This is a genomic window from Corynebacterium marquesiae (assembly GCF_030229635.1).
GTDB lineage: Bacteria > Actinomycetota > Actinomycetes > Mycobacteriales > Mycobacteriaceae > Corynebacterium > Corynebacterium marquesiae.
This window is the reverse complement of record NZ_JASPII010000016.1, coordinates 1-49,019: the sequence shown is the minus strand read 5'-3', so window position 1 is coordinate 49,019 and position 49,019 is coordinate 1. Positions and strand designations below refer to the sequence as shown.

42 protein-coding genes and 1 pseudogene are annotated in these 49,019 nt (G+C 59.5%); 25 read left to right on the top strand and 18 right to left on the bottom strand.

What is annotated here, in order from left to right; all coding sequences use genetic code 11:
* Window positions 1–230: 230 nt before the first annotated feature.
* Window positions 231–1,442: pseudogene (locus QP971_RS09960) on the bottom strand (IS256 family transposase); the annotation flags it as partial.
* Window positions 1,443–1,694: 252 nt separating this feature from the next.
* Between QP971_RS09960 and uriT the strand changes: the two are divergent.
* The 3 genes from uriT (at window position 1,695) to QP971_RS09945 (ending at window position 4,772) form a co-directional block, all read left to right on the top strand.
* Window positions 1,695–3,119 (top strand): uridine transporter UriT, encoded by a 1,425-nt coding sequence (gene uriT / locus QP971_RS09955; RefSeq protein ID WP_284811631.1) that lies wholly within the window; start codon window positions 1,695–1,697, stop codon window positions 3,117–3,119.
* A gap of 9 nt (window positions 3,120–3,128) precedes the next feature.
* Window positions 3,129–4,070: a uridine-preferring nucleoside hydrolase UriH gene (uriH, locus tag QP971_RS09950; protein ID WP_284811629.1), complete on the top strand. Its 942-nt coding sequence runs from the start codon at window positions 3,129–3,131 to the stop codon at window positions 4,068–4,070.
* Window positions 4,071–4,262: 192 nt separating this feature from the next.
* Entirely contained in the window at window positions 4,263–4,772 is a 510-nt protein-coding gene (locus QP971_RS09945; protein ID WP_284811627.1) for a gluconokinase, read from the top strand.
* On the opposite strand, the gene QP971_RS09940 is transcribed toward QP971_RS09945, so the two are convergent.
* The 6 genes from QP971_RS09940 to QP971_RS09915 all read right to left on the bottom strand — a co-directional run bounded on the left by QP971_RS09940 (window position 4,769) and on the right by QP971_RS09915 (window position 11,554).
* Window positions 4,769–6,163 carry a GntP family permease gene (locus QP971_RS09940; protein WP_284811625.1) on the bottom strand — a complete coding sequence of 465 codons (1,395 nt, stop codon included), beginning with the start codon at window positions 6,161–6,163 and terminating at the stop codon, window positions 4,769–4,771. The genes QP971_RS09945 and QP971_RS09940 overlap by 4 nt on opposite strands.
* Before the next feature lie 172 nt (window positions 6,164–6,335).
* Entirely contained in the window at window positions 6,336–6,953 is a 618-nt protein-coding gene (locus QP971_RS09935) for a zinc metalloprotease (RefSeq protein ID WP_269954380.1), read from the bottom strand.
* Window positions 6,954–7,128: 175 nt separating this feature from the next.
* Entirely contained in the window at window positions 7,129–8,250 is a 1,122-nt protein-coding gene (locus QP971_RS09930; RefSeq protein WP_284811624.1) for an ABC transporter ATP-binding protein, read from the bottom strand.
* 44 nt (window positions 8,251–8,294) lie between these two features.
* Complete coding sequence (locus QP971_RS09925) at window positions 8,295–9,617, bottom strand: ABC transporter substrate-binding protein (RefSeq protein ID WP_269954382.1); 1,323 nt, start codon at window positions 9,615–9,617, stop codon at window positions 8,295–8,297.
* Window positions 9,618–9,699: 82 nt separating this feature from the next.
* Window positions 9,700–10,545: a carbohydrate ABC transporter permease gene (locus QP971_RS09920; protein ID WP_239235176.1), complete on the bottom strand. Its 846-nt coding sequence runs from the start codon at window positions 10,543–10,545 to the stop codon at window positions 9,700–9,702.
* A gap of 28 nt (window positions 10,546–10,573) precedes the next feature.
* Window positions 10,574–11,554 carry a carbohydrate ABC transporter permease gene (locus QP971_RS09915; protein WP_284788591.1) on the bottom strand — a complete coding sequence of 327 codons (981 nt, stop codon included), beginning with the start codon at window positions 11,552–11,554 and terminating at the stop codon, window positions 10,574–10,576.
* Window positions 11,555–11,814: 260 nt separating this feature from the next.
* On the opposite strand from QP971_RS09915, the gene QP971_RS09910 reads away from it, so the two are divergent.
* The 3 genes from QP971_RS09910 (at window position 11,815) to QP971_RS09900 (ending at window position 16,513) form a co-directional block, all read left to right on the top strand.
* Window positions 11,815–13,032, top strand: a complete 1,218-nt coding sequence (locus QP971_RS09910) for an amidohydrolase (RefSeq protein WP_284811622.1) — start codon at window positions 11,815–11,817, stop codon at window positions 13,030–13,032.
* Window positions 13,033–13,549: 517 nt separating this feature from the next.
* Window positions 13,550–14,860, top strand: a complete 1,311-nt coding sequence (locus QP971_RS09905) for a threonine/serine exporter family protein (protein ID WP_049378736.1) — start codon at window positions 13,550–13,552, stop codon at window positions 14,858–14,860.
* A 333-nt stretch (window positions 14,861–15,193) separates the two neighbouring features.
* The gene (locus tag QP971_RS09900; protein ID WP_284811619.1) at window positions 15,194–16,513 is read left to right on the top strand and encodes an MFS transporter; all 1,320 of its coding nucleotides are present in this window, start codon (window positions 15,194–15,196) and stop codon (window positions 16,511–16,513) included.
* A 257-nt stretch (window positions 16,514–16,770) separates the two neighbouring features.
* On the opposite strand, the gene QP971_RS09895 is transcribed toward QP971_RS09900, so the two are convergent.
* The 7 genes from QP971_RS09895 to QP971_RS09865 form a co-directional block, all read right to left on the bottom strand.
* On the bottom strand, window positions 16,771–17,061 hold the full coding sequence (locus QP971_RS09895; RefSeq protein WP_239661104.1) for a YrhK family protein: 291 nt from the start codon (window positions 17,059–17,061) through the stop codon (window positions 16,771–16,773).
* Window positions 17,062–17,118: 57 nt separating this feature from the next.
* A complete protein-coding gene (locus QP971_RS09890; protein WP_284811617.1) occupies window positions 17,119–18,438 on the bottom strand; it encodes an amino acid permease in 1,320 nt (439 codons plus the stop codon).
* Between the two features lie 161 nt (window positions 18,439–18,599).
* Window positions 18,600–18,776, bottom strand: a complete 177-nt coding sequence (locus QP971_RS09885; protein WP_284811637.1) for a glycine betaine ABC transporter substrate-binding protein — start codon at window positions 18,774–18,776, stop codon at window positions 18,600–18,602.
* 240 nt (window positions 18,777–19,016) lie between these two features.
* The gene (locus QP971_RS09880; protein WP_284811615.1) at window positions 19,017–20,408 is read right to left on the bottom strand and encodes a hypothetical protein; all 1,392 of its coding nucleotides are present in this window, start codon (window positions 20,406–20,408) and stop codon (window positions 19,017–19,019) included.
* A 503-nt stretch (window positions 20,409–20,911) separates the two neighbouring features.
* Window positions 20,912–21,649 carry a sulfite exporter TauE/SafE family protein gene (locus QP971_RS09875; protein ID WP_269954188.1) on the bottom strand — a complete coding sequence of 246 codons (738 nt, stop codon included), beginning with the start codon at window positions 21,647–21,649 and terminating at the stop codon, window positions 20,912–20,914.
* Window positions 21,650–21,694: 45 nt separating this feature from the next.
* A complete protein-coding gene (locus QP971_RS09870; RefSeq protein WP_284811612.1) occupies window positions 21,695–22,357 on the bottom strand; it encodes a TIGR03089 family protein in 663 nt (220 codons plus the stop codon).
* 25 nt (window positions 22,358–22,382) lie between these two features.
* Complete coding sequence (locus tag QP971_RS09865; RefSeq protein ID WP_198492651.1) at window positions 22,383–24,014, bottom strand: LCP family protein; 1,632 nt, start codon at window positions 24,012–24,014, stop codon at window positions 22,383–22,385.
* A gap of 124 nt (window positions 24,015–24,138) precedes the next feature.
* Here QP971_RS09865 and QP971_RS09860 point away from each other — a divergent pair, with 124 nt between their 5' ends.
* From QP971_RS09860 to QP971_RS09850, 3 genes are all read left to right on the top strand, one after another.
* The gene (locus QP971_RS09860) at window positions 24,139–25,038 is read left to right on the top strand and encodes a glycosyltransferase family 2 protein (protein WP_269954191.1); all 900 of its coding nucleotides are present in this window, start codon (window positions 24,139–24,141) and stop codon (window positions 25,036–25,038) included.
* A gap of 101 nt (window positions 25,039–25,139) precedes the next feature.
* Window positions 25,140–26,234, top strand: a complete 1,095-nt coding sequence (gene manB / locus QP971_RS09855) for a mannose-1-phosphate guanylyltransferase (RefSeq protein ID WP_179387501.1) — start codon at window positions 25,140–25,142, stop codon at window positions 26,232–26,234.
* A gap of 565 nt (window positions 26,235–26,799) precedes the next feature.
* On the top strand, window positions 26,800–27,048 hold the full coding sequence (locus tag QP971_RS09850; RefSeq protein WP_005528147.1) for a WhiB family transcriptional regulator: 249 nt from the start codon (window positions 26,800–26,802) through the stop codon (window positions 27,046–27,048).
* A gap of 82 nt (window positions 27,049–27,130) precedes the next feature.
* Here QP971_RS09850 and QP971_RS09845 read toward each other — a convergent pair whose 3' ends face one another.
* Window positions 27,131–27,601, bottom strand: coding sequence for a metallopeptidase family protein (locus tag QP971_RS09845; protein ID WP_269954192.1), 471 nt, complete (start codon window positions 27,599–27,601; stop codon window positions 27,131–27,133).
* Window positions 27,602–27,697: 96 nt separating this feature from the next.
* Between QP971_RS09845 and QP971_RS09840 the strand changes: the two genes are divergently transcribed.
* Together QP971_RS09840 and QP971_RS09835 are read left to right on the top strand one after the other, a co-directional pair.
* The gene (locus QP971_RS09840; RefSeq protein WP_080970445.1) at window positions 27,698–28,165 is read left to right on the top strand and encodes a DUF3499 domain-containing protein; all 468 of its coding nucleotides are present in this window, start codon (window positions 27,698–27,700) and stop codon (window positions 28,163–28,165) included.
* A 54-nt stretch (window positions 28,166–28,219) separates the two neighbouring features.
* The gene (locus QP971_RS09835) at window positions 28,220–29,587 is read left to right on the top strand and encodes a phosphomannomutase/phosphoglucomutase (RefSeq protein ID WP_049378748.1); all 1,368 of its coding nucleotides are present in this window, start codon (window positions 28,220–28,222) and stop codon (window positions 29,585–29,587) included.
* Here QP971_RS09835 and QP971_RS09830 read toward each other — a convergent pair.
* Entirely contained in the window at window positions 29,584–30,939 is a 1,356-nt protein-coding gene (locus QP971_RS09830; protein ID WP_284811609.1) for an FAD-dependent oxidoreductase, read from the bottom strand. The genes QP971_RS09835 and QP971_RS09830 overlap by 4 nt on opposite strands.
* Before the next feature lie 254 nt (window positions 30,940–31,193).
* Here QP971_RS09830 and QP971_RS09825 point away from each other — a divergent pair, with 254 nt between their 5' ends.
* Genes QP971_RS09825 through QP971_RS09810 form a run of 4 tightly spaced genes read left to right on the top strand, consistent with a single transcriptional unit; the run spans window position 31,194 to window position 34,858 of the window.
* A complete protein-coding gene (locus QP971_RS09825) occupies window positions 31,194–32,870 on the top strand; it encodes a nitrite/sulfite reductase (protein ID WP_284788625.1) in 1,677 nt (558 codons plus the stop codon).
* On the top strand, window positions 32,867–33,118 hold the full coding sequence (locus tag QP971_RS09820; RefSeq protein WP_284811607.1) for a hypothetical protein: 252 nt from the start codon (window positions 32,867–32,869) through the stop codon (window positions 33,116–33,118). The genes QP971_RS09825 and QP971_RS09820 overlap by 4 nt, the downstream gene beginning before the upstream one ends.
* Window positions 33,119–33,128: 10 nt before the next feature.
* The gene (locus QP971_RS09815; protein ID WP_284811605.1) at window positions 33,129–33,815 is read left to right on the top strand and encodes a sirohydrochlorin chelatase; all 687 of its coding nucleotides are present in this window, start codon (window positions 33,129–33,131) and stop codon (window positions 33,813–33,815) included.
* Window positions 33,809–34,858, top strand: a complete 1,050-nt coding sequence (locus QP971_RS09810; protein ID WP_284811604.1) for a sulfite exporter TauE/SafE family protein — start codon at window positions 33,809–33,811, stop codon at window positions 34,856–34,858. The genes QP971_RS09815 and QP971_RS09810 overlap by 7 nt, the downstream gene beginning before the upstream one ends.
* Before the next feature lie 111 nt (window positions 34,859–34,969).
* Here QP971_RS09810 and cobA read toward each other — a convergent pair whose 3' ends face one another.
* Complete coding sequence (gene cobA, locus QP971_RS09805; RefSeq protein ID WP_284811601.1) at window positions 34,970–35,707, bottom strand: uroporphyrinogen-III C-methyltransferase; 738 nt, start codon at window positions 35,705–35,707, stop codon at window positions 34,970–34,972.
* Between the two features lie 41 nt (window positions 35,708–35,748).
* On the opposite strand from cobA, the gene QP971_RS09800 reads away from it, so the two are divergent.
* Window positions 35,749–36,771: an exopolyphosphatase gene (locus tag QP971_RS09800; protein ID WP_284811599.1), complete on the top strand. Its 1,023-nt coding sequence runs from the start codon at window positions 35,749–35,751 to the stop codon at window positions 36,769–36,771.
* A gap of 6 nt (window positions 36,772–36,777) precedes the next feature.
* Complete coding sequence (gene manA / locus QP971_RS09795) at window positions 36,778–38,007, top strand: mannose-6-phosphate isomerase, class I (RefSeq protein ID WP_284811597.1); 1,230 nt, start codon at window positions 36,778–36,780, stop codon at window positions 38,005–38,007.
* A gap of 242 nt (window positions 38,008–38,249) precedes the next feature.
* On the opposite strand, the gene QP971_RS09790 is transcribed toward manA, so the two are convergent.
* Window positions 38,250–39,038 (bottom strand): hypothetical protein, encoded by a 789-nt coding sequence (locus tag QP971_RS09790; protein WP_284792193.1) that lies wholly within the window; start codon window positions 39,036–39,038, stop codon window positions 38,250–38,252.
* Between the two features lie 247 nt (window positions 39,039–39,285).
* On the opposite strand from QP971_RS09790, the gene QP971_RS09785 reads away from it, so the two are divergent.
* From QP971_RS09785 to secA, 8 genes are all read left to right on the top strand, one after another.
* Window positions 39,286–39,639, top strand: a complete 354-nt coding sequence (locus tag QP971_RS09785) for a DUF4259 domain-containing protein (RefSeq protein ID WP_179387511.1) — start codon at window positions 39,286–39,288, stop codon at window positions 39,637–39,639.
* 81 nt (window positions 39,640–39,720) lie between these two features.
* On the top strand, window positions 39,721–40,335 hold the full coding sequence (locus QP971_RS09780) for a dTMP kinase (RefSeq protein ID WP_198492663.1): 615 nt from the start codon (window positions 39,721–39,723) through the stop codon (window positions 40,333–40,335).
* A 3-nt stretch (window positions 40,336–40,338) separates the two neighbouring features.
* Window positions 40,339–41,031 carry an MtrAB system response regulator MtrA gene (gene mtrA, locus QP971_RS09775; RefSeq protein ID WP_005322406.1) on the top strand — a complete coding sequence of 231 codons (693 nt, stop codon included), beginning with the start codon at window positions 40,339–40,341 and terminating at the stop codon, window positions 41,029–41,031.
* Between the two features lie 68 nt (window positions 41,032–41,099).
* Entirely contained in the window at window positions 41,100–42,890 is a 1,791-nt protein-coding gene (mtrB, locus tag QP971_RS09770) for an MtrAB system histidine kinase MtrB (protein ID WP_080970446.1), read from the top strand.
* A gap of 2 nt (window positions 42,891–42,892) precedes the next feature.
* Window positions 42,893–44,626, top strand: coding sequence for an MtrAB system accessory lipoprotein LpqB (gene lpqB, locus QP971_RS09765; protein WP_284788641.1), 1,734 nt, complete (start codon window positions 42,893–42,895; stop codon window positions 44,624–44,626).
* A 36-nt stretch (window positions 44,627–44,662) separates the two neighbouring features.
* Complete coding sequence (locus QP971_RS09760) at window positions 44,663–45,289, top strand: ComF family protein (protein WP_284788643.1); 627 nt, start codon at window positions 44,663–44,665, stop codon at window positions 45,287–45,289.
* Between the two features lie 145 nt (window positions 45,290–45,434).
* Window positions 45,435–46,079 carry a ribosome hibernation-promoting factor, HPF/YfiA family gene (hpf, locus tag QP971_RS09755; RefSeq protein WP_049378762.1) on the top strand — a complete coding sequence of 215 codons (645 nt, stop codon included), beginning with the start codon at window positions 45,435–45,437 and terminating at the stop codon, window positions 46,077–46,079.
* Window positions 46,080–46,303: 224 nt separating this feature from the next.
* The gene (secA, locus tag QP971_RS09750; RefSeq protein ID WP_284811594.1) at window positions 46,304–48,889 is read left to right on the top strand and encodes a preprotein translocase subunit SecA; all 2,586 of its coding nucleotides are present in this window, start codon (window positions 46,304–46,306) and stop codon (window positions 48,887–48,889) included.
* Window positions 48,890–49,019: the final 130 nt, after the last annotated feature.

Below are 49,019 nucleotides of genomic sequence, written 5' to 3'. Positions count from 1 at the left end.
GATGAAGTCAGTGAGCATTTGGCGCATCAAATCTGGGGACGCTTGAGTCAGTAGCTCTTCGAGATACGCGGTCGGATCGATATGATGAGGGTCAGCGGCCATCGCAGGGTACTTCCTTTCGAGGATAGGTAAGAGTTGATTCGAAAGGTACCCGCGATGGTCGCCTTCATGCACACCGGCACAAGACTTACCGCGGGCTACAGATACACCACGTTAGGGGACGCAACCCCGCGCTTGTCTTCGATGTTGCAGATCATCAGCCACAGCGTCTTTAGTGCGGCTGTATCGTTCGGGAATTGGCCCCGGTTACGGGTAGCTTTACGCAGTTCGGCGTTGAGCGATTCGATCGAGTTGGTGGTGTAGAGCACCCGGCGTGCCGCCGGTGGGAACTGCAGAAACGGTACGAACCGCTCCCAGGCGTCGCGCCAGACTTTGACCGACTGGGGGTATTTCCGGCCAAGTTCACTGGCCTCGAAAGCATCCAGGCTGGCACGTGCGGTGTCCTCGTTAGCGGCTGTGTAGACCTCACGCAGCGCGCGGGAGACGCCTTTGCGGTCCTGGTAGGACACCCACCGGTTCGCAGCCCGAATCAGGTGCACAATACAGGTCTGCACCATGGAATTCGGCCAGGTTGCCTCAACTGCTTCAGGCAGGCCTTTGAGCCCGTCGCAACACACGATGAACACGTCTTGGACACCGCGGTTGGCCAGATCCGCACACACCGATGCCCAGAATGCGGCGCCTTCATTGTCCGCGATCCACAATCCCAGGATGTGTTTGATGCCGTCCATATCGACACCAACCGCCATATAGCAAGCCTTGTTGACCACGCGGTGGCCGTCACGGATCTTGACGCGTAGCGCGTCGAGGAAGATCACCGGGTAAAACTCGTCGAGCTGGCGGTTTTGCCAGATCATGACCTCGTCCAAGACCGCATCGGTAATGGTGCTGATCGTATCCGGACTCATATCCACCCCAAGGGTGGTTGCGAGATGGTGCTGAATATCGCGCACGGTCATCCCACCGGCATACAGCGAGATAATCATGTCGTCGAGCTCTGTGAGCCTGCGTGCACCCTTGGGCACCATGCGGGGAGTAAACGTGCCGGCACGATCCCTGGGCACGGTCACCTCAACTGCGCCGTAGCCAGAATTGACGGTCTTGGTGTACGACCCGTTACGGTGATTATTCTCCTGTGTGGTTTCGACCTGGGATTTCGCTTTGCGGTCGCAATGGCCGTAGCCCAAGTGTGCATCCATCTCCGCCTTAAGGCCAGCGTTGATCGATGCTTGCAGCAGGCCTTTGACCAGCTCGCTTGCATCATCAGCGGAGCTCGACAGCTCGCTGATCAAGCTGGCGATTTCAGGGTTTTCCATCAGCTTCTCGCTGATCTCATTGACCCTCGCCGGGTCATGGCTTTTCTTCGGTGACACCGTAGTCATTATCGGTGAAACTCCTTCTAGATCAGAGCCTCACACACAAACTTCCTGACACCCTCGAGAGGTACAGGAGGCTAAAGAAAGCATCACCGTTGCGGCAGTGACGATATAGGAGAGAGTCTTCATAAACTATGGATAGTAGACAATTAGAAAATATCTGGAGCGTTAAGCAATACTTTTCATGTGTTGGGCGAGAACTAGCTGAGCCAAGCTTTCCACTATCGAGCGCAGGATTCATCAACTACGTTTAAAGCCATGACTTCCACCGCCTCTGAGCCGCCAAAGCTCCAGCCCAGCTCCTATATCCCGTTGATGTTCGCACTGCTTACGGCGGTGTTCGCTTTCCAGCTCAATGCGTCGATGCTCTCGCCTGCCTTGGCGACGATGGAAGACGAGCTAGGCGCTACCACCGCACAGATCGGCCTGACGCAAACGGCATTCTTTACGGCCGCGGCACTATTCTCACTATTCCTGCCGCGCTGGGGTGACCTCATGGGTCGCAGGAAGGTCCTCGTTGGCATGATGGCGGTAGCTGCGCTGGGCTGCGTGGCTTCTGCCGTCGCACCGAACGTCGCCGTGCTGCTTATCGGCCGCATCATCCAGGGCGTGGCAGGACCTACGGTTCCGCTGTGCCTGATTATGCTGCGCCAGCAAGTGCTCAATGAACAGCAGTATGCCTTGCTGCTGGGAATTGTCACTTCCGTCAATGGTGGCATCGCTGGCGTGGACGCCCTAGCTGGCGGCTGGCTGGCGGGCAACTTTGGCTACCGCTCGGTCTTTTGGACCATGGCAGTACTATGCACCATCGCAGTAGTAGCGGTGCAGGTATTTACCAAGGAATCCACGGCCACCGAAACCCCACGCATGGATTGGGCGGGCGTTGTGCCCCTTGCCGTGGCGCTGGGCTGCGTTCTCACCGCATTCAACGAGGCCGGCAAGCTTGCCGAGGCCAATTGGTTCCTCGTCATCATCCTCATCCTCATCGGCGCCGCCGGTTTCTGGGCTTTCTGGAATGTGGAGAAGAAGGTCGCAGATCCGCTCGTTCCGGTGGCTTACCTGAAGCAGCGCCGCACGTGGGCACTGCTTTCTACCACGCTGCTCACCATGACCGGCGTCTTTGCAGTAATGAACGGTCTCATTCCAAACCTCGGCCAGGACCCAGACGCCGGTGCCGGCATTTCCGCCAGCACCATTTCCTGGGTCACCCTTACTCCGTACGCCCTCGCCGGCCTAGTCTTCGGCCCCATTGCCGGCTGGATGGCCTCCAAGCTGGGATATAAGTACGTCCTGCAAACCGGCCTCATTGGCACCGTCGTCGGCCTGATTATCTCCATTTTCGTCGTGGGCTTTCCGAACGCGTGGAGCCTGCTCTTCGTCTCAATTTTCTTGGGCGTGACCTACGCGGGCATTGCCAATATCATGCTTAACGGACTGGGTATTGTGCTTTCGCCGGCCGATAACCAGGGCTATCTTCCCGGCATGAACGCCGGCGCCTTCAACCTAGGCGCGGGCCTGTCCTTCGCGGTGCTCTTTGCGGTTTCCGGTTCCTTCGAACACGGCTACCGCGCGGGAATGATTGCCGGCGTCATCATCTTGTTTGCGGCCCTGGGCTTGTCCTTCCTCATTCCGCGACCGGAGTCTATTGATGACACCGTGGCGGCTGTCAACGCCCGAAAGTAGGCTCGTGACATGACGCGAAAAATCATTCTGGACTGCGATCCCGGCCACGATGATGCGGTGGCCCTGCTCCTAGCCATGGGGAACCCCACCATCGAGCTGCTGGGCATTACCACCGTGGGCGGCAACCAGACCTTGGATAAGGTCTCCCGCAATGCCCTGGTGGTCAAGGAAATCGCTGGTCATCCTGAGGTTCCGGTTTATGCCGGCTGCGATCGTCCGCTCGTGCGCCCTGTTGAGGTTGCCGAAGCTATCCACGGTTCCACCGGCATGGACGTGGAAGGCGTCCAACTTCCGGAGCCAAGCACCGCGCTTGCCGACGCCCACGCCATCGACTTCATCATCGACACCATCATGTCCCACGAGCCCGGCACCATCACTCTGGTGCCCACCGGCCCGCTTACCAATATTGCGATGGCAGCGCGCAAGGAGCCGCGCATCGTCGAGCGCGTCAAGGAAGTCGTCCTCATGGGCGGCGGCTACCACGAGGGCAATTGGTCCCCAGTCGCCGAATTCAATATCAAGATCGATCCCGAGGCCGCGCACATCGTCTTCGAAGAGCCTTGGCCCGTCACCATGGTGGGCCTGGATCTCACCCACCAGGCGCTTGCCACCCCGGAGGTCGAAGCCGAGATCAAGGCGCTAAATACTCCTGTCTCGGAGTTCGTCGTGGGCCTCTTCGGTTTCTTCCGCAAGGCCTACCAGGCCAACCAAGGCTTTGATAACCCACCGGTCCACGACCCGTGCACCATCGCTTACCTCATCGATCCGGACATCGTCCAGGCCCGCAAGGCACCGGTCCACGTCGAGCTTGCTGGTGCCCTTACCACCGGCATGACCGTCACCGATCTGCGCGAGCCTGCCGACGCCTCCTGCCACACCCAAGTCGCCACCACCCTCGACCACGCCGGTTTCTGGCGCCTAGTTATCGACGCCCTCAAAAACCTCGGCTAGGTCACCTTCGGCCCCGCGAGCCATCCAACTTTCAGCCACGTTATAGCCCTTGAACCATCAGTTTGAGGCAATAACGTGGCTGTTTTACATCTTGAGAAAAATATTGGCCTCGGCACTAGATGCGGTTGTTTAACCTGAGTTCGAGGGCTCTGCCTAAACTTGAAAGGAACACAATCAACGCAAGGAGCCACCATGGACCAGAACACTTTCCGCCACATCGTAGTGATGGGAGTATCCGGCTCGGGCAAGACAACGGTGGGGGAGGCGCTGTCGCCGTTGGTAGGTCTGGAGTATCGCGATGGCGATGATATGCATCCGCAGGCAAATATCGACAAGATGGCTGCAGGTACACCGCTCAATGATGCGGACCGGGAACCGTGGTTGAAGCAGATTGGTCAGTGGCTGGCGGATAGGCCAGAAGGTGCGATGGTGGGCTGCAGTGCGCTGAAGCGCAAGTACCGGGATTTGATTCGCGAGTACTGCCCAGCCGTGGTGTTCGTTCACGTACACGACGACTTTGATGTGCTGCATGAGCGGATGCAGCACCGGCCGGGGCACTTTATGCCGGCGTCGCTCTTGCAGTCGCAGTTCGATACCTTGGAACCGCTGGAAGAAGACGAAACTGGCCGCGTCTTTGATGTGACGCGGCCAGTCGAGGAGATTGCCCAAAAGGCTGCTGCTTGGATTAAGACTGGGGCCTAAAAGAGCGCTGCTACTGCGTAGAGCACCAAGACTAGGGCAAAGCCGATGACGGAAATCAGAATTTGGTTGACCGTCCAGGTCTTCAGTGTGGTGACCGTATCCATGCCCATCAGGCGGCCGACGAGCCAGAAGCCGGAGTCGTTGACGTGAGAGCCGAAGACGGAACCGGCGGCGGTAGCCACGACGATTAGGGCGAGTTGGAGCTCGTTGAAGCCGCCGGCTTCCACGGCCGGAACCATGAGGGCAGCGGCCGTTGTTAGTGCTACGGTGGCGGATCCTTGGGCTAAGCGCAGCGCCACGGCGATGAGGTAGCAGGCCAGGATAACGGGGATGCCGAGACCGGAGAGGGAATCGGCCAGGGCGTCGCCAATGCCAGAAGTGCGCAGTACTCCGCCGAACATGCCGCCGGCACCGGTGATGAGCACAACGGAACAGATGGGTCCGAGCGAGGAATCGACGAGCTTTTCCAGCGCAGTCTTTTCTACGCCGCGGCGCAGGCCTAGGACCACGAGTGCAATGAGCACGGTGATGAGCAGCGCGATCGGGGTCTGGCCCAGCATGACAAAGAACCGCACCCACGCGGAGTCGGCATCTATGGTGCCATAGGACGCCAGGGCATTGAGGCCGGTGTTGAAGAAGATGAGCACCATGGGGATCAGTAGGAGAGAAATCACCGTTGGGGCAGAGGCCGGCTTGAGGGGTTGCTCTTCTTCCGAAAGCACCGGGCCGGCGATGGCATCAGTAACCTTCAGCGGGAATTTCTTGCCGGAAAGCAGGCCGAAGCGGTAGCCGGAGATATACCAGGTAGGCAGTGCAAGCAGCAGGCCGACGAGGAGGACGAGGCCGAGGTCGGCGCCGTAGAACTCGCTTGCCGCCACAGGGCCTGGGTGCGGCGGCAGGTAGACGTGCATAACAGAAAATGCACCAGCGGCCGGCAGTCCAAAGGCAAGGACGGGGCCGTCTAGGCGGCGCGCTACGGCGAAGATAACCGGAAGCATCACAATCAGGCCGGCGTCGAAGAAGATAGGAAAGCCCATGATCAGCGAAGCCAGGCCGAGGGCAAGGGGAGCCTTGGCCTCGCCGAAGCGGTGAACCATGGCGTCGGCAAGCGATTTGGCGCCACCGGAGGCCTCCACCAGCCGGCCAATCATGGCGCCTAAGCCTACGAGCAGTGCCACCGACCCTAGTGTGGAGCTAAAGCTTTCGGTCATGGTGGGCACAATGCCCTCCAGCGGAATGCCTGCAGCCAGCGCCGTGAGCGCCGAGACCACCAGCAGGGTGAGAAAAGCGTGGAGCTTGAAATAGATGACCAGCACCAAAATCACGGCGATGGCGGCCACCGCAATGCCCAGCAGCGGGCCGGTAGATAGTGTAGGTTCCCACGTTTCCATAGAGAGTTCCTTTTCCTTTGCAAACCTTTGAATAATGGAAACGTTAGCAGTGGTCCTGTGTGCTGCCTAAAGCAATCGGCTAAATGCGACCTACCCAACACGGAGCCGGGTGAAGACAGAAAAATCCCCTAGGCGCCGTACTGGGCCTAGGGGAAAGCAGGCGTCAGGCGATTTAGTCGAACTGACCCTGGATGACAGCCGCCGCATCCAGCGGGGTCACGTGGTAGGAGATAGGATTCTGGTTGGCGCCGGCCATGAGCGCGCCGGCGCAGGAGTGGCCCGCGCCCATCATGTGGCCCAGCTCGTGGGCGATGGTGCCCTGGACTGCCTCTGGGTACTGGGCATTAGGAATCTTGATAAAGACCATCTTGTGATCTGGGTAGGCAGCGCCCTGGACGTAGCCATTTGGGTCGGGCTTGAAGATGATGGCGATGGTGTCATCATCAGCCTCAGAAGGCTTAACTTCCTTCAGGGAAGCCTTGCCCTTGAGGGCCTTGTTCCACTCGGCAACCGCGGCATCCAGCTGCTTGCGGTACGGGAAGTTTTCGACCACCTTGTACTCCAAAACGCCATCTTTGAAGTACGGCTTTACGGAGTCTTCATCGTGGAGGATGGAAGGATCCGGAACCGGCTTGCCATCGTTGGCCAGCTTGGTGATGGTCTTGCAGGTGCCTGGATCAATGAGGGAGCGAACTGGGTCGCTCTTGGCGCTGGCGGCCGGTGCGGCGACGGTACCGAGGATTGCGGTTGCAGCCAGAGTGACGGCAGAAAGCTTCTTGAAAGAATACATAGGCAGTGAGTTACCTTTCGGTTGATTTTAAGGTTCGCTGAGTGCGATATGCCCAGCAATAACCGTGGTAAATGGCATTGTGCGGGTTACTTATGCGTGCGAGCATATATCAGTTTCTTATTGTCTGCAAAGGGAAAAATAAGAATCTAAGGTGTCAACTGCCTATTTTCTACTTCTAGTTCAGGCGTTCGCCAGTAGTGGTGCTAAATAGATGCACTCGGTCCGGGTCGGGGGAAACGTAGAAAGTATCGCCCACCGCATAGCGGCCGCGGGCATCGACCAAAATGCCGGTCTGGCCACCCATCCGGGTCGAGGACTTGAGCACGCCGTCGGCGGAGCTGTTGCCGGCGGCGTCGTCAAGCTCGCCATAGACATAGGTCTGGTTGCCCAGCTCCTCGACGTGCGCGACGGTGAACTTTGCCCCGCCATCGCCGGTATCGCTTAGCTGCCAGTCTTCCGGGCGGATGCCCACCGTGACGGTCTCCACGCCCTCAAAGTTGTAGTTGGCCAGATTAATGCGGGTAGAGCCGATGGTGAGCTCAGAGGAGTTATGGGTGAGGTCGTAGATATTCATCGCCGGGGAGCCAATGAAACCGGCGACAAAAACGTTCTGCGGGCGGTCATAAATGGTGCGGGTGGTATCCACCTGCTGTAGGACGCCGGCGTTGAGAACGGCGACGCGGTCACCCATGGTCATTGCCTCAGTCTGGTCGTGGGTGACATAGACGGTGGTGGTACCAAGGCGGCGCTGCAGGTTGGAGATCTGCGCGCGGGTGGAAACGCGCAACTTGGCATCCAGGTTGGATAGCGGCTCGTCCATACAGAATACGGCTGGTTCGCGGACGATGGCGCGGCCCATGGCCACGCGCTGGCGCTGGCCACCGGAAAGGTTAGCCGGCTTGCGGTCAAGAAGGTCTTCCATCTGCAGGATCTTCGCGGCCTCGTGCACGCGGGATTTAATCTCGTTCTTCGGGACCTTGCGGTTTTCCAGCGCGAAGGACATATTCTGCGCCACGGACATATTGGGGTAGAGGGCATAGTTCTGAAAGACCATGGCCACGTCGCGGTCCGATGGGCTGACCCCGGTGACGTCCTTACCACCGATGCGGATGGAGCCGCGGTCGGTGGGCTCGAGACCTGCCAGCATGCGCAGGCTGGTGGACTTGCCGCAGCCGGATGGGCCAACGAGGACCAAGAATTCGCCATCGGCAATATCCAGGTTGAGGCGGTCAACGGCGGGGCGTTCCGCGTCCTTAGAGTAGATGCGGCTTGCGCCATCGAAGGTGACAGTAGCCATGGTTACCTTTCAGAATCTAGTGGGGAAGGGGCGGCTGCGAGAGCCTACTTATTGATGACGGTCTTGACTTGGTTGTCATAGATAGACTGCAGGGTCTTTTGTAGATCGGTCAGCACCTTGGTGACGTCATCGCGGTTGGTGACGATCTTTTCAAAGGCGCCGCCGATTTCCTGGTCCGCGCCGGGCAGGAAGACGCGGGCATTGTCCTGCGGTCGGGTCTCTGGCAGCTGCTTGATAGCGGTTTCGAAGTTCGGGTTGTCCTTCATGAACTTCTTTTGGTCCTCGTTGTCCACCGCGGTGGAGCGCACCGGCATGTAGCCCACGTTCTGGGACCAGTAGCAGGTGTTTTCCTCATTGGTGATGAAGTCAATGAGCTTGATAGCAGCCAGCTGGCGGTTCTTGCTGATGCCAGCCGGGATAGCCAGGCCGGCACCACCGGTGGGGCAGGCGCCTTCGCCAGTCGGGTTAGGCAAGAAGGCGGTGCCGAGCTCGAACTTGGCGGTATCGGTCAGACCCGCCAGGTCACCGGTGGACAGGACGGTGGCGGCGGCGCGGCCGGTGCCGAACTCCATAGCCATGTCATTGCCCACGTAGGAGTAACCGTTTTTCTCATCGGTGATGTCCTTGAGCCATTCGACGGCCTTGATGGTCTTGTCATCGGTGAACTTCAGATCCCACTCATCGGAGTAAGCGCCGCCCTTGGACCACAGCGGGCCCTGGAAGATCCAGCCCAGGTAGTCCACGGCATCGCCCCAGCCAAAAGGCTTCATCTTGGAATCAGCCTCAGCCAGCTTCTTGGACCACTCATCCATCTCATCCCAGGACTTCGGGCCGCGGTCTGGCAGACCGGCCTTCTTCCACGCGTCCTTGTTGTAGTAGAACAACGGCGTGGAACGAGCGAAAGGAAGCGCAAAGTGGCCGCCGTCGTAGTTGTAGTCCTCATAAAGGGGCTGTACGTAGGTAGACAGGTCGATGCCCGCTTCCTTAGCAAGGTCATCCACGTTGGCGATTTGGTCATTGATGGCAAAGTTGTACCACCAGACGTCAGACAGCACCACGATGTCCGGCAGGTCCTGGCCGGTCAGCGCGGCGTTGAACTTCTGTGCTGCTTCTTCGTAGTTCTTGCCGGCATCAACGAGGTTGACCTTGATGTCCGGGTTCTCCTTTTCAAAGCGGGAGATGATCTCCTTCTCAATGTCCTTGGAAGTGCCCGGGTGGTTGGACCACCAGGTCAGCTCGGTGACTTCACCGTCGCCGCCCTTGTCGTTGCCACCCTGCGGATTGGTGGACGAGGTGCCGGCACAAGCTGCGAGTGCGGTAGCAGAAGCGGCTGTGGAGGCTAGGGCGAGGAATTTGCGACGTAGCATGTAGTTCTCCTTAAAAAAGGGTGGTTAAGGGGTGGAAAGTAAAGCAAGTGGAAACGGCGAGCGTGGGTGGGGAAGAAGCCTTCTAACCCTTCACGGCGCCAGTGGTGAGGCCTTGAATCATGTACTTTTGCAAGGCCAGGAAGATGATGACCATTGGGATGATGGTGAGAATGGTGGCGGCCATTACCGGGCCCCAGTTGGTCACGCCATCGTTGTTTTGCAGCATGGTCAAACCCACCTGCAGCGGGGCAACGTCCTCTGTATCCGCCATGAGGAAGGGCCACAGGTAGGTATTCCATTCATTGACCATGGTGATGACGGAAAATGCGGTCAGCGTGGGCCATGAGACCGGTAGTAACACCTTGGTGAGCAGGCGGATAGGGCCGGCGCCGTCCATGCGGGCGGCTTCCACCAGCTCATAGGGCAGGGACAAAAAGTGGTTGCGCATCAAGAAGGTACCGAAAGCCACGCCGGCCAGCGGCACGATGATGCCCACGAAGGTATTGCGCCAGCCCAAGGAATTGACCAGGGCGTAGTTGGAAATGACGGTGATTTCGCTGGGCACCATGAGCGAGGAAATGACCAGCAGGAATACCAGGTGGCGGCCCGGGAAGCGCAGGATGGCCAGCGCATAGGCGGAGATAACTCCCAACACGATCTTGATGATGGATAGCACTGCGGTAATAAGCACCGAGTTGCGCAGGTAGGTCCAGAAAGGCACGCGGGTGGTGGCGTCGGAGTAATTCTCAGTCTCCCATACCGGCGGAAGCCAATTGACCGGGTCGGTATAAATATCGCCCTTGGCCTTAAACGAGGTCATGAGGATCCAAAACAGCGGCAGGCCAATGAGCAGCAAGACCGCCAGGATGCCCAGGTAGCCGCCGATGAGTTTGGCGCGGCGGGCGGTGGGGGATTCATCCGTGACCATGTGAAGGGTAGAAGTAGCCATGTTGGGGTTAACCTCGCTTATCCATGATGCGGACCTGGATCAGGGTGATGATGAGCAGGATGAGGAACAAGATGGTGGCGGCAGTCGCACCGTAGCCGGCGCGGAAGTTGACGAAGGTCTCGTTGTAGATCTGGAAGACCAGCGTCTGCGTGCCATTGCCCTGCGGGCCGCCACGGGTCATGACGTTGATGATGTCGAAGACCTGCACGGAGTTGAGCAGCACCGTAATGGATAGGAAGAAGGTGGTATTGCGCAGCTGCGGCATGGTCACGCGCCAGAACTTGCGCCAGCGTCCGGTGCCGTCGATAGCGGCAGCTTCATCTAATTCCTTATCCAGGCCCTGTAGTGCTGCCAAATAGATGACAAAGGTATAGCCTAGGTTCTTCCACACAAAGGTAAAGGTCACCATGAACATGGCCCAGCCCGGTACTGCGTAGAAGTTGGGGGAGTCCACACTGAACCAGCCCAGTATTTCCTGGATGAGGCCAAAGTTGGGGTCGAAGACGAATTGGAAGGCAATGCCAATGGCCGCGCCGGAGATGGCATAGGGGGCAAAGACCACCGAGCGCGCAAAGTTGCGGCCCTTGATGTTTTGGTTCAGCAGCAAGGCCAGCGCTAGGCCGATGACCATGGAGCCAATCACTGCGAAGAAGGTAAAGACCAGGGTGTTGAGCACGATGGTCTTCGTGTCATCGCGGCTAAACCACTCCACATAGTTATCCAAGCCCACGAAGGTGGAGGTGGGGCTGGAGATATTCCAATTGAAAAAGGAGAGGCGGATATTGTCCAGCAGCGGCCGGTAGGTAAAGACAGCCAGCAAGATAAGGTTCGGCGCTAAGAGCGCCGCGGCCAGTAACCATTCCTTGTGGCGGTTGCGCTTGGCCTTGCGGACAAGCGCCGCGGAATCACCGGAGTTTTCCGCGCGTGCGGGAGATGCGGTTGTAGTGCCGGCGACACCGGCACCGAGAGAGTCTTCCTGAAAAGTCACTCGGTCAATCTAGAGCGGGCAGGTGACACCCAGCTACACAGAAAACAAACATCTGATGAATAATAAGAAGCCGATGAGTTAAAGGTGGACACGTCATCAAAGGTTCTATAAAGTCGCAGCGCAACCCCCCTATGGCGCTGGTCGCTCCGCTGCCCAACTATGTCTGCCGTTACAAAGATGCCCCGCTTGCCGGCGCCACCTTCCTCCCACCCCACTACACTGGCCCCTACAATCGACCGCGACCCCACCAGGAGGAAGCAATGTCTGTTCGTACCGTTTGCAGCAACTATGACTCCGTCAAGGCCTGGCAGGAGCCGCTCTATAAGGATCTCCACCGGCACCCGGAGTTATCCATGCAGGAAGAGCGCACGCTGGGCATCATCAAAGACGAGCTTTCTGAGCTTGGCTTTCACCAAATTGAAGTAGGCGGCGGCGTGGTCGGTGTCTTAGAAAACGGTGCTGGGTCTACCGTCATGCTGCGCGCGGACTTCGACGGCCTGCCGGTTAAGGAGGATACCGGCCTAGATTACGCCTCCACCGATACCGCCGTTGACCAGGAAGGAAACGCGGTCCCCGTCATGCACGCCTGCGGCCATGACTCCCACGTGGCCAGCCTGCTGGGCATGGGCGCGCTCATGGCGCAGGCCACCGACCAGTGGTCTGGCACCCTACAGCTCATTTTCCAACCGGGCGAGGAGATTGCCGCCGGTGCCCAGTCCATGGTGGATGACGGACTTGTGGACAAGGTCGCCACGCCGGACGTGGTACTGGGGCAACACGTCTTTGCCAGCAACTTTCCCGCCGGTACGGTGGCGCTGGCCTCCGGCCCATTCATGTCCACCGCGGTCAGCATGGACGTCAAGGTTTATGGCCAAGGTTCGCACGGCTCCATGCCGCACCTCAGCGTCGATCCCGTTGTACTGGCCAGCTCCATTGTCATGCGTTTACAGACGGTCATCTCCCGCGAACTCAACCCCTCCGAATTCGGCGTGCTGACCGTGGGTGCCATCAATGCTGGCTCGAAAGCAAATATCATCCCCTTCGAGGCCAACCTAAAGATCAATGTGCGCGCCTATAGCGAGCAGGTGCGCGATAAAATCACCGGCGCCATCGAGCGCATCGTCAATGCCGAGTGCGAGGCCGCCGGCAGCCCGCAGCCCGCCGAGTTCAGCTACCACGATTCCTACCCGCTTACCAGCAACGATAAGGACACCACGGAGCGCCTTCAGGAAGCCTTTACTGCCTACTTTGGCCCCGACCGCGTCCTTGATGCCGAGCCCCTCACCGCCTCGGAGGATTTTTCCACCATTGCCCGCGCCTTCGGCGTTCCCTACTGTTTCTGGGTATTTTCAGGCCGAGAAGAAGAAAAGGATGTCCCTAACCACAGCCCGCACTTCGCCCCGCTGCTCCAGCCCACTCTGCGCACCGGCACCGAAGCCCTTATCGCCGCTGCGATGAGCTACCTAGGAAACAACTAACCGACACGCAACATTCGGCCGCACAGCTCCAATGGGGTGTGTGGCCATTCCTCCTGGCATGCGCGCTGTATGCGGCGGCGGGGTGGGGGGAGTAGTCCGCAGGATCCATAACCGCGAATCTGGGCCCTGCATCGCTTTCCGACGCCCACTTCTTCCTTCACACCCCAACCTGCAGACCCCTAAAACAGCTCCAGCGCCCGGGCCTCGCTTGGGGCCACAGGGCGCTGGAACTGGTTCTCTCTATCTCTCTTGCGTTCTCTCGAACACTAAAAACAAGATAACGCGCTAGGCTGCCATAGGTCTGAAATTTGTCTGTGAATATAGTGGCAATCATTTGGTGGAAGGTAAAAATGACTCAATCAGCTTACGGGTATAAAGGTGGAGGCCTTTGGATTGCTGAACATGATTCACAAGAGGCTTCTTTTGCGTAAGGTTCTAGGAATGCTACAAGTGCACTATCGGGTTGGGGTCGACAAGTCTTTAATTGTGCGCCGAGAGCAATGTCAGAGGAGGAGATATGGCACAACAATTTGATCCAGAGATGCATCGGCAAATGGGTGTCGAGGCGGACGTTGTATTGCGGGTGGGAATGCTCCTAATGGGTGCCGGCACCTCTGGTTATCGCGTACTTAGAGGGATGAAACGGAGTGCGCGAGCTTTGGGGTTTGACCATCTAGATGCCACAGTGGGTCTGACGCAGATTACCTGTACGTTTCACCGCGGCGAATACTTCCGGACGGTCATTGCTCGGCAGCATTCGCCTGCAGTTGATGCCTCTCGGATTGAAGCCTTGGAAGATTTAACCCACAACCGCCTCTACGCAGGGATCACTGCACAGGAGTTAGCGGCGATGCTGGATACTATTGAGCATAATGTCAAAAAGCGCTGGGGCGGTCTAATCCTTTCTTTCGCTGCCGCGATCGCATGTGCGGCGTTTGCGTATCTTAATTTTTTCCCGCTGGAAGCAGTGGGGTTGGTTGCTTTGGCGGCGTTTGCAGGCCAGTTTGTTCGTTATACAGTTCTCCACCGTCACGTTCATCAAATTGGAGGAGTGATTGCTGGTGGAGCGACGGCAAGCATTGTTTTCTTTTTGTTGACGGAGATTTTCGGAGCTTTAGGTTCGGTGGAGCCTAGTGAATTGTCCTCGGGCTTTGTAGCAGCTGTTTTATTCTTGATTCCTGGGTTTCCACTTTTCTCTGCTTTGATCGACATAGCCCGCTTTGATCTTGATGCGGGTATTGTCAGGTTGGGGTATGCTTTCACCGTTATATTTACGGCCGCTTTCACGGTCTCAATGGTTAGCTGGCTGACTAAACTTAGCCCTGACCCACCTGCACCTGCACAGGATATGCAATGGTTTCTGTTGGCGCCGCTGGCAAGTTTTCTAGGCATTGCTGGGTTTGCTTTTCTTTTTAACTCTTCCCGCCGCATGGTCTTAGTAGCGGCGTGTGTTGGAACCGTGGCAAATGAGCTTCGTTTGATTCTAATTCACGCGGGAACAACCATTTTCTTTGCAGCCTTCGTGGGTGGATTGCTTATCGGGTTGCTGGGGGCAGTAGCTTCTAAAAGGGCGCGTCTTCCTCGTATTACAACCACCGTTCCGGCCGCGGTGATTATGATCCCAGGGGTGACAATGTTCCGGGCAGTGTTTTATTTGAACGATGGTCAGATGGATCAAGCGTTGGCCAATGTAGCAACTGGAATGATGGTAGTTGGATCTATTGGTGCCGGTTTGGTCTTTTCTCGCCTGCTTACTGATAAGGATTGGGCGCTGGGCCGTCTCATTGATTTTGATAAAAAGCTTCCGCAAAGGCCTTCTTCCGCGTGATGCTTAGACTCTTGTTAGAAAGGCCTGTTGTCCTGTGGAAACTGAAACTACCAAGGGTCCTCTCTGCCTCTCTCATATGCGCTCTCTCAAACGCCCGAAATCAGTATGGGGCACTGGGCCGTAGCGCCCATGGGGTCTAGCTGTTGAGTTGCTGTTAGTAGTTGGGAATGGGGTGGGGAGGGCGTCGGAAAGCGCGGCAGAGGTAGAGCTGTGCAACATTGGAACATGAAAGTGACGTAGGGCATAGTTTGTTTCTGTAGGGTGGAAGATATGCGCGCACTCAGGCTGCGCCGTTTCACATGCTTGTAGAGCTACAGAATTGAGGTGAGGAGCATGTCTCCTCTCACAGCACAACCCCCAGCCAAGAACGCCGTGCCGGCACAGGTGGAAGATACAGAAGTTACGAAACGCCAACATCGCTCGGCCATTAAGGCGGCGTTCATCGGCACCTTCATCGAGTGGTTCGACTACGCGGCCTATATCTATATGTCCGCGATTATCTCCCGCGTGTTCTTTCCGGAGATGGAAGGCCGCCGCGCGCTGATTATGACGTTTGCGCTCTTCGCGCTGTCATTCCTGGTGCGGCCGTTGGGAGGCATTGTATGGGGTCACTTTGGCGATAAATACGGGCGCATCCACACGCTGACGGTGTCTATTGTGATGATGTCGGTGGCTACCGCGTGCATCGGATTCCTGCCGGGGTATGCCACCATTGGCTTTGCCGCCTCCATCTTGCTATTGCTGTGTCGCATGGTGCAGGGATTTTCCGCAGCCGGAGAGTATGCAGGCGCGGCCACGCACCTAGCTGAGATTGCCCCGGCCGGTAAGCGTGGCATCTATTCGGCGGTAGTGCCGTCCGCGACGGCCTCGGGTTTGCTCTTGGGCTCGCTCATTGCGGCACTGCTGACTGGAGTCCTCGATGATGCCGCCCTGGATTCCTGGGGGTGGCGCGTACCATTCCTCATTGCGCTGCCTTTGGGTCTGTATGGCCTGTGGATTCGCCGCAACACGGAAGAGTCCTCCCACTTTGAGGATCAAGATGAGCCGGAGGAATCCCCGCTGCGTGAGGTCCTCAAGTATCCCAAGGCCCTGGCCATTGCCTTTGCGGGCGCGGTTCTCAACGCCATTGGCTTCTACGTCATTTTGACCTACCTGCCCACATACCTGTCGGAGGAGTTGGGCATGGCCGCGACGCCGGCGTTTATCGCGTCCTCGGTGGCGTCCGCATTCTATGTCGGCTTTGCCCTGCTGACTGGCATGCTTTCGGACCGCTTGGGCCGCCGCACAACGATGCTGTGCGCGGCCGCGTTCATGGGTGCGTCCATCATTCCGGCCTTTATGCTTCTCGATGGCGCCGGGCTCCTGCTTGTCATTATCATCCAGGTCTGCTTGGGCGGCGTGCTGGCGCTTAACGACGGCGTCCTGCCCTCCTTCCTTTCCGAACAATTCCCCACGCACGTGCGCTTGTCCGGCTTCGCGCTGACGTTTAATACGGCCAATGCTGTCTTTGGCGGTACCGCTCCCATGATTGCCACCTGGCTTATTGATGTCACAGGCCTGCAGCTTGCTCCCGCCTTCTATTTGGTGGCTGCGGCGCTGGTGACCGGAACTGCGGTGCTATTCGCTTCGAAACACAATAAGCTGCACCAGTAGCGCTTCGGCACAAAGTAAAACGCCTGCGGCCCTCGGAACCAAAAGGAACCGAGGGCCGCAGGCGTCTCTCTCTACAAGGTGTTTCCATGTATCGGCTTAAGCCGCCCTCTGGAAACTGAGGGGTTCTCTCTATCTCTCTCGTATGCGCTCTCTCAAACGCATGATTTAAGTATGGGGCATAGGGCTGCTACCACAATGGATTGTGCCTGATAAGTCCCTGCTAGTTGCTGAAAGTTTACTGCTAGCCCATCTGCGGCTTAGTAGTCATAACTTTCGGCAGTGTTTGCATCTGCGCCAATGCGTTGCAGGTGTGTACGGCGCTTTAAGCGGATAGCCGGGCGGGCTGCCATGCCGAGGCTGCCCAGAAGGTAGAAGACGGTAGCGACCATCGACAAGCCGGCAAGTGTCAGCACCGAGCCGAGGATAAAAACCACGGAGATGGCGATGTCATTGGCGATAGAGAAAGTCTCGTATTTGTTTTTGATTCTGATTTCGTTGTTCTGCCCGAGCTTAATTGTGAAGTCGGGATCCTTTTCCTGTTCTGACATGATGCCTCCCACCTTGCCAGACAGGAAAAGTCCTTGTCGAGCCACGTTTTTGTGGGATTATTGGAACATTCCCCAGATGGTGGCGAAGAGCACGATTAAGCCCATAACTGCCACAAAGTAGTTGGTCTTTTTACCGCGGAAGCGGGCTAGTGCCTCCACGCGGTAGATGACCCAAATAGGCAGCAGGTAGGTCATGAATGCGAAGAAGACGCCGCCTACGACAGAAATCATGTCCAGGATCGAGGGGTTGAAAATTCCTACTAGAGACGTGGTGATGAAGATGAAGAGGTAGGTCCACAGGTCAAGCGTGCGCGCAGACATCTTCTTTGTGGCTTTCGGGGCGGCCAGGTTGAAGAGGTACTGGGTACCCTCGATGGTGCCAAGGGCGTGGCCGAAATAGGACGAAGCCACTGCGCAAATAACCACGATGGGCGCCATGTAGGCCATAAATGGGGTGCCGGTTTCGTTGGCGAAGTAGGAAAGTACCGGCAGGTTCTTGTCATTTGCCTCTTGCATGCCGTCTGCACCCATGGCTAGGGCGCAGGACCAGACAAAGAACATGGTGAAGATGGTCAGCAGGATGGCTGAATTGCGGATAACCTTATCGGACTGTGCGTGGTGGTCCGCGCCGTATTCCTTTTCCATACCCAGCGAGAACTGGGAGATCGCAGCAACGAAGGAAAAGGAGAAAACCAATACGGGAAGGATAAGGATGATGGCCTTGATCACGCCGCCAGCGGTGTGATCGCCGGCCTCCATGAAGGAACCGAGGTCCCATTGCGGAATGAGGTAGAGCGATACCACTGCGAGCGCCACGATGAGCGGGTAGACCACGAACTGGGCAATCTTCAGCATGATGGCATTGCCAAAGGCCAGCGCGAGTGTCATGAGGCCCACGCACAGCGGCGCCAGGATGTAGCGGGAGATTTCCGGGCCACCCAGCTGGTTGACGATGAAGCTATCGACCGTATTCGTAATCGATACGCCGTAGATAAGCACCACCGGGAAGATCGTGAACCAGTAGATGATTGCCAGGATGATGCCATTGCCGCGGCCGAAGAAGTGGGTGAGTACCGCGAGGACATCTTCGCCGTGTAGCGGGGAATAGCTGATGATCCAGGAAAACGCGCGGTGGGCCAGGTAGGTCATCGGGAAGATGAGCAGGGTAGCCACCAGCAGTGGGATGAAGCCGAAGCTGCCGGCAGAAATCGGCAAGAAGAGGATACCTGCGCCCACGGCAGTGCCGAAGAGTGTGATTGTCCACTGGCTGTTGACGGCCTTATTGGTGGTCACCTGGCTGCTGTTGGGGGTGTCTGTGCCGCCGGTAGTGGGTGAACTGGCCGGTGAAGCAGGCGCATTCGCAGTCGTGTGAGACATAGAATTCATCCTTCAGTACGTGTGAATGAGCTAACATAAACAATCTATCTGAAGGTTTTGTCGAACGAAAGCAAATTTGTGATCTAAGTTAAATAAATGTTAAAGACTGCCGCACAGAGGGTGGCGCGATGGTCTTTGGGAATCTTGCTAAGACCTGGCAGCTAGTCCGCGATCAGGTTTTCTTCCTGCAAGAAATCGAGAGACACGGTGGTGTAGTCCTCGCCATCGACGCCGACGCGGGCATTGAGTTCCTGCATCTTTTCGCCGGTAAGCGGCTGTGACAGGAGAGCGAAGAACTCTTCAATCTCTGGGTGTTCATCTAAAACCTCGGTCCGAATAACCGTGGCAAGGTTGTGCTTAGGAAAGAACGGATCAGGGTCTGTCCATAACCTGCAGCTGCAGAGCCTAGACGCGACCGTAGGGGGCGAAAACTGAGCCAGATAGCGCCGCAGACAATATGTGTTGCCATGTAAAAGGAAATGAACAAGAAGAAAGCCGCCGCACCGTTTGATGGTGCGGCGGCCTTCTGGATGAGACTGGCTAGGAAACTATGTTTCTAGGGCAGAAGTGGGGTGTTCTTAGAACAGACCCTCAGCCTTCTTGCCGGTGTCCTTCAGGGTGTGTTCGCGGGAGTCAACGTTCTGGTCGTTGTGCTTGGAGTCATCACCTTTGATGCGGGAAGTCTGGGTTACCTCGATGTTGTTGATGAGGCGGCCTTCCTTGGTCTTGCCATCGCCGAAGTCCAGGTTGGCGATGCGGGCCTCTTCGCCAGCGTTAATCGGGTTAGCCAGGGTTACCTCGAAGGAGCGGGTGGAGGTCTTCTCGTTGAAGCCCAGGTCACGGATGTGAGCGCCGTTGGAGGAACGCGGGGTGATGAGGCGGTCAACGCCCTTCGGGCCCTTAGCGGTCTTCACGTCCACGCGGAACTGGGTAGCTGGGAACTCGCCGTAGTAGCGCTCGGAGCCAACGTTCTTAGCGTGCAGCGCAACGGTGCCTGCGAAGCCAGCGTGCTTAGCTCCGGAAACGGTCAGGTAAGGCTCGAGGTCGAGCTTGTGCTTGGAGTCCTTCTTGTCCTCCTTGGCGTCAACCTCTTCCTGCTTCTTCTTGTCGGCAGCCTCTTCGTTCTTGCCCTCTGCTTCAGAGACCTTCTCGGTTGCTTCCTTGGCGTTGCCCTCGGATTCCTTGACTACCTCTGCGTCAGCCTCGAGGTTCTTGTCCTCTTCAACAACCTTCGGGTCATTGACGTCGGTGGTGTTCTGAGCGTCCTTGTTAGGAGCGTAGGAGTCAGACAGCTTGTCGTACAGCTTGACGCGAACCTCGTTCTTTACCGGCTGCATAGCGTTCCAAGCAGTCGGGGTGGACCAGGTGCCGTTTGGCTTGCAGTACTGCTGGGTACCAGTCATGTTCAGCACGCGGAAGCCGTAGGTAGCCTCGCCGGTGTGGTTTGGCGGAACGTCGTAAGGTCCGATGGACTGGCCAGCATCCCAAGACAGGGAGTAGGAAGCGCTAGCACCAATCTTGGTAGCGATCTCGTGAGAGATGCCGAAGGAGCCTTCAGCGCCCTTCTTGGAGCCCTTGCCGCCCAGGTTCATGGACGTGGTCTCGGTGCGGTCACCGTTGACGGAAAGGGAGATGGACTGAGACTTGGACAGATCCTGCTGCAGCGGGATGTCCTTCTTGGTCTGGTTGGTGGTGGAGATGGTGCCGGCCGGCAGGAAGCGGTCGGAGACCTTGTAGACCACGGTGCGGTGGTCCTCCCACGGGTTACATACCGGGCGAGGGTTCAGGATATTCGCCTTCATGTGGTCGGAACCGTGGGTGGTGTGGATGATTGGCAGGTCCGGGTTCAGGGCCGGGGTCTCCGGGTAGGACTCGGTCTGGGTAGCTGCGCCAGCCAGCGGTGCCGCGAATGCGGTGCCGGCGACGATGAGGCCGGCGGTCAAGCCGGTCATGCGACGACGGATCGACATATAGAACTTCTCCTAGGCAGGTAGAAAATGAATGAACTTATGAATGAAATCCAGCAACTCTCAATGTTGCGCTAAGAAGACGCTAAAACAGGCTTAGAATTAATTCATTTCTTAGATGTCTATATATTTGCCACGGCGGCGGGTGGGTATTTTTTATATAGGCCAAGCTGTTTATTGGTGTTTGTTCCTGCTAAGCGGCTGATAGTGCGTGAAAAAATATTGATGGATGATTGTCTATACAATGGAGAATCGACACGAAGGGAATGGACCCCTATCTGGGGGTATTTGGGTGGACTCTGGGAGGGGTTTAGGAGCCTGACGAAAAGTTGTGGACGCGTCACAATATGCGTCGTACGCTGCATTTAAGCGGCTAGGGAAGGGTTATAAAATGCTTTGTTATGAATGTTACGTGACATAAGTTATAGGCGTTTACATGGCTGAGGTTGGCAGGTTTCGCAACTGGAATCTGCCGGGGCTTTCCGCTGAGGGGGTAGGGCCCGGGGCTAGAATAGGGCCGATTCGACAATCAGCATGAGGGCCGCAGCGATGGCCACGGTGATGACGATACGGTTGAGAAGGTGCCTATCTATAAATCGGTTGAGGTAGTTGGCGGCAATGAGCCCAATGACGACTAAGGGGAAATAGGCTGCCGCGGTGGTGACCTGGGTGCCGCTGATCTGCCCATTGAATGTCAGAATTATAAGAGAAATTAAGGTTCCGAGGACAAAGGTGCCCGCTAAGGTGCCGCGTGTGCGGTTGGGGTCAAAGCGCTTCATGATCAGCGCCATGGGCGGGCCGCCGATGGAGGTTGAGGTGCCCAGGATGCCGGAGACTACGCCAGCGATGAGCGTATTGACGGTGGTGGGGCGAGGGCTCCATCCCAAGCTGGATAGCGTCATAGCAAAAAGTACGGCACAACCGATAAAGATGGACAGCCCATCAGGAGAGAGGCTGGCAATTGCCCAAGCGCCCACTAGGGAACCGGGAATGCGGGCGAGGGAAGAGATGCCGACGACGCGCCAGGACGTCTCGCGGTAGGTGCGCGTGAGCGTATAGCTGGAAATGCACAGCGCGAGCAGCAGAATGAGCGTGGGCACGAGCTCAGGACGAATGAGCGCGATTATGGGCGTGGCAATGGTGCCTAAGCCAAAACCGATGGTGCCCTGTGTAATGGTGCCAGCGAGGATGAGGACGCCGATGAAGATAGAGGACCATGCGTCTACAGAGATTCCCAGAAACATAACGAGGGCTAAGTGTATCTGGGCCCAGTCTGCATTCTGAAACTATTAGAGGCGGGCGGTGGCCTTTTCATTGGCGGCGATTTCCTCCAAGCGTTCGGCCGGGCACATGCCAGCAACGACGATCGCTGAACCGCCAGCGGCTAGGGGCTCGAGCACGGCGCGGGAGAAAGACTCATTATCTGACCAGCCGGTAGAAAGCAGGCGCTCGGCGGTAGCGGGGGCATCGACAAGCTGGGGCAGTGGTTGGGTTTCGCCGAAGTACTGATCGCCGTAGAAGCGCACGGTGGGTCCAAAATCGATGGCTCCTGTGGGCAGCTCCCCGCCGGACTCGACGACGCCGCGGCCAAAGGGGTCCTCGCTAATGAGCACGATATCGGCCTGGGGCTGGCGCTCGTGGGCGGCCGCGTAGCGGGAGGGGGAGGTAAAGACGACGTCGGCAAGCGCGGCAGACTCGCCAAAGCTATAGGAAGGGCCAGAAGCAAGGGCACCCAAGGCTAGAACGGCCGCCTGCCACGAGGAAGGAAGATCGATAGCGATGGTGGAATCCGCCTCTAGGTCGAGCTCTTCTTCCAACATATTGGCGATCTTGGCCACCCAATTGTCGAGCGTTTGCGCGGAAAAATCCATGCGCGCGCCAGTCGCCTCGTTGTACACGGTAAGCCGCGGGGAGGCGGCATCGGCACGCAAAAGATGGGCGAGTAGTTCCATACCCGCCCATCGTAGGGGAGAAGTGCTAGTTCACGCAGCGCGGGCCGTCGCCACCAGCGTCAATCTCCGGGGAGACCTTAGCGGTACCGAAGTCATCGCCCGGGGTGCCTACCGGCTGGCTGGACTTATCCGCCTCCGGCTCCTGGTCGCTAGCTTCCTTATCGGAAGGTCCCTGGTAATCATCGGTAGCAACCACGATGAGGGTGTCATCGTCGAGTTGCGGATTCTCTGCCACCGGCAACCCACCCAGCTTCTTGGCCAGGGCCTTAGCATCCTCGCTCGTCGGATCGGCAGCGACGACCTGCGACTCGCTGTAGATGCCCGGCTGCGCATTCGCGGAGCGCTCCACCGTGTAGCCCTTGCCTTCCAGCCAAGAGCCGATGCCTGATGCCAAGCCATCAATATTGCCGGCGTTGAGGACGTGAATATTGATATTCGGATCGACGTCCTTATCCTTCTCCGCCTTTTCTTGCTTGTCCTTATCTTCAGCCTTGGACTCATCGGTGGCTTCATCGTGTGTCTTGGCCAGGTCTTCCATGAAGCGGTGGACCTCGGCGGCATCGATGGTGACGATGGATTCGCCATAATCGCCCTGGCCGTCGATGGAGGTTACCGGGATAGTGGTGAAGGTGACATTGCCGCCGGCAAGGCCGGCCAGCTGGGTGACAAAGCCCATGATGTCCCAGCCATCATCAATGACCACGGAGCGCTCTACCGCCTTGGCAATCTTGGACAGTTTGGAAGGATTGGCCAGGGTGTCATTGTCCAGGATCTTATTGACTAGGGAAGCCATGAAGGCCTGCTGGCGCACGATGCGGTCGAGGTCGCCGCGCGGGAGGTTATAGCGCTGGCGCACGAAAGCCAGGGCCTTGGCGCCGTCGAGGGTCTGCTTGCCCTTGCTGAACTTAGCACCAGACATGTCATCATCAACATCATCGTTGAGGCAGACATCCACGCCATCGACGGCGTCAGTTAGCAGGGTAAAGCCCAACAGGCCCACCTCCGCGTAATGGTCGATGGAAACACCAGTCAAGGTGCGCACCATGGCCAGCAATCCTTCGCGGCCGGCTTCGACGCCCTGCTTTTCGATGTCCTTATCCGAGTGCGGCTTCTTTTTACCCTTAGCCTCCGCCTCGGCATTTTCCTGCTCGAGCTCTTCCACCTTGGCGTTCTTATGGGAGGCGAAGACAGCATTCATCTTCATATTGCCGTAGTCCGGATCCTTGACATAGGTATCGCGCGGAATGGATACGGCGGTAGCGCGGGAACCGTCCTCCGGAACGCGGATGAGCATCATGGTGTCGGTATTTTCCTCACCATCGGCCACGCCGGCGTGCAGGTCCGCCAATTCCTTCTCAGAGAGGGGATCGCCTTTGGCGTCGGTACGCGAATCCTTGCCCACCAGCAAGATATCCACTGCGCCATCGAGCGAGTTACCCGACAAGCCCTGGCCGTCCAGGGACAAGTCCGTGGCCGAAGACATGCCATTATCCAGCCGGCCCACGGTGGCATAACCCACGCCAGATACCACCAGGATCAAGGCAGACAGGAGTGCCACGATCGCCTTGATGGCCGTGGAACCTTTTTGCTTTACCGCACTAGCGGCAGAGGGCGCCGGCTGGATGGTGCGCGCCCGGCGGGTGTTCTCAGAAGTCACAAGTGGAGGCTTTCTAGATTGGTGGGGATCTGGAGACAGTTTAGGGCAGAACGGGCAAAAATTAGTGATCCGTGTCCGATTTCGCGTGTTCGGGTAGTGTCCCTGCCCCGTGCGAGGAGCGCCAGTGACTAAGCTCGGGGCCATTGTGACTACACCAAATCAATCCCCGCTGGCCGTGATCACCGTGACCTATAGTCCCGGCGAATACCTCGGTAGTTTTTTGGACTCCCTGCAGGGCGCCTGCGCTCGCGGCACCAAGGTCGTGCTTGCGGATAATGGCTCCACCGACGGCGTGCCCGAGGCCGCTGCCCGCGAGCGCGCTGAGGTGGACTTTCTCGATACCGGCGGAAATATCGGCTACGGCGCTGGCATGAATGCGGGTGCCCGCTTCGCCCGCGAGCGCGGTGGCGTGGATGAGGAATTTTTCCTTATCTCTAATCCCGATGTCACCTTTACCCCGGGATCTATTGACCAGCTCATCGAGTGCGCTCGCCAGTGGCCGGATGCTGCGGCCGTGGGCCCGCGCATCGTGGAACCGGATGGCAGCAATTATCCCTCGGCCCGCGCCGTGCCCACCGTGGCGACCGGCATTGGGCACGCACTCTTTTCTTCGATCTGGCCCTCCAATCCATGGTCGCGCGCTTACCGCGATGAAGCCGATATGACCGCCCAGCGCCCGGCCGGATGGTTATCCGGTTCCTGCCTTCTTGTGCGCTGGGAGGCCTTCGAAACCATCGGCGGGTTTGATGAGCGCTATTTCATGTACCTCGAAGACGTGGATCTAGGAGATCGCTTCACGCGCGCCGGCTACCAGAACATCTTCTGCCCGGAGGCCGTCATCAGCCACGCTAAGGGGCATTCCACCCAAGCGCACGCCGGCGCGATGCTGCGCGCCCACCACAACTCCGCCTATCGCTTTCAGGCAGACCGCCACCCCGCATGGTGGCAGGCCCCACTGCGCGGAGCGTTGTGGCTGGGACTGCGAGTCCGCGGGCTTATTGCCTCGGCTTCGGCGCGTTCTTAAGGTTCAGTGCGCGTGCCGTTGACCTGGATTGCGCGCCATACGCTCTACACTGTCCCTCAGAAAATCACAGAATAAAACTGTCCGCATACATAAGGAAGACTATGACTGAAGCAGCCACCACCCACGGTGCCAGCACGGATGCAGTGATTCTCGTCGGCGGCCGCGGCACCCGCCTGCGCCCACTAACCATCGGTACGCCGAAGCCGATGCTGCCGACGGCAAACTACCCGTTCCTGCAGCACCTGCTCGCCCGCATTAAGGCCGCCGGCATTGAGCACGTCGTCATGTCTACCTCCTATAAGGCCGAGGTCTTTGAGGAGTACTTCGGTGATGGCTCCGATCTGGGCTTGGAGATCGAGTACGTGGTGGAAGAGACCGCGCTCGGCACCGGCGGCGGCATCCGCAACGTCTACGACAAACTGCGCAATGACACGGTCATGGTCTTCAATGGCGACGTGCTCTCCGGCATGGATCTGGAAGGGATCCTCACCACGCACCATGACAAGGACGCCGATGTCACCATGCACCTGCTCAACGTGGCTGACCCACGTGCGTTTGGTTGCGTGCCGACCGACTCTAACGGCCGAGTCACCGCGTTCCTAGAAAAGACCGAGGATCCGCCAACCAACCAGATCAACGCCGGTTGCTATGTATTCAAGCGTTCCGTCATCGAGTCCATTCCGGCCAACCGCGTTGTTTCCGTGGAACGCGAAACCTTCCCAGGGCTCTTGGCTGAAGGCCGCTTGGTTGTCGGTCACGTAGACAACTCCTACTGGCGCGACATGGGTCGCCCGGATGACTTCACCCGTGGTTCCTCTGACCTGGTGCGCGGCATCGCGCCGTCCCCGCTGATTGAGGGTAAGACCGGCGAGTCCCTGGTGGATCCCTCCGCCGGTATCGCCGGTGGCGTGCTGCTGCTGTCCGGTACCGCCGTGGGCCGTGGCTCCGAGGTGGGCGCGGGTTCCCGCCTAGAGGGCACCGTTGTCTTCGACGGCGTGCGCATTGAACCGGGCGCCATCATCCACAACTCGATCATTGCCTCCGGCGCCCACATTGGCGCCAACGCGGTCATTGAGAACTGTGTCATTGGTGAAGGCGCCCACATCGGCGCACGCTGCGAGCTTCTCGACGGCATGCGTGTCTTCCCCGGCGTTTCCATCCCTGATGCCGGCGTGCGTTTTAGCTCCGATGCTTAACGCTTGTGCAGCGGTCTGGGCACTGCACTAGGTCCAGCTGACATAGGCCGAACTGAGGACAATGGAGCCTCGGTTCGGCTTCTCTTTGTATGGGGCCACCGAGCCCGTCTGTCCGCACCGACCGACATGATGCGAACTCTGCACAGATCTGAAGTGCATGGATCCCTTCTTTGCGGGGTTGTACGCGCGACACGCCGGGATTTCCTGAAAATTGTTGACAGAAAAACAGGGTACCACTACATGTAGTACCCCCTACCTACACCCCCGCGGGGGATCAGTTGTTACAGATGTGACGGATGGGGATCGTGTGCTGCGTTTTTGCCGGAAAGTGCGAAGAAGCCGCCAATTCGGGTTGACGATATTTAGTGATCCGGTGTGAAATTACATCAGTGAAAAAACAGCGGCCGGCGCCGTTACTTCCACACCATCCCGGCGGGGCTACCCAAGGAGAATGTGGTGTACAGTCGGTCGCACTGATGAGAATTACCCAACCTCGGAGAAAGGAAAAGGCGTGGACAAAATGGCTAATAACAACGCCATTCTCCGTGGCGGTGCTGCCGCAGAGATGTCGCTCGATGAACTCTTCGGTGCCGTCGAGCAGGAGTGGCAGGACCAGGCGCTGTGCGCGCAGACCGACCCTGAAGCATTCTTCCCTGAAAAGGGAGGCTCTACCCGTGAGGCCAAGCGTATCTGCCAGGCCTGCGCGGTGCGCGATGAATGCTTGGAGTACGCGCTGGAGCACGATGAGCGCTTCGGTATTTGGGGCGGGCTATCGGACCGTGAGCGCCGCCGCCTCAAACGTGAGATTGGATAATTAAGGTGTCCAGTAAGGCCCCTGGCTGGCACGCAATGTGCGGCCAGGGGCTTTTCTGCTGCGCCGCGAAACTTACCGGGGGCTACCAGCTATAGCGCGGATCCACTTCTTCGGGGTCTAAGTTGAGGTAGTTGGCCACCAGCGCAGTAATAACGGTGCCTAGGAGCTCGGAGCGCTCGGACGGGGTGGAGGCACGTTGTTCGATGGGCATGCGGAAAATGACCAAGCGTGCGCGGGTGGGCTGGCCCTCGGCATCTACGCCGGCGGGAACCACGCGGCCGAGGGGAACTGGGCCATCGGCGATAATCTCATCCGGTAGCACGGTCATATCGGGCGAAAGCCGCATGCGCGGGATGGTGTCTACAGCCAAGTCGAGGCCTCGCAATTGTGGCGCGAAGGCGTTTTGGATGGGGGCATAGGCCTCCAATACGGCCATGTCGAAGTGCTCGCGCGCGCTGCGGTAGCGCGGGGTCTGCTGGGGGAGGAGAGGTCCGCGCATGCCGTGGCCGTGGCGGTCGCGGGCGGGGCGGATATGTGGGCGAGCGGCGGTCATGACTTTGATTCTAAGGTGCTGGCGGGCTGGATTTAGCGGAGCCACGCCGGGGCGAAGACTATCTAAATCTCAACTAAGGGTTTAGACTTATGCGCTGTGACTATTTCTCGCCATTGCTCCCGCCCAGGCTGCGGCCGCCCCGCCGTGGCGACATTGACCTACGCTTACGCGGACCAGACGGCCGTCGTTGGGCCGCTGGCGGAAGAGGAAAACCCACACAGCTGGGATCTGTGCGCCACCCACCGCGACCGCATCTCCGCCCCAGTGGGTTGGGAGCTGGTGCGTGTGGACCGCATCGAGCTGGATGAGGAAGATGACCTGATGGCCCTGGCAGAGGCAGTCAAGGAAGACGGTCGCGTGACCACCGGCTTGGTCGATGACCGCAGCGCCGGCTCCGGTACAGACCCTATCGACTATTCCGCGACCTTTGATGGAGCGGACCCTGCCAATTCGAATCACCCGGTCTTTCGCACCCGCCGCGTGGCTTATGCCAAAAAGGCGCGCCGCGCGCACCTTTCGGTCGTGCCCGATGAAACGACGCCCGCGGAACCGGAACAGGACTGACACGAACCCCGTGGTGCGGTAGTTTCCCAGCGGGCGGGGGTACTATTGCAGGTTATGCGAACTCGTGAGCATCTTGATGCAGTAATTAAGGCCTATGACGTCCGTGGCGTGGTGGGCGAAGATATCGATGAGAACTTCGTGCGCGATACGGGCGCCGCGTTTGCCGCCATCCTGCGGGAAGAAGGCGAAAATACCGTAGCAGTCGGCCACGATATGCGCCCGTCCTCGCCGTCTCTGGCGCGCGCTTTTGCTGAGGGTGTGACCTCGCAGGGCCTCAACGTGACCCTGCTGGGGCTAACCTCTACCGACGAGCTCTACTACGCCGCCGGTTCCCTGGAGTGTGCGGGCGCTATGTTTACCGCCTCTCATAACCCGGCCAAGTACAACGGCATTAAGCTCTGCCGCGCCGGCGCGGTACCGGTGGGCCAGGAGACCGGCTTGGAGCAGATTAAGCAGATGCTTATCGACGGCACCCCGGAGTTCACCGGCACCGAGGGCGCAATTGCCGAGCAGGAGATTCTTGCCGGTTACGCCGACTTCCTGCGCAAGCTGGTGCCGCTGGAGGAGTCCAAGCCGCTTGTCGTAGCTGTCGATGCCGCCAACGGTATGGGTGGCCACACCGTGCCGGCCGTCTTCAATGACTTGCCTTTCGACGTCCGCGATTTGTACTTCGAGCTCGATGGCACTTTCCCGAACCACGAGGCGAACCCGTTGGATCCAAAGAACCTCGTAGACCTGCAGAAGTTCACCGTGGATCAGAAGGCCGATATTGGCTTGGCCTTCGACGGTGATGCGGACCGCTGCTTCGTGGTGGATGAAAAGGGCCAGCCGGTTTCTCCGTCTGCCATCTGTGCACTGGTGGCGGAGCGCTACCTAGAGAAGTTCCCCGGCGCTACCATTATCCACAACCTGATTACCTCCAAGACCGTGCCGGAGCTCATTAAGGAAAAGGGCGGCACCCCGGTGCGCACCCGCGTGGGCCATTCCTTCATCAAGGCGCAGATGGCCGAGCACCAGGCCGCCTTCGGTGGCGAGCACTCCGCGCACTACTACTTCCAGGAGTTCTGGAACGCCGATTCCGGCATGCTTGCGGCGATGCACGTGCTGGCCGCTCTGGGCCAGTCCGATAAGCCGCTGAGCGAGCTCATGGCGGAATACTCCCGCTACGAGGCCTCCGGCGAGATCAACTCCACCGTGGAGGACCAGAAGGCCGCTACCCAGGCAGTACTGGATGAGCTGGCGGATAAGATTGAGTCCGTCGATGAGCTCGATGGAGTGACCGTCGAGCTCAAGGGAACCGAGGCATGGTTCAACGTGCGCGCGTCCAATACAGAGCCGCTGCTGCGCCTCAATGTAGAGGCAAAGACCGCCGACGAGGTGCAGTCCATCGTCGACGAGGTCCTAGCCATCATTCGCCGCTAAACTTCGGCGCGCGAGTGGGAGACCATGTCCTCCCACTCCACAAACTTCTTACGCTCGCGGCCTTCGCGCTCGCCTAGTGCGCGCTCGGCCGCGTCCAAGCGCTGCCAATCCTGCCACGTCAGATAATCGATACCGCGCTCGGCAAAGACTTCGGTGATGTCCGCGGCGCTGGAGGGGGAGGGGAGGGCGCCAGAAGCGGCGTCGGCAAGCAGCATGCCAATCGTTTCCGTGGCATCGGACTTGGTATTGCCAATCAAACCCACCGGGCCGCGCTTAATCCACCCGGTGGTGTAGAGGCCCGGCACTACCGCGCCGGACTCATCAATGACATGGCCACCGTCATTATTGATGACGTTCTTCTCTTGGTTAAAGGGCACGCCATCGACCGCATCGGAGCGGTAGCCGGTGGCGAAGTAGACCGCCTGCACCGGCCATTCGGTGAATTTGCCGGTGCCGTGCACGCTGCCATCGCCGTTGAGCGCGGTGCGCTCAGTCTTGATGCCGCTGACCTTGCCGTCCTCCCCCAAGATCTCTACCGGCTGCTCAAAGAGGTGGATCTGCAGGGTGTGTGGCGCCTCCTTGGGATCGCGGATGGCATACTGCTCGAGCACCTGGCACACCAAGTCGGTGGACTTGCTTTCCTGACGCGCGGCGAGCGAGGCTTCGTCATAGTCAATGTCTTCCGGCGAGACCACAACATTGATGGACTCGGAATGGTCCAGCTCCTTGAGTTCCTGCGGGGTAAACTTGGCCTGCGCTGGGCCGCGGCGGCCGAAGACGCGCACGGTCTCAGCTTGGTTCTTGGCCAGGGACTCGTAGACATTATCGGGGATCTCGGTGACCTTGAGCTCATCGCCGGTTTTGGCCAAGATGCGGGAGACGTCCAAGCCCACATTGCCCACGCCAATGACTGCCACCTCCTTGGCGGAGAGATCCCAGTCTCGCTCGAAGCGCGGATTTCCATCGTAGAAGCCCACGAACTCGCCGGCGCCATGCACGCCGTCCAAGTCCGCGCCAGGGATATCGCGGTGACGGTCGCCCACGGCGCCAGTGGCAAAGACCACGGCATCGTAGTGTTGCTGTAGCTCGTCGACGGTGATGTCACGGCCGATGTGCACGTTGGTCAACAGTCGAATCTGCTCGGTGTCGAGCACGCGGTGCAGGGACTTGATAATGCCCTTAATGCGCGGATGGTCCGGCGCTACACCGTAGCGGATGAGACCGAAGGGCGCGAGCATCTGCTCGATGAGGTCAATCTGTACCTCGCCGCCGGTCTTTTTCACCAGGATATCGGAGGCGTAAATGCCGGCCGGGCCTGCGCCGATGACGGCTACTTTCAAGGGCTGATTCATACTGCGTGAATGCCTTTCTCTTAATCGCGGGGGTCTAGACCGCTAGGTTCATTTTTTGTGGTTTATCTTTCTGGCAATTGAACCGTTTAGTCTGGGTTGCGGCAAGGAGTTGAATTAGATTCTAAAAATTGTCTCCCTTTTGGCCAGTTCAGGTCGATTTTCTGCTTGAAAATAAAAAAGACCGCTTTGTCTACTCGATTTAGACGGGTAGGTTGTCTTTCAATACTTTGGAAAGGCAGGTTGAGATCTACACCATGACCACCGCGACTAGTACCAAGCGCACGCCCCGCGCCAAAAAGCCCGAAGGCCAATGGAAGATTGACGGCACCGAGCCCCTCAATAACGATGAGGTAATTAAGCAGGAAGACGGTGGGCTTTCTGCCAAGCAGCGCGTCATCGATATCTATTCCAAGCAGGGATTTTCCTCTATCCCAGCCGATGACCTAGCCCCTCGCTTCAAGTGGTTGGGCCTTTATACTCAGCGCAACCAGAACTTGGGCGGCGAGATGACCTCCAAGCTGTCTAACGCGGAACTGCAAGACGAGTACTTCATGATGCGCGTGCGCTTCGACGGCGGCCGTGCCGATCCTGCCAAGCTGCGCGCCGTCGGTGAGATCTCGCGCGATTATGCCCGCTCCACGGCGGACTTTACCGACCGCCAGAATATCCAGCTGCACTGGATTCAAATCGAGGATGTGCCCACCATTTGGGACAAGCTCGAGTCGGTAGGTTTGAGCACGCTCATGGGCTGCGGCGACGTGCCGCGCGTCATTTTGGGCTCTCCGGTTGCCGGCGTGGCCGAGGACGAAATTATCGATGCCACCCCAGCCATCGAAGAAATCAAGAATAACTACCTGCCGCGCGAGGAATTCCATAACTTGCCGCGCAAATTCAAGACCGCTATCTCCGGCAACTCCCGCCAGGATGTCACGCACGAGATTCAAGACGTTGCCTTCGTGGGCGTGAACCACCCAGAGTACGGTCCGGGATTCGATTGCTTCGTTGGCGGCGGCCTGTCCACCAACCCGATGCTCTCGCAGTCCCTCGGCGCCTGGGTTCCCCTAGAGCGCGTGCCGGAGGTCTGGGCCGGTGTGGTCGGCATCTTCCGTGACTACGGCTTCCGCCGCAATCGCAACCGTGCCCGCCTGAAGTTTCTCGTCGCCAAGTGGGGCATCGAAAAGTTCCGCCAAGTGCTGGAGGAGGAATACCTGGACAAGCCGCTGTTGGATGGCATCCCACTGGAGGTCGAGCCTGGCTCCCGCGATCACCTTGGCGTGCACCGCCAGAAAGACGGCAAGTTCTACGTCGGCGTAAAACCCACAGTGGGCCACGCCACCGGCGAGCAGCTCATCGCCATTGCGGACGTGGCCGAAAAGTTCGGCATCAGCCGCATCCGCACCACCCCGATGAAGGAATTGCTCTTCCTCGATGTGGAGGAAGAAGACATTCCGGCGCTCTCCCGCGCGCTCGATGAAACCGGCCTGTACTCCCAGCCATCAGAGTTCCGCCGCGGCGTCATTTCCTGCACCGGCCTGGAATTTTGCAAGCTCGCGCACGTGACCACGAAGGCCCGCGCCATCGAGTTGGTCGACATCCTGGAAGACACCTTGGGCGATTTGGACGTGCCGATTTCCATCGCGCTCAACGGCTGCCCCAACGCCTGTGCGCGTTCGCAGGTATCGGACATCGGCCTGAAGGGCCAGATTGTTACCGATTCCGAGGGCAACCGCGTCGAGGGCTTCCAGGTCCACCTGGGCGGCGCCCTTGGCTTGTCCCCGGACTGGGGCCGCAAGCTGCGCGGCCACAAGGTCGTCGCCGATGAGGTGCCCGAGTACGTCATTCGCTTGGTCAATAAATACAAAGAACAGCGCGAGGAAGGCGAGCAATTCCGCCACTGGGTCTTGCGTGCCAAGGAGGAGGACTTGCAGTGAATTTTCGCCGCCAGCCCAACCCCAACCGCAACCATCCCAGCTTCTGCCCTTATTGCGCCGGCACCGACCTCTTCCCGGATGAGGAAGATGACTTTGCCTGGAAGTGCCAGGAATGCCTGCGGATTTTCTCCGTGCGCTTTCACGGCCAAGACGATGCCCCGGTAGCCCCCGCACCGGCTGTGTCATCCAATGAGGCCCTAAAGCGCTCGCTTACCCGCCGCGGACACTCCACGGCGCCGAAGGCTTAAGGATGTCTCCATGCCCGCACTTATTACCCTGTCCCACGGTTCGCGGCACCCAGGCGCCGCGGCCGGCATTGAGCGCCTGACCCAGGCCGCGGGTCTGCGCCCAGCCCGCGCGGCGCACCTGGAATTCAACGAGCCCGACCTCACCACGGCCGCGCTCGAGCTCGCCCAGCTAGGGGAGACCGAGGCCGTGGTAGTTCCGCTGCTTTTTACCCAGGGCTACCACCAGCGCGTGGACGTCCCGCGCGCGCTTGCCGACGCCTCCAAAACCTCCCACCTTTCCCTCCACCTCGCCGCAGGCCTCGGCACCGGCGAGGACCTCGCCCGCGTGCTCGCCTCCCGTACCCGGCCTGGCGATGCCCATGTGGTCATCTATTCCGTTGGTTCCTCCGATTCCACGGCGAATGATGCCATCCGTGAGCTCGCCCACCGCACCTTCGCGCTCACTGGCGTACCCACGGCGGTGCAGTTCGCCACCCGCGGTGGTCGCGAAGGGATTGTGTCCCTGTGCCGCGAGCATAAAGACCCCGCCCGTGTACGCGTGATCCCACTCTTCGTGACCGAAGGCCTGCTCCTGGACCGGTTGGCGGGCGTACCCGCGACCGTCGACCGTCCGCTAGGCACCGACCTCGCGGGCCTCGTCGCAGATCGCTTTCACCACGCCCGCCGCGCCGCACAGGAGGTGTTCGCGCCATGTTAACCCTCATCCTCATCGCGCTCGCCGGTGCGGCCGCAAACCTCGTGGACGGTGGCATCGGCATGGGCTTCGGCGTCACCTCTACCACGATGTTGTTGCTGGCTGGCCTCGGTCCCGCGCAGGCCTCGGCCGTCGTCCATACCGCCGAGCTAGGCACCACGGCCATCTCCGGATTGAGCCACGCGCGCTTCGGCAACGTGGACTGGCAAACCGTGGTCCGACTGGGCGTGCCGGGCGGGATCGCGGCCTTTTTGGGCGCTACGTTGCTGTCGAATATCTCCACCGGGGCGGCCGCGCCGGTGACCGCACTCATCTTGGTCGGCATCGGCGCCAACCTCATTTGGCGTTTCTCCCAACCGCGCTGCCGTGGCTCCGCCTATAAGCGCACCCACTCCACGCCGTTTCTCGCCGGCCTTGGCCTTGTGGGCGGATTCGTCGATTCCACCGGTGGCGGCGGCTGGGGTCCGGTGTCGACCTCAACACTCATGGCCATCGGCCGCGAGCAGCCGCGCCGCATTGTGGGTACGGTCAATGCCGCTGAGTTCCTTGTGACTTTCGGCGCTACCGCAGGCTTTATCGTCGGGCTCTGGCACGATATCGTCGCCAACTTAGCCGCAGTCATCGCCCTGCTCATCGGTGGCGCCATCACCGCGCCCATCGCCGCGTGGCTTATCTCCCGCATCAACCCGGTCCTGCTCGGGGGATTCGTCGGCACGGCCATCGTGGGCCTGAATATCAGCAAAGTCATCGGCGGTGCCGAGACGTACTTCGGCTGGGCAGTGCCTTCAGCAATCACCCCGGCGGTCGTCGCCGTCGTGGTCGCGGCTGGTGTGGCCGCCACCATCCGTGGCGCGCTGCGCACCAGGCGTGCACGTGCGGCGGAATTGGAAGCCGAAAACGCCGAGGAAGCCGCCCATGCTGATTTCCATGCGCCTGATTATCCGGAGCGCGTCGCCGCAGCTTGTCGCGACCACGGTTCGCGCCGGTCCGGCGTCACCATCGTGCAGGACAAGGCGCCTGAAAGCCCCGCCGCGGACCGGACGTAGCGCTTTCACCGCGACCATTGGCCACAATAAAGGTCGAATGGTGGCCCCGCCGAGGGAGAACGCGGCCAAAAGTTGGCTTGCGGGCGCTGAAAACCCGCTTCCTACTGGCCGCTAGAGCCCGGCCACCTCGCCGATGACGTAGACCGCCGGCGCGGAGATCTCGTGCTCGGCCATCGTTTGCGCCAGAGTGCCCAAGGTGCAACGGTAGGCGCGCTCGGTAGAAAGCGTGCCTTCTTGGATGACGGCGCAGGGAGTAGAGGGGGAGAGGGAGGCGTCGATTAGCGCACTGGCAATCGCCGGGGCATTTTTCACACCCATGATGACCGCGAGCGTGGCGCCAGAGCGGGCGAGCGCTGCCCAGTCCACCAAGGACTTCTCATGGCCGGGCGGCAGGTGGCCGGATACCACCGTGAATCCGTGGACGATGCCGCGCTGAGTTACCGGGATGCCCACGGCCGCGGGAACGGAAATGGCGGAGGTCACGCCCGGAATGACCGTGGCGGGAATAGACGCTTCCGCCAGCGCTTGCACTTCTTCAAAACCGCGCCCAAAGACGAAGGGATCGCCCCCCTTAAGGCGGGCCACCTTGCGGCCGGCACGGGCGTGCTCGATAAGCAGCTCGTTGATCTTTTCCTGCGAGATTGACTTCTTATAGGGGAGCTTGGAGACGTCGATAAGCTCTTTGGAAGAAATATCACACAGCTTATTGAGCTGCGCCGTAGGTCCCAGGTGATCGGCAAGAATAACCTCTGCTTCCTGTAGGGCGCGCATGCCGCGCACGGTAATGAGGTCCCACGCGCCGGGGCCGCCGCCAATCAGGGTAACGGGATGGATCTGTGCGGAAGTCATAGGACTTCATCTTAGTGGGCGCCCGACTATGCTTGGGCCACATGGATACCGGTAATTATGATGCCGAAACCGTGCGCTTTTTTGATGTGGCGCACGAAGGCGCCCAAATCCGCCTTGTGGCCGGAGAAGTGGAGCGCTGGGGCGAGGCGCTCAGTGGTCTCAATCCCCGCTCGCTGGTCATTATCCCCACCGATGCGATTGCCCGCCAAGCCGCCCACCTAGGCGTCGGCCTAGCCGAGCCACTGCGGATCCCGATTGTGGTGACCGAATCGCTCCCGCGTTACGTGGGGGCGCTGGACGTGGTGGTGGTCGTCGGCGAGCCCGACGAGTGCGACTGGGCGTCGCGTGCCCTCATTACTGCCAGCCAGCGCGGGGCCACCACCGTGCTCATCGGGCCGGCCAAGGGCCCACTGGTGGAGGACTGCCCAGAGGATACGCTCGTCGCCCCTTGCTTACCGACGGCCGAGGGTAGCTCGCCCGCGCGCAGCATTGCCGCCCTGCATGCGCTGTGCTGCCTGCTCTATCAGGGCCCGACCGCGGTGAAGGAGACCCTCGAGGACCTTGCAGCGGCCGTGGACCGCGAGCTTGCGCAGCTTTCTCCCGAGCGCGATGCCACCACCAATCCGGGCCGCCAATTGCGCGAGTTTATTGACGGCGCCCGCATCATCCATTCCTGTGTGCTCGATCCGTACTCTTATTCTGAGCGTCGCGAGCACGTGCAGCTCGATGCCCTCGTGGCCCGCATGGCCGCGACCATCTGGGCCGTACACGGCCTGCCGAGTGCTTATGTGGACCCAGCCGAATTGCGCCGGGCGCTCGACCGGGATTCTGATAGTTCCCCGACCAATGATCTCTTTTATGACCCCTTCATTGATGGCGATGGTGCCGAGGGTGCTTTGGTACCCTTGAAGGTGGTTTTCTGGGGGCAGGAAGAGGCGAACCTGCCCAACTCGCTTGCAGTGCGCAGCATCGACCCGGAGCCGGGCCTGGGGCACCTTGCCCGCTCACTGCAGCTTATTACGCGGAGTTTTGCCGCGACCGCCTACGAGATTTCTAAAGGATAGAAACACATGCAGCTGTTGCACAGCGCTACCCGCAACTATTCCTGGGGCTCGCGTACCCTTATCCCGCACCTGCAGGGCCAGCCCGATGCCGATAAGCCCGTCGCAGAGCTGTGGTTCGGCGCCCACCCCGGCGACCCTTCCACGGTGGATGGCAGACTGCTCAATGAGGTCATTGCAGAGGATCCGGCAGGGCAGCTAGGCAGCCGCGTATCTGCCGAGTACGGCGAGCGCTTGCCCTTCCTGCTCAAGGTGCTTGCGGCCGAGGAGCCGCTGTCCTTGCAGGCCCACCCGTCAAAGGCGCAGGCGGAAGAGGGCTTTGCCCGCGAAAACGCCGCCGGCATCGAGCTCACCGCGTCCAATCGCAATTACAAGGACGATAATCACAAGCCCGAGCTTATCGTCGCGCTCACGGATTTCTATGCCATGGCCGGCTTTCGCCCACTGGCGCGCACCCGCGAGCTTTTTGCCGCCCTTGAGTGCCCTGAGCTGGACCACTACGTTGCCATGCTTGACGACGACCCCTCGGCAACCACCGAGTCCGCCAACCTGCGCGTCCTTTTCACCACGTGGATTACCATTCCCTCTGCCAAGCGCAAGGAGCTCATTTCCGCCATTGTTACCGCCGGCGAGCGCCTGATAGCTGCGGACCCGGCCGATTGGAAGTCCCGCGTTATGTCCACGGTGCTGGATCTCAACCAGCGCTACCCAGGCGATATCGGTGTGCTGGGCGCATTGCTGCTCAACCACATCGAGCTCTCACCCGGCGAGGCCGTCTACCTAGATGCCGGTCAGCTTCACGCCTATGTCTCTGGCCTCGGCGTGGAGATCATGGCGAACTCCGATAACGTGTTGCGCGGTGGCCTGACGCCTAAGTTCGTGGACGTTCCAGAGCTGGTCAAGGTCTTGACTTACACCGCTGCCGATGAGCCGCGAGTGCAACAACAAGATAAGTCCGCCCAAGACAATGTCCACGATGCCGCCGCATGGTCGTACCCGGTACCCATCGAGGAATTCCTGCTGGACCGCGTGGAGCTCACCGGTTCGTCTTCTGTGGATCTTGATTACGACAGCCCGACCATCGCCCTGTGTACCGCAGGTTCCGTAACCTTTACCGATGCTGCGGGCAAGACCCTCACCGTGACCCCAGGCCAGGCCGTCTGGCTGCCAGCCGCCGAGGCCCTCGTTACCGCTACTGCGAAATCCGACGCCGCGGACCTCTTCGTCGCCCGCGCCTAGTCCGCGTTTAGCTCACACAAGCACGCTTCGCCACCCTCCTTCGGTTTCAGGCGAGGCGTGCTTTCCAGTCTTCATTACGGCCGCGTTGCGGTCTGCTCCGCCCAATTCCTGGCGCACATTGTTGCTGCGTCGCAACTACCGCATTCCTGTGCATGCAAAACAAGCACGTTTCCCCGCTTTCTACCTTCAGAATCGAGGAAACGTGCTTGTTTTGTTGGCCTAAGCCGAGAGCAGACTCCAAATTAGCGCGAAGGTGCCGCTTCGCTCGGAGCCTGCTGGGCCGTGGCCGGTGCCTGCTTAGTCCGCGCCAAGTCGGTAGGCTCCTGGTTCTGATCGGCGGAAGGTCGCTCTGCAGCGGCATGGCCGGTGAGCTTTTCTTCCTCTGCCTTTTCGACTGCGTGTTGCTCCGTGCCGGCTGGTTCTTGGACTGAGGCGTCGGAATCCTTGCCCGAGTTATCTTGCACGGCAGGCGCCTCAGGTGAGGGCTGCGGAGTGGACGGACCAGTGGTGGCCGGTGGGGTGGTGCCGCCCTGGTTGTTCTGCGGGGCGCCCGTAGACTGCGAGCCGTTCTGGTTGCTCGGGTAATCGGGTGTCAGACGCTGATTGCCCTGGCCGGTACCTTGACCACCTTGGGTGGTGTTATTGCCTTGCGGGGAGGTGCCCTGCGGGGAGATATTCTCCGGGCGGTATACCTTGGTGGGCTGGGGTGCTGCTTGTGGGCGCACTACCGCATTAGGGGCGAGAAACGGATCTTTGTTGTGCGGCTGCTGGTGCTTGGAATCGCCAGACGAGGTAGCAGATGTCGTGGTGCGTGAGGAGTGCTTGTTCGAAGACGGATGGTGCGTGGAAGAAGCGGTGGTCTCCTCGGCTGCGGTGTGGGTCGGGGAGGCGGAGGTGGTCGCGGACTGATCCGCGGCATTGGAATAGTTGGCGCTCGGCGAGCTCATGCGCCAGACGGCGACTCCGACGACGGCCGCGGCGATCAGTCCGGCCACAATGAACACGTAGACGCGGCGCGAATCTGGCTTCATCGTGGCTGTCCTTTCTATGAGGCGGGACGTTTCAGCCCAAGGGGGAGGGCGATACAGCGCTCCAGTAACAAGTTGGTAACGAGACTATCATGTTTGCGAAACATTGCGACGGCGTCGCAATTCTGTGATAGGTAAACAAAAAGGCAGTTCGCGGGCGTAGAAGGTCATGCAAACCTTTTCATCGTCTGCTTTCTTTCGCCAAGAAAGCGTGTATAAATGGCGCTGAAAGCACCGAAGGAGTCAAAAAGTGAGTACTTGGGACGAAAATATTTTCAGCACGGACCTCAACGTCGATTTCTTGGACGAGATGGCAAACCTCGATGAAGAAGGGGTAATTCGCGCCGTCGAGGATGCCTGCGAGGTCGCACACAGCAAGCCAAAACTCAGCGAAGAAGAGGAACAGAATGCTCAAGCGGCGGCCACCATTGCTGCCATTTGGGCTGGTGCGCCCTTTAGCGCGGGCGAAGTTGTCGAAGACTACCCCTATATTAGGGAACTGGTGGGCTCTGGCAGCGAGACCTTGACGGAAAATGCCCTCGAGGTGCTCGAAAATGTTGAGGAAGAATATGACCTCGAGCCTTTCATTGAGGCCCTGTCCTAAGCCGAACCTGCTGCCCGCGGCAGCGGTCGCGAGACAGCGACCCCGCGGAGGAAATAACAGAAGGGAAGATAGCCCACACCTATGCTGATCAGCATTGAAGGAATCGACGGTGCCGGTAAAAATACGTTGGTCTCCGCACTCAAGGAGTCGTTGGACCGGCCCGTAGAGGTTATTGCCTTTCCGCGCTATGCAGATTCGATTCACGCGCAGCTAGCGCAGAAGGCACTCTATGGAAAGATGGGCGACCTCACGGATTCGGCTTATGCCATGGCGACGCTATTCGCGTTGGATCGCTATGGCGTTAAGGACCAGCTGCAGCGCGCCAAGGAATCTGACACTGTGGTGCTCCTAGATCGTTACGTGGCCTCCAATGCGGCGTATTCGGCGGCGCGGCTCGAAGACGATGCGGTGATGGAGTGGGTGCACGATCTGGAATTTGGCACCCTCAGCCTGCCGCAGGCGGACCTGCAGGTGTATTTGGATACGGCGGTAGAGGTGGCGTCGGAAAGAGCGCAGGCACGAGCCCAAGCGGACGCCAGCCGAGAACGCGACCGCTACGAACGCGATGGCGGGTTGCAAGAACGCACCGCCGCGGCCTACCGGCGCCTAGCGGATGCCGGCTGGGGTGGACGCTGGATCGCTACCGCCGATGCGGATACTATTATTTCAGCGATAAAAGACCTTGTAGGAGAATAAAACGTGGCGCCCAAGATTTTGGTTGTCGATGACGATCCGGCTATCTCAGAGATGCTGACCATAGTGCTCGAGTCCGAGGGGCTCAAGCCCATTCCGGTCATGGACGGCAATGACGCCGTGCCTGCCTTTGAGCAGCACGAGCCGGACCTCATCCTGTTGGACCTCATGCTTCCGGGCATGAACGGCGTAGATATTTGCCGTGCCATCCGCCGTGAATCCTCCGTGCCCATCGTTATGCTGACCGCCAAGACCGATACGGTTGATGTGGTACTCGGCCTTGAATCCGGCGCGGATGATTACATCACCAAGCCATTCAAGCCCAAGGAACTCATCGCCCGCATCCGTGCGCGCCTGCGTCGCACCGATTCTGCGGAATCTGAAATCCTGGAGGTTGCGGACCTTGTCATTGATGTGCCGGAACATACCGTTCGCCGCACCGATGGCACCGAGCTGAACCTGACCCCGCTGGAGTTTGACCTGCTGCTGGAGATGGCGCGCCGCCCCGGCCAGGTACACACGCGTGAATCGCTGTTGGAATCCGTGTGGGGCTATCGCAATGCTTCTGATACCCGCTTGGTAAACGTGCACGTCCAGCGCCTGCGTGCCAAGATCGAGCACGATCCGGAAGACCCGCAGATTGTGCTAACCGTGCGCGGTGTGGGGTATAAGACCGGCAAGGCCGGCGCCGGGGAGTAAGGATCATCGGCATCATTGAGCGTCTAAGGCGTATTCGAGACGCCTTCATTACAACGTGGCGCACCTCTTTGCAGGCGCGCGTCATTGGCATGATCTTGGTCGCCTCCTCGGTGGTCATGATCATCTTGGCCTACGCGTTGGTGTCCGTGCTTACCCAACGCCTGGTCAGCCAGAAAGAAGACGTGGCCCAACAGGAGCTGGAGCGCGCCCGCACGGCCGTGGAACAGCAGATCGATGCCACCAGTTCTGCTAACTCCGTCCAGGTACGTATTAACTCCGCGCGTGCTGCGTTGGGCCAGCTTTCTGCCCAACAGGGCGACGCCCAAGCGGTCTATGAACCAGTCATCGTGGTGGAAAACCAGGATGGCTCTGTTACCACTTCGCCCGAGGATTTCCCGGTGCCGGATCAGTTGCGGGAGATGGTGGATCAAGGCCAGATTGCGCAGCAGTATTTCCCGGCGCCGCGCGAAAATGGTGATTACTACAACGCCTTGCTGGTAGGCACGCCTACCGATACCGATATTCCCCATACGCAGGTCTACCTGGCGTTGTCCATGGAATCGGAAGAATCCACCATGGCGTTGATGCGCGGTCTGCTTTCGGCGGCCGGTGTGGTCGTCGTGGTGCTGCTGGTGGGCATTGCCTGGCTAGCTACCCAGCAGGTAATTACGCCAATTCGCTCGGCCTCGCGCATTGCGCAGCGCTTGGCGGCGGGTCATTTGAAGGAGCGCATGGCCGTCGATAGCGATGATGAGATGGGTCGCTTGGCCGCGTCCTTCAATAACATGGCCGATAAGCTTTCCTCCCAAATTGCACAGCTGGAGGAGTACGGCGATTTGCAGCGGCAGTTTACTTCTGACGTCTCCCATGAGCTGCGCACCCCATTGACCACCGTGCGCATGGCCGCGGACATGATTGAGGCGGAGAGCGATAGCCTGCCGTACGGCGCCCAGCGCGCTTCCCGCTTGATGTCGAGCGAACTCGACCGCTTCGAGGAATTGCTCGCGGACTTGCTGGAGATTTCTCGCCACGATGCTGGTGTGGCGGATTTGTCTACGGCAGCCATTGATCTGCGCTCGTGTGTGGAGGCGGCCTACGGGCAGGTGGAGCATTTGGCCCGCGAGCTCGACGTGGAGGTCCAGCTCAACCTGCCGGAGGAGCGCATCGGAGTCGAGGCCGATTCCCGCCGCCTTGAGCGCATCTTGCGCAACCTACTGGCCAATGCCATTGACCACTCGGAGGGCAATCCAGTGGCGGTAGACGTCGCAGCCACGGACACTGCGGTGGGCGTTACCGTTACGGACCATGGCGTGGGCTTAAAACCTGGCCAGGAAGAGCTGGTATTCAACCGCTTCTGGCGTGCGGATTCTTCCCGCAAACGCCATTCTGGCGGCACCGGTTTGGGCTTGGCTATCGCCCGCGAGGATGCCGTCCTGCACGGCGGCACGCTGGATGCCACCGGCTACGAGGGATTTGGTTCTCGCTTCCGCCTCATTATTCCACGCACCCCGAATACCGAGGTGGGCGAGGCTCCCATCGCTGTGGAGATTCCCGGCGCACCCGTCACCAGCACTGCGGATGGTAGTGAGCTGGCAGAATCACGACCAGAACCCGATGCTGCAGCTGCAGAAGCACCGGGCCCTGGCGCCGCCGAGCCGGATGGCGGGCCCGCCTCTGCAACGCCGGCCATTTCATCCGGCATGAGCTCACCGCACGTCGAGAAGAGTGACAGGGACACCGATGGTGAGGTAGAAGGCGATGGCATCCTCTGGCCTTCGGAACGTGAGCTTAACCGCGGCGCGGCCGCCCCGGACAGGCGCGCCTATAAGGCCCCGGACTTTGAGGGCAGGAGGAAATAAGCGTGTTGAGAGCGAAGTATCGCAAGACCGCAGTTGTCGGCACCGCAGCGGCCGTGCTTTTTGTCAGCGGTTGTTCCACCCTGCCGAATAACACTGGCCCGCAAGTAGTCGGTACCTACCAGCAGCAACCGGAAGGCCCGGAAGAAGTCATTGCACCGCAACCCGGCGATGACCCGGACTTGACGTTGCGCGATTTCTACCAGGCTTCCGCCGTGCCGGGAAACGATCATGAGGTCGCGCGCGGCTTTCTGACCGATAACGCCCGCGAAGCCTGGGACGCCAGCGGCGATGTGATGGTAGTCGATAGCTTGGACATCGTTACCGCGCCCGCTAGTAAGCAAAGCTCGAGGGATAATGAGCGTGCCTTCACGGTGCGCGGCACCATCATCGGCCGCCTTAAATCCGGCGGTGCGTACGTGCCGGAAAATGAGGGCTACGAGGCCGTCATCTACATGAAGATGCAAGACGATAGATGGCGCGTCGATGGCTTGCCGGCCGGAGTAGTAATGGAGCGCAATGAAATGCGCAATCACTACACCCCGCAATCGCTGTACTTCTTTAAGCAGAACAACGATGTGCTGGTTCCAGACCGCCGCTGGCTGTATAAGGGTGGCGAACAATCGGAGTCGACGCTCCTTACGCTGTTGATGGAGGGACCTTCAGCTAGCATCGCGCCCGCTACCCGCCGGGCAGCGGGGGAGAAGGTCACCTTCGCCGGCTATGACCGCGAACAGGGCTACCAATTCGAGGGTCTTGCTGACCTAGACTCCCATGATCGCACGCTCTTTGCGGCCCAGTTGGTGTGGACGCTTACGGAAGCAGGCCATACCGGCCCCTTCAAGGTCAAGGCCGATGGCGGTGACTTGGTGGAAGGCATGGATAGCCTGAGCGTGGATGACTTCGCGGACTATAACCCGGAGGAAAGCAGCACCTCTTTGTCTAAGCTCTACGCCCTCAATGAGGGCAACCTGCTCGAGGTAGACGATGGTGTGGCCGAGCACGTGAAATCCACGCTGGGCAGCAGCGGTGACGTGCAATCTGTGGATGTTGCCGATAGCGGCCTCGTTGCGGCCGTGCGCCGCAAGTCTAATAATGACTTTTCGCTGCAGATAGGCGAGCTTGACGGCCAGCTGCAGGATTCGGTGGACGGACCCACACTGGCACGACCGACCTTCGAGTACAACGGGCAAGCCGCGTGGACCGTGGTCGATGGCGATCGCATCGTGCGCGTGGTGCGCTCCAAGACTACAGGCCGCATCTCCGAATCCGAAGTGGATGCCCGCAGCATCGACGATATTGAGGGCGAAATCTCCGTTATCCGCTTGTCCCATAGCGGTGCGCGCGTGGCCATGATAATTGATGGACACGTGTATATCGCGGCCGTTGCTCAATCCAGCAGCGGTGATAAGCACATCGTCAACGCCCGCGAGGTAGGCCCCGAAGTATCCGGCTCGGCACTTTCGCTGGACTGGAATGCGGATGGCTCGCTCATCGTTGGCACTTCCTCAAGTCAGTCGCCCGTATGGCGCATCGAGCAGGATGGTTCCTCGGCTTCGACCATGCCTACCGGCAATATCACCGCCCCTGTGGTGGCCGTGGCAACCTCGCCTACCAAGCTCTTTATTACTGATTCGCACGCCATGCTTGAGCTTCCTTCCACCGTCATGGACGAAACCAACTGGCGCGAGGTCTCCGGCCTGCAGGGCCGGCGTTCTTCCCCTATCGTTTCTAATTAGCCGCCAGAGGGCCTGCGCGGCTGGGGGGAGGCGAGTATGAGCTTGGGGGAGCTTATTTTTCCGCGTGCCTGCGCTGGCTGCGGCGCGCCGGGCGAGGTTTTGTGCCCACAGTGCCGCGATCACTTGCGGCAGCCGCCCTACATGGTGGCACGACCCCGGCTACTGGGCGCGCCTGTCTATGCTCTCGGCCCTTATTCCGATATTCGTCGCCGCATCATTATTGGCATGAAGGAACGAGGCAATCAGCCGGTTCGCGAGTACGTGGGCGCCGTCTTCGCGGCTGGGCTCGCTCATTTGAGAGCCCGCGGCGATATCCCGCGCGAGTTCACCCTCATTCCCGCGCCGACTCGGCCGCGTTCGGCGCGGGCACGTGGGGGCGATCCGGTGTCCGCTGTGTGTCATGCCGCGGCGCAGCACCAGCGCGTGGGCGTGTGCGCGGCGCTTACTATGGGCCAGTCCACCGCGGACCAGTCCGAGCTCAATGCCCAGGATAGGTGGGCAAACCTGCAGGGCCGAGTTCGCGTGCGCACCCCAATTGCGCAGGTCCCTGCATTGCTTGCCGACGACGTCATTACCACCGGTGCCACCCTCGCCGCGAGCATCGCCGCCCTGCAGGCCGCGGGTGTAGAAGTCTGCGGGGCATTGGTCTTTGCGGATGCCTAGATAGGGCCGGTACCTACCCTCGAGGTGGGGGAGCGGATTGAAAATCCACCCTCTCAGGTCATAACCAGTGCTATCATGAGGAGTGTCACAGAGAGATAGTTACTGTGATTGATTCTAGTCCCCACTACTCAAGGGAGGCATCTCAATGTCCCAGCCAAACAAAGCTCAGGTAACGATTACGGGCCGCAACGTCGAGGTTCCCGAACACTTCCAAGAGCGAGTTAATGACAAGCTGGCCAAGATTGAACGCCTTGACCCCACCCTGACCTTCTTCCATGTGGAGCTACAGCACGAACCAAACCCGCGCCGTGACTCCGAGGCGGAGCGCATTCAGATTACCGCTACCGGCAAGGGGCACATTGCCCGCGCCGAAGCCAAGGAAGATTCCTTCTACGCAGCGCTCGAAACCGCCTTGGGCAAGATGGAGCGCTCCCTGCGCAAGGTGAAGGTGCGCCGTGAAAACGTCAAGAGTGGTCACCGGGCGCAAAAGGGCACCGGTGAGATTGCCGCTGAGATGGTGGCCCAAGCCGAGGCTGAGCGCGCCAAGGAAGAGCGCTACGTTGACCCTTATGCTGAGACAGTGGAGGACGTTCGACCAGGCCAGATTGTGCGTACCAAGGAGCACCCGGCTACCCCGATGAGCGTGGATGATGCCTTGAGCGAGATGGAGCTGGTGGGCCACGACTTCTTCCTCTTTATTAATGAGGAGAACAATAAGCCGTCCGTGGTCTATCGCCGCCACGCCTACGACTACGGCATTATCTCCCTATCGGAAGACGCTGAAGCTTAAAGAAGCTTCTACTTCTCTTAGTTAATGACCCTGCTGCGTGTATGCAGCAGGGTCGAATTTGTGGTTAGGGGAGGGGGTGCCGGCAAGCAGATTCCGGGGGTATACAGGCTGAACGGAGGCTGTGCGCTTGCCCTAGGTGCTAGGCGGGAGATGCTTTGTGAAAGCGAGTGAGTACAATAGCGACGAGTTAACTTTATTGTCGCGACTAGAAGGACTAACTAACCGTGTTTGGACTTTCCAAGCTGCTGCGCGCGGGCGAGGGCCGTACGGTCAAGCGCCTGGGCAAAATGGCAGACGATGTAATTGCCCTTGAGGATAAGTACGCGGAGCTTTCGGACGACGAGCTTAAGGCAAAGACCGACGAGTTTAAGACTCGCCTGCGAGACGGCGAGGAGATGAACGACATCTTGCTCGAGGCTTTTGCCACCGTCCGTGAGGCTGCTTGGCGCGTCCTCGATCAGAAGCACTACCGCGTGCAGATCATGGGCGGTGCGGCCCTGCACTTCGGCAACGTCGCCGAGATGCGCACCGGTGAGGGCAAGACCCTGACCTCGCTGCTGCCGGCCTACCTCAACGCCCTTGATGGCAAGGGCGTCCACATCGTGACCGTTAACGATTACTTGGCAAAGCGCGACGCCGAGATGATGGGCCGTGTCCACCGCTGGCTTGGTCTTTCCGTGGGCGTCATCCTGTCTGAGATGCGCCCGCCAGAGCGCAAGGCTGCCTACGATTGCGACATTACCTACGGCACCAATAATGAGCTGGGCTTTGACTACCTGCGCGATAACATGGTCCGCTCCCTTAATGATGTGGTCCAGCGCGGCCACAACTTCTGCATCGTGGACGAGGTTGACTCGATCCTTATCGATGAAGCCCGTACCCCACTCATCATCTCCGGCCCGGTTGACGGTTCCTCTCAGTTCTACAGCGTCTTTGCCCAGCTAGCACCGCGCATGCGCGAAGGCATCCACTACGAGGTGGACCACAAGAAGCGCACCATCGGTGTCCTGGAAGAGGGCGTGGAATACGTCGAGGATCAGCTCGGCATCGATAACCTCTACGCCCCCGAGCACTCCCAGCTGGTGTCCTACCTGAACAACGCCCTGAAGGCCAAGGAGCTTTTCACCCGCGACAAGGACTACATCGTTCGCAATGGCGAAGTCATGATCGTGGACGGCTTCACCGGCCGCGTGCTGGCCGGACGCCGCTACAACGAGGGCATGCACCAGGCCATTGAGGCCAAGGAGCAGGTGGAGATCAAAAACGAGAACCAGACCCTGGCTACCGTTACCCTGCAGAACTACTTCCGCCTGTACGAGAAGATCTCCGGCATGACCGGTACGGCAGAAACCGAGGCTGCCGAGCTGCACTCTATCTATGGCCTGGATGTGGTGCCGATTCCTACCAATAAGCCGAATCAGCGTGCCGATCACTCCGACCGCATCTACAAGACGCAGGAAGCTAAGTTCGCCGCTGTAGTGGACGATGTTGCCGAGCACGTCGAGTCCGGCCAGCCGGTTCTGGTCGGTACCACCTCCGTGGAGCGCTCCGAGTACCTGTCCCAGCTGCTGTCTAAGCGCGGCATCAAGCACAACGTGCTTAACGCTAAGCACCACGAGGAAGAGGGGCAGATCATCGCCCGTGCGGGCCGCCCCGGCACCGTCACCGTGGCTACCAATATGGCCGGCCGTGGTACCGATATCGTGCTTGGTGGTAACCCCGAGGTCATCCTCGATGAGAAGCTGCGCGAGCGCGGCCTCGATCCATTCGAGGATGAAGAGAAGTACCAGGAGGCCTGGGAAGCAGAAATCGATTCCGAGAGGGAGCGCTCCAAGAAGCTGGGTGACCAGGTGCGCGAGGCCGGTGGCCTCTACGTGCTGGGTACCGAGCGTCACGAGTCCCGCCGCATTGATAACCAGCTGCGTGGTCGTACCGGCCGCCAGGGTGACCCGGGTGAGACCCGCTTCTACCTGTCCATGCGCGATGAATTGATGGTGCGCTTCGTGGGCCAGTCCATGGAGAACATGATGAACCGCCTCAATGTGCCGGACGATGTCCCAATCGAAGCCAAGATGGTCTCGAACTCCATTAAGGGCGCCCAGGCGCAGGTGGAGAACCAGAACTTTGAGATGCGTAAAAACGTTCTTAAGTACGACGAGGTGCTCAACGAGCAGCGCAAGGTGGTCTACGCTACCCGTCACGACATCCTCGATGCCGGCGATATTCAAGACAATATCCGCGGCATGATTGATGACACCGTGTCCGCTTATGTCGCCGGCGCTACCTCCACCGGCTACGTGGAGGACTGGGATTTGGACGCGCTGTGGAATGCGTTGGATTCCCTCTACGGCCCCACCATTTCACATGAGGAGCTGGTGGAAGGCTCCGAGTATGGTTCCCCGGGTGAGCTTTCTGCTGAGCAGCTTCGCGACGCCTTGGTACAGGACGCCAATAATGAGTACGACAAGCTCGAAGAGTCTGTGACCGCCATTGGCGGTGAGCAGCAGATGCGCAATACCGAACGCATGGTCATCCTGCCGATCATTGACCAGAAGTGGCGCGAGCACCTCTATGAGATGGACTACCTCAAGGAGGGCATCGGCCTGCGCGCGATGGCGCAGCGCGACCCGCTGGTGGAGTACCAGAAGGAGGGCGGTGAGATGTTCAACGCCATGAACGATGGCGTGAAGGAAGAGACCGTCCGCCAGCTGTTTATGCTGCGCAAGCAGTTCAAGCAGCAGGAAGAGGAGCAGGCCGGCGAATCCGCTGCTACCGCTTCCGGCAACGGTGAGGGCACCGTAGAGGCATAGGCCTCGGCGTCTTTCCTCCAACCACGCCCAACCCCGCCCCGCCCCGCTTGTGATGAACTGGCCCCCGAAAGTTGGACTGGTTTAATTCTAGGCGGTTAGGGCTTCAAGGGTCTGATTTCGATATTGCATC

Bases quoted from the DNA above. Each gene is read 5' to 3' on its own strand.
- uriT (WP_284811631.1), top strand. From the start codon at position 1,695: ATGACTTCCACCGCCTCTGAGCCGCCAAAGCTCCAGCCCAGCTCCTAT.
- uriH (WP_284811629.1), top strand. From the start codon at position 3,129: ATGACGCGAAAAATCATTCTGGACTGCGATCCCGGCCACGATGATGCG.
- QP971_RS09945 (WP_284811627.1), top strand. From the start codon at position 4,263: ATGGACCAGAACACTTTCCGCCACATCGTAGTGATGGGAGTATCCGGC.
- QP971_RS09940 (WP_284811625.1), bottom strand. From the start codon at position 6,163: ATGGAAACGTGGGAACCTACACTATCTACCGGCCCGCTGCTGGGCATT.
- QP971_RS09935 (WP_269954380.1), bottom strand. From the start codon at position 6,953: ATGTATTCTTTCAAGAAGCTTTCTGCCGTCACTCTGGCTGCAACCGCA.
- QP971_RS09930 (WP_284811624.1), bottom strand. From the start codon at position 8,250: ATGGCTACTGTCACCTTCGATGGCGCAAGCCGCATCTACTCTAAGGAC.
- QP971_RS09925 (WP_269954382.1), bottom strand. From the start codon at position 9,617: ATGCTACGTCGCAAATTCCTCGCCCTAGCCTCCACAGCCGCTTCTGCT.
- QP971_RS09920 (WP_239235176.1), bottom strand. From the start codon at position 10,545: ATGGTCACGGATGAATCCCCCACCGCCCGCCGCGCCAAACTCATCGGC.
- QP971_RS09910 (WP_284811622.1), top strand. From the start codon at position 11,815: ATGTCTGTTCGTACCGTTTGCAGCAACTATGACTCCGTCAAGGCCTGG.
- QP971_RS09905 (WP_049378736.1), top strand. From the start codon at position 13,550: ATGGCACAACAATTTGATCCAGAGATGCATCGGCAAATGGGTGTCGAG.
- QP971_RS09900 (WP_284811619.1), top strand. From the start codon at position 15,194: ATGTCTCCTCTCACAGCACAACCCCCAGCCAAGAACGCCGTGCCGGCA.
- QP971_RS09895 (WP_239661104.1), bottom strand. From the start codon at position 17,061: ATGTCAGAACAGGAAAAGGATCCCGACTTCACAATTAAGCTCGGGCAG.
- QP971_RS09890 (WP_284811617.1), bottom strand. From the start codon at position 18,438: ATGTCTCACACGACTGCGAATGCGCCTGCTTCACCGGCCAGTTCACCC.
- QP971_RS09880 (WP_284811615.1), bottom strand. From the start codon at position 20,408: ATGTCGATCCGTCGTCGCATGACCGGCTTGACCGCCGGCCTCATCGTC.
- QP971_RS09875 (WP_269954188.1), bottom strand. From the start codon at position 21,649: ATGTTTCTGGGAATCTCTGTAGACGCATGGTCCTCTATCTTCATCGGC.
- QP971_RS09870 (WP_284811612.1), bottom strand. From the start codon at position 22,357: ATGGAACTACTCGCCCATCTTTTGCGTGCCGATGCCGCCTCCCCGCGG.
- manB (WP_179387501.1), top strand. From the start codon at position 25,140: ATGACTGAAGCAGCCACCACCCACGGTGCCAGCACGGATGCAGTGATT.
- QP971_RS09850 (WP_005528147.1), top strand. From the start codon at position 26,800: ATGTCGCTCGATGAACTCTTCGGTGCCGTCGAGCAGGAGTGGCAGGAC.
- QP971_RS09845 (WP_269954192.1), bottom strand. From the start codon at position 27,601: ATGACCGCCGCTCGCCCACATATCCGCCCCGCCCGCGACCGCCACGGC.
- QP971_RS09835 (WP_049378748.1), top strand. From the start codon at position 28,220: ATGCGAACTCGTGAGCATCTTGATGCAGTAATTAAGGCCTATGACGTC.
- QP971_RS09830 (WP_284811609.1), bottom strand. From the start codon at position 30,939: ATGAATCAGCCCTTGAAAGTAGCCGTCATCGGCGCAGGCCCGGCCGGC.
- QP971_RS09825 (WP_284788625.1), top strand. From the start codon at position 31,194: ATGACCACCGCGACTAGTACCAAGCGCACGCCCCGCGCCAAAAAGCCC.
- QP971_RS09815 (WP_284811605.1), top strand. From the start codon at position 33,129: ATGCCCGCACTTATTACCCTGTCCCACGGTTCGCGGCACCCAGGCGCC.
- QP971_RS09810 (WP_284811604.1), top strand. From the start codon at position 33,809: ATGTTAACCCTCATCCTCATCGCGCTCGCCGGTGCGGCCGCAAACCTC.
- cobA (WP_284811601.1), bottom strand. From the start codon at position 35,707: ATGACTTCCGCACAGATCCATCCCGTTACCCTGATTGGCGGCGGCCCC.
- QP971_RS09800 (WP_284811599.1), top strand. From the start codon at position 35,749: ATGGATACCGGTAATTATGATGCCGAAACCGTGCGCTTTTTTGATGTG.
- manA (WP_284811597.1), top strand. From the start codon at position 36,778: ATGCAGCTGTTGCACAGCGCTACCCGCAACTATTCCTGGGGCTCGCGT.
- QP971_RS09790 (WP_284792193.1), bottom strand. From the start codon at position 39,038: ATGAAGCCAGATTCGCGCCGCGTCTACGTGTTCATTGTGGCCGGACTG.
- QP971_RS09780 (WP_198492663.1), top strand. From the start codon at position 39,721: ATGCTGATCAGCATTGAAGGAATCGACGGTGCCGGTAAAAATACGTTG.
- QP971_RS09760 (WP_284788643.1), top strand. From the start codon at position 44,663: ATGAGCTTGGGGGAGCTTATTTTTCCGCGTGCCTGCGCTGGCTGCGGC.
- hpf (WP_049378762.1), top strand. From the start codon at position 45,435: ATGTCCCAGCCAAACAAAGCTCAGGTAACGATTACGGGCCGCAACGTC.